Raw genomic sequence first — 56,443 nt, forward strand, 5'->3', positions numbered from 1 at the left:
AACCCCACCACCGCCAGCGACCCCACCGGCCTCGAAAGCTGCTACCCCAACTACTGCGCCGGCAGCAACGGCACCTACGGCACCTACAAGGAAGAGAACGACCCGGAGGTCCAGCGGAAGAAGAACAAGGGGAGCAACACCGGCGGAGACGAGGGGGGCGACCAGGGAGGGGACCCCGGGAACCGGGGAAGCACGACGACGCAGGTGCCCGAGTGCGACCGCGAGTGCAAGGCATGGCTCGAATCCATTCCGTTCGACGCCACGGCTCCGCCCGGTGTCACGTGCGGTTCCACGACTTCCGGCAGCAACTGCTCGGGCGTGCCGAGCAAGGGCTGGGGCGACGTCGGCGGAAGCCAGCTCTTCTGGCTCTGGCTGCTGGGCCTGTCCCCGGAGTCCTTCAGCTTCGGTCCGGGCGACACCTTCACGGAGGAAGTCCGCAAGGACCATTCCATGGATCTGGTCCGCGAATCGATCAAGAAGAAGATCCTCACCGGAGAAATGGGCGGTAAGGGATCGTTCAACGAATTCAAGGAGGACGGTGCCTGGAGGCTTCCCGACGACCTCTGGAACATTCTCGTGCCCGACTTCATCTCCGGACGTGAGGACGTCGTGGAGGCCTCGGGAGGGAAGACCGGCAGCGAGACGGCCGCGTTCCTCGGCTCCTACACGTACGAGTACAAGGTGCGGGGCAAGGTCCACGACGGCGCGGCGAGCATCGACATCGTCCTGCGGAACAATACGAACTGGACGTCCGCCACGCATTGGCCGGGCGGCATGCGCGACTACTACGATGCGACGGTGGGAAAGGCCTTGGACACGGCCGGAGAGATCTCCGGAATCGGTGCCGAGGTCTCGCAGACGATCTCGTGGACGGAAACGATCCGGGTGACACCCTGATGAAGGCGAAGAGGCTCGCGGTCCTCGGAGGGGGCCTGCTCGTCGTCGGGGCCTTCCTCGCCTCGGCGCTGGGCTGGGACCCGAGGGATCCCGGGACCATCACCGCCCAGCAGCTCCGGGGCGAGTGGACGGGGGAGGGCGGGGCGTTCGTCGAGTTCCGGACGGACGGAACGTTCTGCGCGCGTGACTTCCCTGTCGAGCGGTCTCCCGAGCGGCTGATCACTTCGTGCGGGGACTGGTCCTTCAGCGACGACGGCGACCGGGACCAGGGCATCGACCTGGACTTCGACAGGCCCTCCTTCGCCCTGATCTCCATGGTGAGGGTGGCGGGCTCCGGCGGCGAGGGCGGGCTCTACGTCCTGTTCGACGTCGACGACGCCTCGGACAGGGCGGTGCTCCACCGCCGGCGGTGAGGGCCGGACCGGGGCCGGCGGGGGACTCCCCCCGCCGGCCCCGGTCCCGTTTCCCGGGGATCAGGCCGTGCAGTACTGCGCCTGCTTGCCGATCGAGCGGTACATGCAGTCCGCGTTCTCCAGGAGCTGGAGGACCGCGTCGCGGTTGCGGCTGGTCTCGCGCTCGATGACCTCGTCGGGCGGGTAGAAGCCGCCGTTCCAGGACGAGGTCGGGTACATCTCGAAGGTGTAGCCGAAGATCCTGTGGGTGCCCCACAGGTAGTCGTCGATCGAGCCGTCCGTGATGTAGAGGTCGCTCGACTGCTCCGCGGTGTAGCCGTTGCTCGCGGCCATCTTGCCGCCGACCGCGGCGAAGGCGTCGCGGTCGTCCTGGGTCATGCCGGGGGCGGTGTCGGCGTTGGTCCAGCCGAAGGGCCAGAGGACGAGTTCGCTGTAGGTGTGGAAGTCGACGCCGGCCTTGATCTGCTGCTTGCCGCCCACCACGCGGGAGCGGACGAAGTCGGCGACGACCTTCACCTCGGGGGCGGACTCGGGGGCGGCGCCCCGGTAGGTCTCGGAGGACTTGGTGCCGGAGGAGCCGCCGCAGCAGCCCCACTTGTAGTCCCAGTTCCGGTTCATGTCGGTGCCGATGTACGAGGAGCCGGAGTTGGGCTGGCGGTTCTTGCGCCAGCTGCGGTAGGAGCCGGAGGCGATGTCGTACTCGCCGCCGTCCGGGTTGAGGTCCGGCACGATCCAGATCTCGCGGCCGTTCACCGCGTTGGTGACCCGGGGGTCGGAGCCGTATCCGGCGCCCAGCTCGCGCAGCAGGTAGAGCGCCATCTCGACGGTGAGGTGCTCGCGGGCGTGCTGGTGGTGGGTGAAGAGGACCTCCGGCTCGTTCTCGTCCACCGCCACGTTGTCGCTGATCTTGACGGCGACGATGTCGCGGCCCTGGTAGCTCTTGCCGATGACCCGCTTGCTCATGATCGACGGGTGGGCGGCGAGGCGCTGGTCGATCTCCGCCGTCATCTCGGCGTAGTTGTGGTACTTGGCGTCGGCCGAGGGGAAGTCGAGCGGGCCGAGGGCGGAGCGGGCGGGCTCGCCCCGGTCCGGCGGGCCCGGCAGGGCGACCGGCTCGTAGCCGAGGGCGGCGAGGCGCGCGGCCTGGCGGCCGTCGGCGCTGACCACGACCGAGCGGGCGTCGACCTCGTCGATCGAGACGCCGGTGGCGGCGAGCGCGGTGCGGGCGGCGGGGGTGGAGGGTCCGGTGATCTCGTACTGCCGGATCACCTCCTCGCCGCCCCTGGCGGCGGTGGCCGGGTCGGCGCCGGCGGGTGAGGAGAGGGCGGAGAGGGGCGCCGCGAGGGCGAGCGCCACGAGGGCCGCGAGGGTGGCGGACCTTCTGCCGCGTCGGGGACGTCGCATGGTGTCTCCTGGGTGGGGAGTGTGGGGGAGTGCGACAACAGGTGCGGGTGTCCGGGGCACATGGTGGAGCCATGTCATGGACTGGTCAAGAGAGGTGCTTCGGCCATGATCGGTTCACGGTAGGCGACGGACCCCCCGGACGCGGCGAGGCGCCGCCGGAAGACCGGCGGCGCCTCGCGGGAAGGGTCCGTCAGGGTTACGGCAGGCCGTGGACGTGCGGGCCGACCGCGTTCGACCAGGCGTTGCCGGCCGTCGCGTCCCAGTTGGTCGACCAGGTCATCGCGCCCCGGAGGGTCGGCCAGGCCTGGGCGGGCTTGAAGGTGCCGCAGCCGGTCAGCTTCGTCAGGCAGTCGAGCGCGCTGTTCACGACCGACGGGGCGACGTAGCCGCTGCCCGCGCCCCGGGTGGAGGCGGGGACGCCCAGGCCGACCTGCGACGGGTCGAGGCCGCCCTGGATCTGGATGCAGGCGAGCGCGGTGAGGAAGTCCACCGAGCCCTGGCTGTACACCTTGCCGTCGCAGCCCAGCATCGAACCGCTGTTGTAGTACTGGGTGTTGACCACCGTGAGGATGTCCTTCACGGCGAGCGCGGTCTTGAAGTACTCCGTGCCCGTGGACTGCATGTCGATGGTCTGCGGGGCCATCGTCAGGACCATCTTCGGACCCGCCAGGGCGGACAGCTGGCGCAGCGCCTTGGTCAGGTAGGTGGAGTTGATGCCGTGCTCGAGGTCGATGTCGATCCCGTTGAAGCCGTACTCCTGGAAGAGGGCGTACGCGCTGTTCGCGAAGGCGGTGGCGCTGGCGTCACTGTTGATCGTGACGTTGCCCTTCTCGCCGCCGACCGAGATGATCACCGACTTGCCGGCCGCCTTCTTGGCCGCGATGTCGGCCTTGAAGTCGGCGACCGAGGTGTAGCCGACGGCCGGGTCGAGGTTGAAGACGATCTGGCCGGGCGTGGCCGTCGAGTCCGCGAAGGAGACGGCGATGATGTCGTACGCCGCCTGCACGTCGCGGAGCTTCTGCTTCGTGGCGCCGTTGTCGAAGTTCTGCCAGTAGCCGGTCACCGCGTGCTTCGGGACGGCCGGGTTGTCCCCGCCGCCACCGCCGGTCTTGGCCGTGCGGGCGCTCACCGCGGCCGACTTGGCGGACTCGCCCGCCGCGTTGGTCGCCGAGACCTGGAAGGAGTACGCGGTGTCGGCGGCGAGGCCGGTGACCGTGGTGGAGGTGCCGCTCACGGTCGCCGCGAGCGCGCCGTCCCGGTAGACCTTGTAGCCGGTCGCGCCGGAGACCGCGCCCCAGCTGAGCGGGACCGCGCTGGTGGTGGGGGTGCCGGCGGCGAGCCCGGCCGGGGTGGCGGGGACGACCGGGTCGGGGTCCTGGCCGCCGCCGCCGTCGGGACCGAAGACGCTCACGTCGTCCACGAAGTAGGCGGCGGTGCCGTACCACCCGTGGGTGTAGATCTCGACCGAGGTGGTCGAGGCGCCGGTGGTGAAGCTGGTGGTCAGCTGCTTCCAGGACGGGGAGTCGGGCGTCCAGGTGGAGACCGTGCCGGTGCCGGTCCCGGTGCCGCTCGCGCCGAGGTAGGCGTACCCGCCCTGGACCCAGGCGCTGAGCGCGTAGGTGGAGTTGGGCTTCACGGCGACGGTCTGCACGCACTTGGCGTTGTCGAGGCCGGCGGGCAGGGCCTTGAGGGCGCCGGCGCCGGTGCGGGCCGGGGTGGCGACGGCGGTGCCGCTGCCGGCCGAGCAGGACCAGTTGGCGAGGCCGTTCTCGAAGCCCGCGTTCCGGGCGTTGTTGACGTCGGCGGCCAGCGCGGTGCCGGCGCCGCCGACCAGGGCGAGGCCGGATCCGACGGCGAGCGCGAGGGCTCCGCCGAGCCAGCGGCGGGCGGCCGGCCGGCCGGTGACCGGGCGGGGGGTGGTGCGGTCCACGTGCATCCTCCGGTGGGGGAGTCGGGAGCTGGAGGTGCCGTACGTCGTCGTACGGGGAACTGCGGTCAGGGGATCGGGTCGGTGGCCACCGCCGTTGTCGCACCAAGTTGGTCCAGACCAATTGTGTTGTCAAGACCTCTGACGAAGACGCCGCCGCGCGGAACCGGAGGGTCCGGTGACGGGAAAGGGGGCGGGAGTTGACGGATTGTGTGTTCACCACCCCGGTCCGCGTGGATAAAGTGCAGAACAGTCGTGATGTGCGGCCCCCGGGGCACCCGAGGCCGGGCGGCCGCGGAGGCGCCGGGGGGACGGGAAGGCGGGGGACTCACGTGCCGACAGCGATCGCGGTCACCGGCGCCGACCTCGTGCTGCCGCCCACCGACCCCGCGACCCCCAACGCCGCCGTCCTCGCCGACCCCGCGGCCCGCACCCTCGACGACTCCCTCACCGAACTCCGGCGCCTCGTCGACCGCTTCGGCCACGTCCTCGTCGTCTGCCCGGCCGCCGCGCCCGCCGCCGTCGCCCACCGCCTCCACACCGTCCGGAGCCTCCTGGAGAGCGACCGGATCGCCCTGGTCAGGACCGACCTCCCGCCCCTCGGCACCGCCGTCCTGGTCCGCCAGCTCCGCCAGCTCTCCGCCTGCGACTTCAGCCCCGGCGTCCTCGCCTCCGCCGCCCGCCTCCTCGCCCACTACATCTACGCCGGAGCCGTCCTCGGCTCCGTCTCCCGCCTCGACCGCGTCCCCGTCAGCCTCGGCTCCCACCTCAAGAGCTGGCTCCCGGGCGCCAACTTCGCCGTCCTCGCCGGACCCACCCCCCGGATCGTCCGCGTCGGTGCCGACGAATCCGACTTCACCGGACCCGAGTTCACCACCCGCCTGCTGATCGCCCGCGGCCAGCTCGCCACCGAGTGGCCCACCACCGCCCTCGCCCCCCGCTGGTCCGTCGCCGGCCCCGTCGAGGAGACCCCGCTGCCCGCCGGATCACCCGCCTGGTGGGGCACCCCCAAGCTCGTCGAGTTCGCCGCGTACCTCCCCGACCTGCCCGTCCTCCACCAGCTCGTCGCCTCCGTGCGCCGCGAGACCTGCCACTGGTGCGGCATGGAACTCATCGGCGACCGCTGCGGCTTCTGCGCCGCCCCGCTCGCCGACGCCGCCCCGGTCCAGGCCGGACCGACCCGATGAACCCGCCCACGCCCCCGACCGAGGAAGAACGGCCATGAACTCCCGCCAGCGCCGCGGCGTCATCCTGCTGCTGCTCTCCGTCCTCTGCGCCCTCGGCGCCTTCGCCGGCGTCCTCGCGGTCATCAGCGACGTGAACGCCAAGGTCGGGCCGGAGACCACCGCGTACCGGGTGAAGAGCGACATCAAGCCCTATGTGCGGCTCAAGGCGAGCAACTTCGAGAAGATCTCCATGCCGGAACGCTGGCTCTCCGGCACCGCCGTCACCGACCTCGCCCAGATCGACGGGAAGATCGCCGTCACCACCCTCAGGGCCGGCTCCCTCCTCCAGAAGGACATGATCGTCGCCCGCCCCGCGCTCCGCCCGGGCGAGCAGGAGATCGCCATCATGATCGACGCCGCCACCGGCGTCGCCGGAAAGATCACCGCCGGCGCCACCGTCAACATCTACGCCACCTTCGCCGGCGAGAAGAAGGACGAACCGAGCCAGTCCCGGCTCCTCGTCTCCGGCGCCCGGGTCATCGACGTCGGCGTCCTCACCCCCTTCACCCCCCAGAAGTCCGGCTCCCGCGCCACCGTCGAGGCCGTGCCGATCACCTTCGCCCTCTCGCCCGTCGACACCCAGCGCGTCGCCTACGCCGAGTCCTTCGCGGAGCACGTACGCCTCGCCCTCGTCGCCCCCTCCGCCGACGGCGCGCCCGCCCCGCCCGCCGCCGGCGACCGCACCTACACGCTCGACAAGGACAAGTGAGGCCCGGCCATGCCCACCAGGATCCTGCCGGCCGTCGGCGACCCCGACGCGGCCCGGGCCGTCGCGGCCCTCCTCGGTCAGCTCCCCGACGCCGAACCCGTCCCGCCCGTCCCCGACTCCACCCAGCTCGTCGACACCCTCGCCCGGCTCGCCGCCGAATCCCTCGACGCGCTCCCCGAGGTCGTCCTCGTCCACGAGCGGATCGGCCCCGTCCCCGCCCTCGACCTCGTCCGCGAGGTCGCCCTCCGCTTCCCCGCCGTCGGCGTCGTCCTCATCACCGCCGACTCCGGCCCCGGCCTCCTCTCCGCCGCCATGGACGCCGGCGCCCGCGGCCTCGTCTCGCTCCCGCTCGGCTACGAGGAGCTGGCCGGCCGCGTCCAGGCAGCCGCCCAGTGGTCGGCCGGCTTCCGCCGCCACCTCGGCGGCGGCGCCGCCGAACTCCTCGCCGGCCCCGGCGGCACCCTCGTCACCGTCAGCGGCGCCAAGGGCGGCGTCGGCACCACCGTCACCGCCGTCCAGCTCGCCCTCGCCGCCCGCGCCGCCGGCCGCACCGTCGCCCTCGTCGACCTCGACCTCCAGAGCGGGGACATCGCCTCCTACCTCGACGTGCAGTTCCGCCGCTCGGCCGCCGACCTCGCCGCCATCACCGACATCTCGCCCCGCGTCCTCCAGGACGCCGTCTACGTCCACGAGACCGGCCTCTCCCTCCTCCTCGCCCCCGCCGAGGGCGAGCGGGGCGAGGAGGTCACCGACCGAGCCGCCCGCCAGATCGTCGGCGCCCTGCGGGCCCGCCACGAGGTCGTCGTCGTCGACTGCGGATCCCGCCTCGACAGCGCCAACGCCGCCGCCGTCGAGCTGGCCGACACCGCCCTCCTCGTCACCACCCCCGACGTCATCGCCGTCCGCGCCGCCCGGCGGACCGTCCGCATGTGGGAGCGGCTCCAGGTCCGCAAGGCCGAGGCGAGCGTCGCCCTGGTCAACCGCCACTCCCGCGCCACCGAGATCCAGCCCGCCCTCGTCCAGAAGATCACCGGCACCCGGATCGCCGCCGTCACCGTCCCCGCCGCCTACAAGGAGCTCCAGGCCGTCGTCGACGCCGGCCGCCTCCACGAACTCGACGCCCGCTCCACCGTCAAGCAGGCCCTGTGGGCCCTCGCCGGCGAACTCGGCCTCACCGGCCCGCCGGCCGCCCCCGCCCCCGGCAAGCAGCTCGCCCGCGCCGGCGACCGCGGCTCCCTGGGACTGCGGCGGCGCGCGGGAGGACGCTGAGCCATGCGACGGCGGGGGAGCGGTGACGGGGGCCAGGTGGCGGTGGAGTTCACCGGCATGGTCCCGGTCGTCCTGCTGACCATGGCCCTCCTGTGGCAGGTCGTCCTGGTCGGCTACACCTTCACCCTGGCGGGGAACGCGGCGGACGAGGCGGCGCGGGCCGCCGCCGTGGACGGCGACTGCGACGGCGCCGCGCGCCGGCACCTGGACGGGGCGTGGGCGGGGGCCGCGGTGCGGTGCGGCGCCCCCTCCGGCGGCATGGTCACCGTGACGGTCGAGGTCCCCGTCCCGATCCTCTTCCCCGGCCTCGGCGCCTTCGACGGCGTCGTGGCGACGGCGGGAGCGGTCCACGAGGGACCGGGGGAGGGACCGTGAACCGCTCACGAGGGGCCGGGGACGCCGCCCCGAACCGTCCAGGAGGGGCCGGGGACGCCGCCCCGAACCGTCCACGAGGGACCGGGGGAGGGACCGTGAACCGCTCACGGGGGACCGGGGAGGGGGACGCGGGCCGTCCACGACGGGTCCCGGACGCCGCCCCCGGCCGTCCGCGGGTGGGACCGGGCGGTACCCGGCCGGTCCGTACGGGCTCCACGGGCGACGCCCCCCGGAGCCGTACCGCTTCCCCCCGGAGCCGTACCGCTTCCCCGCGCGCCCGCCGCGACCGGGGCCAGGCGGCCATCGAGTACCTCGGCTTCCTGCCGATCCTGCTGCTCGTCGGACTCGCCGGACTCCAGCTCGGGCTCGCCGCCTACGCGGCCCAGCAGGCCGGGACGGCGGCCCGTGCCGCGGCGCGGGCGGCGACCAGGGACCTGGCCCCCGGCGAGGAGCGGATCGGCCCCGCCGCCGCCGCGGAGGCCGCCGTCTCCGGCTGGATCGCGCCCCGGGTCGAAGCCGGCGGCGCGGGCGGCGAGTTCACCGCCGTCGTCACCGTCGACGTCCCCCGGGTGATCCCCTTCTGGTCCTTCGACCCCGTCGTCAGGACCGCCACCATGCCCCTGTCCGGGTCCCCGGAGGAGGACGACCTGCCATGAGCCTGCGCGCCCGCATCCACCACGCCGGCGACGACCCGCGCGCCCTCGGCCCCGGCGGCCGGGAGGACGGCCACCTCGTCGCCTCCTTCCGCGCCAAACTCCTGGAGGAGATCGACCTCACCGAGATGTCCGCCCTGGCGGCCGCCGAGCGCCGGGCCCGGCTCGAACGCGTCCTCGGGCACATCATCAGCCGCGAGGGCCCCGTCCTCTCCACCGCCGAACGCGGCCGGCTGATCCGCCGCGTCGTCGACGAGGCCCTCGGCCTCGGCGTCCTCGAACCGCTCCTGGAGGACGCCTCCATCACCGAGATCATGGTCAACGGCCCCGACCAGATCTACATCGAGCGCGGCGGCCGGGTCGAACTCCTCCCGCTCCGCTTCGCCTCCCACGAGCAGCTGATGCAGACCATCGAGCGGATCGTCTCCACCGTCAACCGGCGCGTGGACGAGTCCAACCCCATGGTCGACGCCCGCCTCCCCTCCGGCGAACGCGTCAACGTCATCATCCCGCCGCTCTCCCTCACCGGCGCCACGCTCACCATCCGCCGCTTCCCCCGCGCCTACACCCTCCACGAGATGATCGGCCTCGGCTCGCTCGACGAGCAGATGCTGCTGCTCCTCTCCGGTCTGGTCCAGGCGAAGTTCAACATCATCGTGTCCGGCGCCACCGGCACCGGGAAGACCACCCTTCTCAACGCCCTCTCCGGCCTCGTCCCCGACGGCGAACGCATCATCACCATCGAGGACTCCGCCGAACTCCAGCTCCAGCAGTCCCACGTCATCCGCCTCGAAGCGCGCCCGCCGAACATCGAGGGCCGCGGCCAGGTCACCATCCGCGACCTCGTCCGCAACTCGCTCCGCATGCGCCCCGACCGGATCATCGTCGGCGAGGTCCGCGGCGGCGAGACCCTCGACATGCTCCAGGCCATGTCCACCGGCCACGACGGCTCCCTCGCCACCGTCCACGCCAACGCGGCCGAGGACGCCCTCATGCGCCTCCAGACGCTGGCGTCGATGTCCGAGGTCAAGGTCCCCTTCGAGGCCCTGCGCGACCAGATCAACAGCGCCGTCGACGTCCTCGTCCAGCTCACCCGGCACCCCGACGGCACCCGCCGCGTCACCGAGATCGCCATCCTCGCCTCGCACGGCCGGGAACGCTTCCTCCTCGCCACCGTCTGCCACTTCCAGGCCGAACCCCTCGCCGCCGACGGACGCGTCCACGGCCGGTACGTCCACCACCCGCTCCCGCGCCGCGTCGCCGAACGCCTCTACATGGCCGGTCAGCCCATCCCCCCCGCCTTCGGCGTGGCCGCCGACGACACCCGCCTCGCCACCCGGGAAGCGAGCTAGGAGCGCCCGATGACCGACCCCTTCTGGCTGACCGCCGGCGCGGCGCTGCTCGCCTGCGTCCTCGGCGTCACCGGCGTCCAGGTGTACGCGAACGGGGCGCGGCGCCACGCCGCGCTCGTCGCCCGCCTCGACGACACCGCCGCGCCCGAGGCCACCGGCCGCCGCAGGCGCCGCTTCCCCGCCCTGGACCGGCGGATCCGGACCACCGCCCTCGGCCGCACCCTGGAACGCCGGATCGCCGCCACCGGACTGGACGTGACCCCGGGCGAGTTCACCGTCGCCCTGGCGGTGACGGCGGCCGTCCTCTGGACCGTCGGCCAGGCCGCCCTCTCCCCCTTCTTCGGCCCGATCTGCGGCCTGCTGGGGGTGTGGGTGGCGCTCGGCTACCTCGGCTGGCAGCGGCAGAAGCGCATCGAGCGCTTCATCAACCAGCTCCCCGAGCTCTCCCGCATCCTGGCCAACGCCACCCAGGCCGGACTCGCCCTCCGGATGGCGATCAGCCTCGCCGCCGACGAGATGGAGTCCCCGGCCGGCGACGAACTGGAGAAGGTCGCCCAGCAGCTCGCGGTCGGCACCTCCCTCGACGACGCCCTGGAGGAACTCGCCGAACGCCTCCCCTCCCGCGAACTCGTGGTCCTCGTCACGACCCTGGTCCTGGCCAACCGGGCCGGCGGCACGGTCGTCTCCTCCCTCCGCAACCTCACCGAGACGCTGGAGCAGCGCAAGGAGACCCGGCGCGAGGTCCGCACCCAGCTCTCCCAGGTGAGCATGACGGCGTACGCGGTCCCCGTGATCGGCTTCGGCTCGCTCCTCCTGATCGACAACATGCAGCCCGGCGCCCTGGACCGGATGACCGGCTCGCCGCTCGGCCAGGGCGCGGTGGTCGTGGCGTGCGCGCTGTACGTCCTCGGCTTCGCCGTCATCCGCCGCTTCTCGAAGATCGACGTGTAGGGGCCGGTGCCACCGATGCTCGAACTCGCCCTCGCCCTCCTCGCCGGCCTCTCCGTCGCCGGCTTCGCCCACGGGCTCCGCCTCTACCGCGCCGACGCGCGCCTCCCCGACGACCTCCGCCTCGCCCTGGAGGTCGGCGCGACCCGCACCGGCGCGGTCGACTCCGCCGTCGACCGCCTCGGCATGCGCTGGTCCCCGGCGGTCCTGCGCTGGATGGGCCCGAAGCGGGTCGGCGCGGTCCGTCGCCGCATCGACCTGGCGGGCAACCCCGGCGGCCTCACCATCGACCGGTACGGTGCCCGGCGCGCCGTCTACGGCTTCCTCGGCGGCCTCGGCGGACTGCTGATGCTGACCAGGGGCTCGTACGTCACCGCCGCGCTCCTCTTCGCCTTCGGGGCCTTCTGGACGGAGGTCGGCATCTGGTCGGCGGTCCGCATCCGCAAGGACCAGATCGAGCGCACCCTCCCCGACTTCCTCGACGTCCTCGCGGTCGTCGTCTCGGCGGGCCTCGGATTCCGCCAGGCCCTGGAACGCGTCGCGGACAAGTACGCGGGCCCCTGGTCCGACGAACTCCGCATCACCCTGCGCCAGATGGACATGGGCGTCACCCGCCGCCAGGCCTTCGACGAGCTGCGCCGCCGCAACGACTCGGAGCAGGTCGCCCAGTTCGTCACCGCCCTCCAGCAGGGCGAGGAGCTGGGCGCGCCCATCGTCGACACCCTGATCCAGATCGCCGAGGACATGCGCCGCACGGACGCGCAGAACGCCCGCCGCAAGGCCGCGAAGGCGGTCCCCAAGGCGACGATGGTCATCACGACCCTGATGGTCCCGGCCACGATGATCCTGCTCGGCGCGGGCCTCTTCCTCGGCACGGGCACCGACCTCGGCTCGATCGCCGGCGAATGAGGCGGCCCCGATGCGACTTCCCCCAACTCCCCACGGACCCACCGCCCCAGGCCATACCCTGCCGGAGTACAAGGTCCCACCCATGACCCGATCTGACGAACGACCCCAGGGACCCTGTGCACCACAGGGACCACGGGCGTACCGTGCGACTGCGCAAGCGTCAGACCGCGGAGGGGACCACGATGAACGACGCGCTGCTGAAAGCCCTGACCAGGACCAGACTCTTCCTGTCCTCCCGGGGCGACCGGGGACAGACGGCGGTGGAGTATCTGGGGATCATCGTGGTGGTGGCTGCGATCATCATCGCCATCACCGGTACCGATATCGGAACGTCGATCTTGAACGCGATCCGAGACAAGATCAGCGACATCACGGGCGGCGGTGGCGAATAGCGACTGCGGCGACGGATGACGGCCAAGCCGTTCCCGCCTATGTGGCTGCCATTGCAGGCTTGCTCTTCCTGGCAGTCGTCTTCTTCGTGGTCGGGAAGGCCGCTGTCATCCGCAACGGAGCGCAGACCGCCGCGGATGCCGCGGTCCTCGCGGCCGCCCAGGACGCCAGGGACCAACTACGAGAGGGTTGGCTCGGGGTGATCGACGATCCTTTGCAATGGCAGAGCTTTGTCGATGGTGATGCCTACATCGACACCCTGTTGGCGTGCCGGAGCGCGACCGACTTCGCCGTCAGTAATGGTGCTGAGGTCGACGAGTGTTCGCCGATCGAGCTCGGCTTCCGGGTCACGGTGCACAGCACGAAGAAGGTGGGCGATTCGATCGTTCCGGGAGTGGAGGACCAGCAGGGCAGGGCCACGGCGGTGGCAGTGATCGAACCTCGTTGCTCGTTCGACCCTCCAGCGCCTACGCAGGAGCCGGAACCCACACGGGATCCCGATCCCACACCCGTACCGAACCCGACTTCGACGCCTTCAGCAGAGCCCGACGAGGAGCCCGAACCGATCACGGGACTTGTCTGTGACGGGGAGGGCGTGAGCATCGACCCCGAGGATCCTGTTCTTCCTGCTGTGAGCGACCTGTTCCGTATTCGACTGACCGGCGACGACGAGTAAAGGAAGCACCCTTCATGAAGATCTCTCGCACGAGAGGGGGGTTCATCGTCCTCGCTGCCTCTGCCTCGTTGCTCGTTGCGGGCTGCGGCACGGACGAGCCCAAGGCATCGCCAAAGCCGGCCGGGACATCTCAGGCTTCTCAACAGCCCGCCCCCACACAGACCGAGCAGAGCACCGAGAAGCCGGCGGAGGAGCCCGCCGAGCCCCTTACGGTAGCCAAGGGAAGGAAGGGGGTGGAGTTGGCGATCGAATCCGCAGAGCGCGACGCAGGCGGTTTCCTCACGATCAAGGGGCGTCTCTCCAACCCCACAGGGTCGTCGGTCGTCCTGCCCGGGGAAATGAGGGGCAACGAGACCGAGGTCGTGAAGCACGGTCTGTCCCTCGGCGGCGCCACCCTCGTCGATGGGGTCGGCAAGAAGCGCTACTACGTCCTCCGCGACACCGACGGACGCCCACTGACCACCACAGGTCTCGACAGCCTCGGGCCCGGTAAGTCCACCGCCGTCTTCATGCAGTTCCCCGCGCCCCCCGCCGCCACCACCGAGGTCTCGTTCCAACTGCCCACCTTCGAACCTGCCACGCTCAAGCTCTCCTGAGGCGGCGCCATGACGACGATGACAGGACGACGCAGGGTGGCCGCGCTGGTGGTGGCCGTGGTGGTGGTCTCGGGGACGGTCGGGACGGGGAGCGCGTTCGCCGACGATCCGCCGGGGAGCCGGAGTTCGTCCGCGCCGCCCGCGATCGACTCCAACGCGCCGGGGCTGATGCTGCCCGACGGCGCCACGCTCGCGCCCGCCAAGGTGCTGGACATCAAGCAGATCGTGGAGGAGGAGGGCGGCGAGCAGCGGCGTGAGGACACCAACGTCGACGTGACCTTCGCGCTCCAGGCCGAGGTGCTGTTCGCCAAGAACAGCGCCAGGCTCAGCCCCGCCGCCGCCGCCCGCATCAGGGCCATCGCCGCGGAGGTCCGGACGCAGGGGTCCGGCCGGGTGCGGGTGTTCGGGTTCACGGACAACCTGGGGACGTACGAGCACGGGCTGAAGCTCTCCAAGGAGCGGGCCGTCGCCGTGCAGGAGGTGCTCGCGCGCGAGCTGGACCCGGGGACCTCGTACGACATCCGCGGCTACAGCGAGGACTACCCCATCGCCGACAACCGCACCGAGGAGGGCCGGAAGAAGAACCGCCGCGTGGAGGTCTCCTTCCCGCGCACCGTCTCCTCCCGGGCCGCCGCGCCCTGAGCGGCGCCGGCGGTCCCGCGGCGCTTCCGCCGGGCGCCGGGGCGGCCCCGGCGGAAGCCCCGTACGGGGGCGTCAGGCGCCGAGGGAGGCCAGGAGGGCCTGGACCGCCGCCACGACGGGGCCGCCCACCGCGCCCACGAGGGCGGCGATGCCGGCGATACGGGTGAGGGGGCCCTCCAGTTCGGCCCGGGTCGCCCCGGGGCTGAGGTCGGCGGCGGCCGCGTCGAGCTCGGCGCGGCGGGTGTCGTCGAGGTGGGAGCGGAGGCCCTCGACGGCCGCCAGGAGGTCGTCCAGGGCCGTCGCCGGGGTGGCCGCGCCGACGGTCTTGCCGCCGGCCACGATGTCGCCCGAACCCGTGTGGCTCGCCTTGCCGACGCTGCCGGCGCCGTACTGGTGGATCTGGTCGCTGCTCATGTCACCCTGCCTGAATGTTGCCGTGTCCGAAGTGGCTGGCCTTGCCGATGCTGCCGGCGCCGTACTGCTGGATGAGGTCGCCGGCGACGGCGTGCTCGACGTGGAAGACCATCTGGGCGCCGCCGGGGATGTTGATGGCCTTGGTGATCTCCAGGACCAGGTGGTCGATCTCGTGCTTGTGGGTGCTCCAGACGGTGTCCCGCTGGGTGCCGGCCGTGTTCACGATCAGGCCGTAGAGGACCGGGAGGTCGGGCTGTCTGACCTTGACGACGAGACGCCAGATCAGCAGGCCGACGACGACGGCCACCACGACGTAGGCGACGGTGTTCTCCGTGGACTGCGCGAGCGCCGCGCCGAAGCCGAGCACCAGCCAGATCCGCACGATGCCGAAGAACAGGTCCTTGCCGATCTTCTTCTTCACGGGCACGAGGCGGCGCTGGCCCACGTGCGAGATGTTCCGCAGGGGGTACGCGTCTCCGCCGACCCATAACGACCCGGTGTGGATCTGCACCTCTACCGGGTTGTGGCGTGACATTCGCTTTCCCCTTTCCCAGGAAACCGGTGCTTCACTCTAGCGGAGCAACGGTCGCCCCCAGGGGGGTCAAGAAGGCTCTCCATCAGGGGAATTGGGCGCTCCGCTCACGGGGCGAGCCCGGCCAGCGCGGCCCGGATCTCCGCCGTCATCCGGGCCGGGTGCGCGAAGACCTCGCGGGCGGTGAAGCGCAGCACCCGGCGGACCTCCGGGCAGGACTGGAGCGCGTTGAAACGGGCCACGTCCCGCTCGTGCGCCCGCCGCGTGCCGTGGTACGCGTACCCCTCCACCTCCACCGCGAGCCCCGCCGCCCGGAACAGGAAGTCCGGACGGAGCGGACGCCCGCCGGGCGTCCGCAGGAGCGGCTGGCACTCCGGCCGGAGCGAGGCGTCGGCCATCCGCAGCCGGGCCACCGTCTCCGCCGGCGACCCCGCGGCCGGGTCCGTCAGGGGGAGCCAGGCGCGGGCGCGCGGTGCCCCGGGCCGCCGGACGGCCAGCTGCGCGACCAGTTCCTCGTACCGGACCGGAGGGTCGCGCCGCACGCCCTCCACGGTCCGGCGGGAGAGCGCCGAGTCCGCCGCCACCACGGCCTCCTCCCGGCTCCCGGCCGCCCGCATCAGGTCCGCGACCGTCCGCGCGGCCGTCGTCGCCCGCAGGCCCCGGCGCAGGCAGACGTCCTCCGGCGGGAGCGACGCCCGGGAGGCCGCCGGCGCCGGCGGCCCTGCCGTCCCTGTCGCCCGCGTCCTTCCTGCCGCTCCCGCCAGGACCTCGATCCGGTGCAGCCGCGCCGCCGTCCCGAGGCCGCAGACCCGCCGCGGGCGCAGCAGCTGGAGGGCGGTCTCTTGGACCCGCCAGTCCGTCTCCTTCCCCGGCACCGCCCAGGCGCCCCGGCAGATCCGCTGCCAGCCCTCCCGGCGCAGGCACGCGGCGAGCCGGCCCGGCGGCCAGCCCGCCGCGAGCGCCCGGGCGGTGAGGAGGACCCCGCCCCGGGCGAGGGTCGCCAACTCGTACATACGCCCAACGATCCACGGATGGGGGACACTTCGCACCCCCTGTGGAAAACCGGGCGAAAGTTGTCCCCAGGAAAGCGCAAAAGTGTCGGGACGCGGGGCCGGGGGAGGAGCATTCTGGACCGAAACACCACAACGCTCCGGGGCAGGGCCGCCGATGCAGCACTTGAGACCTCAGACCGCGACCGACACGTCCGCCGACACGTCCGCCAGGACGTCCACCGACCTGTCCGCCGTGACGTCCACCGACCCGTCCACCGACCCGTCCGCCGACACGCCGACCGGTCCACCGATTCCCCCGCCGTCGTCGGGCGTACAGCTCGTCCACGACCTCCTCCTGCACGTCCCCGCCTTCCGGGGCGCCTACGAGAGCCATGTCTTCCGGCAGGGCGGGGTCCTGCCGCACGTCTTCTTCTGGGACGTCGTCCAGGGGACCGTCCGCTCCTTCCTCGCGCCGGAGGCGGAGCCCGACTGGCGCCGCACCCTCGACTTCCTGGAGGAGCGGTGCGGCCGCGGCGACACCGCCGTCGACGAGGTGATCGTGACCTCCTTCCTCGGCGACCTGCCGTCCCCGCACGAGCCCGGCCACGGCATCGTCCGGCAGCTCGGCCCGGTGATGGCCGCGAAGTTCGGACGGATGCGGCCGCAGGGCTGAACGGGCTTCACGCACACGGTGCTTGGGTAGCTTCCCGGGGATCATCCGAGGTGCCCGGGAGGCGGACGCGTGCTGAGCGACGACGAGGTGCTGGCGGCCGTCCGGCGCAGCCCCGAGGGAGCCGGAGGGGCCTTCCCGGCCGACCGCGCCCGCATCACCCGGCACCTCCTCGTCGAGGGCGAGATAGTCCGCTGCGTGGAGACCCGCACCGAGGCGGCCCGTTTCCACAAGGGCTCCCGCGACCTGTCGGACCTGCCGGAGTACGACGACCTGGCCCGGCACCCGGTGCCCGCGCCCGCCGACCCGGCGGCCGGCTCGACGCTCCGGCTGGTGCGGCGCGGTTCGGTGGCCCCCGGCATCTGCGTCTGCGCCGACGGCAGGAAGCACTGCGAGCGCTGCCGGGGCGCCGGGCACGTCACCTGCCCGAAGGCCGTCCGCTGCACCGCCTGCCAGGAGGGCGCGTCCTGTCTGAGCTGCGACGGCTCCGGCTCCCGCACCCGTGAGCCGGCCCCGCGGCCGGAGGACGAGCGGGCGGCCCGCGTCACCTGCCGGGAGTGCGGCGCCAAGGAGTCGGCGTGCGCGAAGTGCCGGGGGACCGGCACGCGCAAGTGCCCCGAGTGCGGCGGGAGCGAGGCCCGCACCTGCCCGGAGTGCAAGGGGAAGGGCACCGTGGTCCACGACGTCTGCGGGGGCACCGGCAGGTTCGTGCGGTGGACCGAGGGGGTCGTCACCCGTGTGCCGGTCACGGACGCGCTCAGGGAGACCTCCTCGCTCCCGTCCCGCGCCTTCGGGTGGACCACCGGCCGGGACGCCTGGACCCGCGTCGACGCGGAGGGCGAGAAGGCGATGTCCCCGGACGGCCTGCACGCCGCGGACGCCCGGCGCGACCCGGACGCCGAGGCCGCCCCGAAGAGCGCGGACGACCCGGACGCCGAGGCCGCCCCGAAGAGTGCGGACGGCGCGGACGGTGCGCCGGGGATCGACGAGGCCGCCGTCGCCGCCTACCTGAAGCCCCGGCTCGCCCCGCACCCCGGCGAGGTCGGCCGCCGCGTCCGCCTGCGCCACCTCTCGGTCGCCCGGGTCGCCCACGCCGATCGCCCCGACCGGGTCTTCCTCGTGATCCCCGGGCCGAGCTCGCCCCGCGTGGTCTCCCTGCGCTCCCCGCGCCGCACCCGCCAGCTGGTCGGCCTCGCGCTCCTCGTGCTCGCGGTCGCCGTCGTGATCGCCGGCCTCCTGAACTGACCCCCACGACCCCGCCCCCGCTCCCGGACGTCACCCCGTCCCCGCTCCCGGACACCGCCCCGAAGACCGCCCGGACACGCCCTCGGAGATCACTCCGGAGCCCGCTCCGGGCCCACCCCGGAGGCCGCCCCGAGGCGCCCCGCGGCACCCCCGGATAATCGACCGCATGTCCCCGCCGACCCGCCGTTCCCCGCTCCTCCTCGCCCTCGGCGGCTACGCCGCCACCCGGCTCCTGGGACTCCTCGTCCTCGCGATCGCCGCCGCCGCGACCGGCAAGGACGGCTTCCACCGGCTGAGCGGGCGCTGGGACTCGGTCTGGTACACGCGGATCGCCGAGCACGGGTACGGGTACCGGGTCACGCTCCCGAACGGGGACGTCCACTCCGACCTGGCGTTCTTCCCGCTCCTCCCCGCCCTCGAACGGGGCCTGTCCGCCGTCCTCCCGCTCGACGCGGCCGGCGCCGGGCTGCTGGTCTCCTGGACCGCCTCGGCCGCCGCGGCCTGGGGGATCTTCCGCTGCGGCGAGCACGTCGTCTCCGCCCGCGCCGGGATCCTGCTGGCCGTGCTCTGGGGCGTGTACCCGACCGCGTTCGTGCAGTCGATGGCGTACACGGAGACCCTCTTCACCGCCCTCGCCGCCTGGTCGCTGTACGCGGTGCTGCGCGGCCGCTGGCTCCTCGCCGGCCTGCTCTGCGCGCTCGCCGGACTCACCCGGCCCACCGCCGCCGCGCTGATCGCCGCCCTCGGCGTCACCGCGCTCGCGGCCCTGCTCCGGGACCGCCGGCTGCCGTGGCGGACGGTCGCCGGGGTGCTCCTCGCACCGCTCGGCTGGCTCGGGTACGTCGTGTACGTCGGGATCCGCGAGTCGAGCGCCACCGCCTACTTCGACGTGCAGGCCGCGTGGGGCAACTCCATCGACGGCGGCGTCGCCCTCGCCCGCTTCATCGCCTCGCTGCCCCGGCCCGCGTCGCTCGGCCTCTGCGCGGCCCTGGCGCTCCTCGCCTGGCTGCTGGCGCTCTGCGTGCGGCAGGGCCAGCCGCTGCCGCTGCTCGTGTACACGGCCGGGGTCGTCGTGGTGTCGCTGGTCGGCGCCGCGTACTTCGGCTCCCGGCCACGGCTGATGATGCCCGCCTTCGGCCTGCTGCTCCCGCCGGCCGCCGCGCTCGCCCGGCTCCGCACGGGCACCGCCGCCGCGGTCCTCGCCGTGCTCGCCCCGGCCTCCGCGGCCTACGGCGCCTTCACGCTGCTGGGTCCCGGCCCGCCCTGACCTCCGCCGGCGGGGTCCGTCGTGACGGTCACCCGGACCCCGGGCCGCAGCCCCCACCCCGCCATCGCGCCCGCCTCCGCCTCCAGCACGTGCCGGGCGCGGAGCCGGAGCGCCCCGAGCCGGCCCGGGCGCATCGTGACCACGGCGAGCACCCGCAGCTCCCGGTCGAGGTGGGCCACGTCGATCGGGAAGCGCATGCCGAAGGTGTGGACGCTGTTCGCCGGGGTGAGGAGCAGCGCCCCCGCGACCCCGTCCCGGCCGAGCAGCCCGCGCCGCCGCGCCCGGTAGGACGCCGCGACCTCCACCGGGACCGCCGCGCCCCCCTGCACCGACAGCGTTCCCGTCCCGTCCCGCAGACTCCGCCCCATGCGCCCGACCCTAGACCCGATCGGCGCGACACCCCCTAGGGTTCGGCCCGTGGAGGCCTCGCTGATCGTTCTCGCCGCCCTCTGGGGCGCCGCCGCCGGGCTGCTCGTGCCGCGGGCCGCGTACCGGCTCTCCGTGGAGCCCGACGAGCCCTGGCGCGCGCTCTGCCCCGCGGGGCACCGGCTGGCGGGCCCGGCGGGCGGCTGGCTCGGCGGGCCGGGCCGGGCGGCGTGCGCGACGACACCCGCGCCGTTCGCCGTGCCGCTGCTGACCGCGGCGGTCTGCGCGATGCTGGCCGCGGCCACCGGAGGGCCCCGGCCCGAGCTCGCGGTCTGGCTGCTGGCCGCGCCGTTCGGGGTGCTGCTGGCCTGCGTGGACGTCCGGGTGCACCGGCTGCCGGACGGGCTGACCCTGCCGCTCGCGCTCGCCGTGCCGCTGCTGCTCGGGGCCGCCGAACTCCTCCCGTACGACGCCGGTTCCTGGACCCACGCGCTGCTCGGGACCCTCGTGCTCGGCGGCGGCTATCTGGCGCTGCACCTGATCAGCCCGCAGGGGCTGGGCTTCGGCGACGTGAAGCTGGCCCTGCCGCTGGGCGCGGCCCTCGGCTGGTACGGCTGGGGCGTGCTCTTCACCGGCGCCTTCCTCGGCTTCCTGCTGGGCGCGGGGTACGGCTTCGGGCGGGTGCTGCTCGGCCGGGCGGGCCGCTCCTCCGCGATCCCGTTCGGCCCCTTCATGCTGGCCGGCGCGGTCCTGGGCCTCGCCCTCGGCGCCTTCACCGCCGTGCCCTGAGCGCGGCCCCGGTCCGGTGCCGCGCCGGCCGCGCAGCGCCATGGAGCGGTCGCGGAGCGCCACGCCACCCGCGTCCACCAGGGGTGGCGTCAACGCGGAGCGGGTGGGGGGCGTTCCCCCGTCGGAGGGACGGAAGTCCGCCGCCACGCCGGGGCGCAAACCCGCCACGGACCCCCGGAACCCTTGGGGCGCCTGGGATCCGGGGAAATCCGCCGCCTTCGGTCGGCGCACGTGGCGCGCAGCCCGACTGGCGAAGGGTTATGGTGGAACCCCCCCCTCGGGCCGGTCCGTATCCCCCCCACGGACCGGCCCGTTTTCTTTTCCCGTCTCCCGGCGAGGGAGGGTCAGCCCCGACCGGCCCAGATGTTGGTGCCCTCGGTGTCGACGGCGAAGGAGTCGATCTCCTTCAGCTCCTCGTCCGTCAGCGGCGCGAAGGCCAGTGCCGCCACGTTCTCCTCCAGCTGCCCGACGCTCGACGCGCCGATCAGCGCCGAGGTCATCCGCGGGTCGCGCAGCACCCACGTCAGCGCCAGCTGGGCCAGCGACTGCCCGCGCCGCTCGGCGATGTCCGCGAGGCCGCGCAGGCGGCGGAGCACCTCGTCGGAGAGCAGGTTCGGGTCGAGGGACTTGCCCTGGGTGGCGCGCGAGCCCTCCGGGACGCCCTTCAGGTACTTGTTGGTGAGCAGGCCCTGGGCCAGCGGCACGAAGGAGATGCAGCCCATCCCGGCCGTCTCCAGGGTGTCCAGGAGGCCGTCGTCCTCGGTCCAGCGGTTGATCATCGAGTACGAGGGCTGGTGGATGAGGGCAGGGACGCCCATCTCCTTCAGGAGCCGCGCGGCCTCGGCGGTCTGCTCCGCGTTGTACGAGGAGACGCCGACGTACAGCGCCTTGCCCTGCCGGACCGCGGAGGCGAGCGCCCCCATGGTCTCCTCCAGCGGGGTCTCCGGGTCGAAGCGGTGCGAGTAGAAGATGTCGACGTAGTCGAGGCCCATCCGGTCCAGGGAGGCGTCGAGCGAGGACAGCAGGTACTTGCGGGAGCCCCACTCGCCGTACGGGCCGGGGTGCATCTCGTAGCCGGCCTTGGTGGAGACGATCAGCTCGTCCCGGTACGGGGCGAAGTCCTGGGCGAAGATCTTGCCGAAGTTCAGCTCGGCCGAGCCGGGCGGCGGGCCGTAGTTGTTCGCCAGGTCGAAGTGGGTGACGCCGAGGTCGAAGGCGCGGCGCAGGATCGCCCGCTGCGAGTCGAGCGTGCGGTCGTCGCCGAAGTTGTGCCAGAGGCCGAGGGAGACGGCGGGGAGCTTGAGCCCGCTGCGGCCCGAGCGGCGGTACTCCATGGAGTCGTAGCGCTCCGCGGCGGCGCGGTAGAGGGGGGATTCAGTCACGTATCTCTGCTTATCACGGACTTGTGACACACCCGTAAGGAGTTGTGACACTCCCGGGCTGGGACCCTTCATCCGACCGCAGTAGTGTGGCGGCTTGCGATCCGCCCGCCCATGGATGGGGTAAAGAACAGTGAACCTGCGCGACCTGGTGTACGGGCTCTACGCACGCCGGGTGGAAGGCCGCCTCGACCACGCCCAGGTGCCCAAGCACATCGGGGTCATCCTGGACGGCAACCGTCGCTGGGCCAAGGCGTCCGGGGGGACCCCCGAGCAGGGACACAAGGCCGGCGCGGACAAGATCCGGGAGCTCCTCGGCTGGTGCGCCGAGACCGACGTCGAGGTCGTCACGCTCTGGATGCTCTCCACGGACAACCTGAACCGCCCCGAGGAGCAGCTGGTGCCGCTGCTCGGGATCATCGAGGACGCCGTGAAGGCGCTCGCCTCCGACGGGCGCTGGCGGGTGCACCACGTCGGCACCATGGACCTGCTGCCGGCCCGGACCCAGACGGTCCTCAAGGAGGCCGAGGAGTCCACCCGCGGCAACGCCGGGATACTGGTCAACGTCGCCGTCGGCTACGGCGGCCGGCAGGAGATCGCGGACGCGGTCCGCTCCCTGCTCCTGGACCACGCGGAGCGCGGCACCGGCTTCGAGGAGCTGGCCGAGACCGTCTCCATCGACCTCATCTCGGAGCACCTGTACACGCGCGGCCAGCCCGACCCGGACCTGGTGATCCGCACCAGCGGCGAGCAGCGCCTGTCCGGTTTCATGCTGTGGCAGAGCGCTCACTCCGAGTACTACTTCTGCGAGGTCCACTGGCCGGCCTTCCGCAAGGTCGACTTCCTGCGGGCGCTGCGCGACTACGCCGCCCGGCACCGGCGCTACGGCTCCTGAGGCACGCGCCCCCCTGCCCCCGGGGGAGTCACCCGGCGTTCACGAACACGCCGTCACATGCCGTGGCATGGCCGGGAGTGTTCGAGGGAATAAGCCTGGTGAAGTGAGCGGCACGGAGACCGCCACCCGGGAGGCCCCTTGCACCAGGACGACCGTGCGGGACACGTACGGGAGAAGCGGAGGGCCGGTGTTCGGCCCGCGCTGGGCGGTCCGATCCCGGTCCCATTCCGCAGCGACAACGGTGATTCCGTCGCACCCCGGCCTCATACGGGTCTTCTGAGGGGGTCTGTCCTTCCGTGGTGACCAGCACGAAGCGCCGCCTTTCCGACCGGCGCACCTATGTTCTCGACACCAGCGTCCTGCTCGCCGACCCCAAGGCGATGTCCCGCTTCGAGGAGCACGAGGTCGTGCTCCCCATCGTCGTGGTGACCGAGCTGGAGGCGAAGAGGCACCACCCCGAGCTCGGCTACTTCGCCCGCCAGGCCCTGCGCCTGCTGGACGACTTCCGGGTCCGGTACGGGCGCCTGGACGCCCCCCTCCCCGTCGGGGAGCTGGGCGGCACGCTGCGGGTCGAGCTCAACCACTCCGACCCCGGCATCCTCCCGGCCGGCTACCGGCTGGGGGACAACGACTCCCGGATCCTCGCGGTCGCCCGCAACCTCCAGGCGGAGGGGTACGACGTCACCGTCGTCTCCAAGGACCTGCCGCTGCGCATCAAGGCGTCCTCGGTGGGCCTGCTCGCCGAGGAGTACCGCGCCGAGCTCGCCATCACGGACGCCAACGGGTGGACCGGGATGTCCGAGCTCACCCTCTCCGCCGAACAGATCGACCTGCTCTACGACCAGGAGCGGCTGTACGTGCCGGAGGCCTCCGAGCTGCCCGTGCACACCGGCCTGGTGCTCCAGTCGGAGCGCGGCAAGGCCCTCGCCCGGGTCGGCGCCGACGGGAACGTGCGGCTGGTCCGCGGCGACCGGGAGGCGTTCGGGATCCGGGGCCGCAGCGCCGAGCAGCGGATCGCCCTCGACCTGCTCCTCGACCCGGAGGTCGGGATCATCTCGATGGGCGGCCGGGCGGGCACCGGCAAGTCGGCGCTCGCGCTCTGCGCGGGCCTGGAGGCGGTCCTGGAGCGCCGTCAGCACCAGAAGGTGATGGTCTTCCGTCCGCTGTACGCGGTCGGCGGCCAGGAGCTCGGCTATCTGCCCGGCAGCGAGTCGGAGAAGATGAGCCCCTGGGCGCAGGCGGTCTTCGACACGCTCTCCGCGGTCGCCGGCCGCGAGGTGATCGAGGAGGTGCTGTCCCGGGGGATGCTGGAGGTCCTGCCCCTCACCCACATCCGGGGCCGCTCGCTCCACGACGCCTTCGTCATCGTCGACGAGGCCCAGTCCCTGGAGCGGAACGTCCTGTTGACCGTTCTGTCCCGTATCGGCGCGAATTCGCGGGTGGTCCTCACCCATGACGTGGCCCAGCGGGACAACCTGCGGGTGGGGCGGTACGACGGAGTCGTCGCCGTGGTCGAGAAGCTGAAGGGGCATCCGCTCTTCGCCCACGTCACCCTGACCCGCTCCGAGCGGTCCCAGATCGCGGCCCTCGTGACCGAGATGCTGGAGGACAGCCGCCTGTAAGGGGCAGGTGCCCGATTCATACCCTTTGGCTCCCGTAAGGGAGTTGGCGCCGCCCGGCGAAGCGCAGGAGCTTAGCCGGGCGGCGCCCCCGTGTCCGCAACATCCGTCAAAACACCGGTGCCCGAAGAGGTGTGAGCTTTCACACGCAACACGGAATTGCCTTGCGGCGTCCCGGTCCGGCAAAGTCTTGCTTCCGTCAGGCCCCGCATACGGCACCCGTGCACCCTCGATGCTCTCGAAGGCGCACAGCAGCACCGCACAACTCCACAATCGACGCCGCATGCCGCCCACAGCACCACGGGCCCGTGTCTTCTGTGACCCGGTACGACGAAGACCAGCGCGAGGGGCACGATTTCGCCCGCGTGGTCACCGCTGCGGGTGATGCTGGAAGGAAACCGTGTGAGCCGGATCTCGGTCCGGGGATTCGCGGTGGCGTCAGCCACTGCGGTCACCACCGTCGGTGCCGTCGTCGGAGTTGCCACGGGCAACGCCGCGCAGGCCACCTCGGACGACAACTTCGAGGCCGCCGCGGCCGACAGCACGCTGCTCGCGGACATCCCCGCGGGCGCGCAGGCACAGGTACAGGTCGCCTCCCTCGCGGAGCAGGCCGACGTCCAGGCCGCCGCCGCCGACGCCACCGCGCGCAAGGGCGCCGAAGAGGCCGCGCGCCTCAAGGCCGCCGAGGACGCGGAGGCGAAGAAGAAGGCCGCCGACGAGAAGGCCGAGAAGGAGAAGAAGGAGCGCGAGGAGCGGGAGGCCCGCGAGAAGGCCGAGCGCGCCAGCCGCGACGCCGTCCGCGACGCGTCGAGCTTCGCCGCCCAGGGCTCCTACTCCGTCTCCGAGGTCAAGGCGATCGCCCGCCAGATGGTCCCGGCCTCGCAGTTCCAGTGCTTCAGCAACATCGTGGACCACGAGTCCACCTGGAACTACCGGGCGCAGAACCCGTCGTCCGGCGCCTACGGCCTCGTCCAGGCGCTGCCGGGCAGCAAGATGTCCTCGGCCGGCGCCGACTGGCAGACCAACCCCGCCACCCAGATCAAGTGGGGCCTCAGCTACATGAACGGCCGCTACGGCAGCCCTTGCGGCGCCTGGTCGTTCTGGCAGGCCAACCGCTGGTATTAGGGCCTGTCTGACCATTCCCGTCGGGTCCGGCCCGCCCGGCAGGCACTCCCCCGTAGCCCTTCGGGCACGGGAGGTGCCCCCATGCCGCACGGCCGAAACGCCCGAGTAGCTCGGCTACGAGGGCGCCCCGGCCGCACGCCGATCGCACGCACCGGACGACCCGGCCTGATCCGACGCCCATGGTCAGACAGGCCCTAGGGCCGCGCGCGCTCAACCCCAGGAAGCCCCGCACCGTCCTACGGTGCGGGGCTTCCTGCGTGTAGGTTGCCAGGGACCGAACGGGGGGAAGAAGGACGAGATGTCAAGACTGCCAGGATGGCTGAGCCGACTGGGCGAGGGCATCAGCCGCATGGGGAGCGAGCTGGAGGCCCGGCACGCCGAGGCCGCGGGGGACACGCCCGACGGACCGCCGTACGAGCGCCCGCCGGCGACGGCGGCCCCGGAGCGTCCGGACGGCCCGGCGAAGACCGCCACGGCCGCCGCGGGCGACGCCGGCTCCGCCGCGGCGGTCGCCGTCGCCGAGGGCCGTACCGTCCCCGCCCCGCCGGCCTACGCCCCGGCCGTCCCCGCCCGTCCCGACCCGGTGTCCGCCATCCCGTGGGGACTGCGGGTCGCCGGCGAGGCCGGCTGGCGGCTGCTCGTCCTCGCCGGGACCGTCTGGGTGCTGATGCGGGTCATCAGCTCCGTCCAGCTCGTCGTCCTCGCCTTCGTCGCCGCCCTCCTGGTCACCGCGCTGCTCCAGCCGACCGTGGCGCGGCTGCGGACCATGGGCGTGCCGCGCGGGCTGGCCACGGCCATCACCGCCATCTCCGGCTTCGTCGTGATGGGGCTGGTCGGCTGGTTCGTGGTGTGGCAGGTGATGGACAACATCGACAACCTCACCGACCGGGTCAGGGACGGCATCGAGGAGCTGAAGCGCTGGCTCCTCGACAGCCCCTTCCACGTGACCGAGCGCCAGATCAACGACATCGCCAAGAACCTCAGCGACACCATCGGCGCCAACGCCGAGCAGATCACCTCCGCCGGCCTCCAGGGCGTCACCGTCATCGTCGAGACCATGACCGGCATCCTGCTGGCCATGTTCTCCACCCTCTTCCTGCTCTACGACGGGAAGAAGGTCTGGGAGTGGACGCTGAAGCTCGTCCCGGCGCAGGCCAGGCCCGGGGTCGCCGGCGCCGGTCCGCGCGCCTGGCGCACCCTCACCGCCTATGTGCGCGGCACCGTCCTGGTCGCCCTCATCGACGCCGTCTTCATCGGCCTGGGCCTCTACTTCCTCGACGTGCCGATGGCGGTCCCGCTCGCCGTCTTCATCTTCCTCTTCGCCTTCATCCCGCTGGTCGGAGCCGTCATCTCCGGCGCCCTCGCCGTGCTGGTCGCCCTCGTCACCAACGGCGTCTTCACCGCGCTGATGGTGCTGGTGGTGGTCCTCGCCGTGCAGCAGATCGAGGGCCACGTCCTCCAGCCGTTCATCCTCGGCCGGGCCGTCCGCGTCCACCCGCTGGCCGTGGTCCTCGCGGTCGCCGCGGGCGGACTGACGGCCGGCATCGGCGGTGCCGTCGTCGCCGTCCCGCTCGTCGCGGTCTCCAACACCGTCGTCGGCTACCTGAAGGCGTGGAGCCACGAGCCGGCACTGCTCACCAGCCCCGAGCCGCGCGGCGCGACCGCCTTCGAGGTGGCGCCGACGCCGGCGCCCGGATCGCCGGAGCGCGGGCGGAAGGGGAAGGCGTGATCTCGGAGCCCGAACTGGAGGGCGGTGCCCCCTTCGTGACCGCCGAGGTCCTGACGGAGGAGCGGCCGCCGCGCCCGCCCCGGGGCCGCCGGCCCTGGCTGTGGGCGTTCGGCGGCGCCGTGCTCGCCTCGGCGGTGTGGGGCGCGGGGCTGTACGCGTACGGAGCGGGGCAGCGCGACGAGGGCGTGGAGCTGGGCGGGTACCGGCCGGTCGAGGAGCTGTGCGAGCGGGCCGGGCTGGAGGGCCTGTCCGTCGTCCTCGGCAAGCGCGGCACGGCGGGCATCGGGCCGTTCCTGGACGAGCCGGTGCTGAGCGAGAGCTCCTGCTTCGTCAGCTTCGGCGAGGGCGACCGCGAGCAGGGTGCCTCCGTCACGTACACCCTGCACAAGAAGGCCGACCCCGAGGTCGAGTTCGCCGCGCGGGCGAAGTACTCCGACCTCTTCGAGCCGATCGCCGGCGTCGGCGAGCAGGCGTTCTTCGGCGACCGGGGCGAGGACGGCGGCACGCTGCGGGTGCTCGACGGGCAGGCGGTGGTCCAGATCGAGGTCCACCGCAACTACTACGAGGACGAGGACGGCGAGATGGCCGAGGCGGTCGGCCCCGACCTCTCCGGGATCGACGTCCCGATGACCCAGGACCTCCTCGCGCTGCTCGCGGCGCTCAAGAAGTAGCCGGACACGGCGGAGGGGCCCCGGAGCGATCCGCTCCGGGGCCCCTCCGCCGTGAGGCTCCGCCGACTACTCGGCGAGGACGGCCTCCGCGTCCAGGGTGACGGCGACCGCCTGGATCACCGAGGCGATCTTGAACGCCTCCTGGATCGTCTCGCGGTCGACGCCGGCCTTGCGCAGGACCTGCTCGTGCGAGTCCAGGCACTGGCCGCAGCCGTTGATCGCGGAGACGGCGAGCGACCAGAGCTCGAAGTCGACCTTCTCGACGCCCGGGTTGCCGATGACGTTCATCCGCAGGCCGGCCCGCATCGTCCCGTACTCGGGGTCCGACAGCAGGTGCCGGGTCCGGTAGAAGACGTTGTTCATCGCCATGATGGCGGCGGCGGACTTGGCGGCCTGGTACGCCTCGGGCTTCAGGTTCGCCTGGGCCTCGGGCTCCAGCTCCCTCAGCACCTTCGGCGAGCGCGAGGCGATCGCGCAGGCCAGCACGGTGCCCCACAGCTGCTGCTGCGGGAGCTCGCTGTTGCCGATGACCGAGCCGAGGTTCAGCTTCAGGTCCTTGGCGAAGTCCGGTATGGCGGACTTGAGCTCATCGAGGGCCATGCTCACTCACCGGCCAGGAGCTTGCCGGCGTCCAGGGTGTCCTCGCCCTTGGTCCAGTTGCAGGGGCAGAGCTCGTCGGTCTGCAGGGCGTCGAGGACCCGCAGGACCTCCTTGGGGTTACGGCCCACGGAGCCGGCGGTCACCATGGTGAACTGGATCTCGTTGTTCGGGTCCACGATGAAGACGGCGCGCTGGGCGAAGCCGTCCTCGCCCCGGACGCCGCAGTCGCTCATGAGCTCGTGCTTCGAGTCGGCGAGCATCGGGAAGGGCAGGTCGCGCAGATCGGCGTGGTCCTTGCGCCAGGCGTGGTGCACGAACTCGGAGTCGCCGGAGACGCCGAGGATCTGGGCGTCGCGGTCCGCGAACTCGTCGTTCAGCTTGCCGAAGGCGGCGATCTCGGTCGGGCAGACGAAGGTGAAGTCCTTCGGCCAGAAGAACACCACGCGCCACTTGCCCTCGTAGGACTTGTGGTCGATCTGCGCGAACTCCTTGCCGCTCTCCAGCGACACGCAGGCGGTCAGGTCGTAGGTGGGGAACTGGTCACCGACAGTGAGCACGCGCTCTCCTTGCAGCATGGAAGGATCCCTTTTGGGGGCTTCCGTGAGGGGTTGGACGGTTCACAGCATGGCACGCAGTGCATTGATCAGTGAAATAGCTAGAGTGGGTCGTGTTGATCGAAGGTGGTTATCAGTGGCTTCCCCGTACGCCCCTCAGCACGCCCCCCAGCGGGCCAAGCAGCCCAGCCTCTCCCAGCTCAGGGCCTTCACCGCGGTCGCCGAGCACCTGCACTTCCGTGACGCGGCGGCCGCCATCGGGATGAGTCAGCCCGCGCTCTCGGGCGCGGTTTCGGCTCTCGAAGAGGCACTCGGTGTCCAGCTCCTGGAGCGGACCACCCGCAAGGTGCTGCTCTCGCCCGCCGGCGAGCGGCTCGCGGTCCGCGCCCGGGCCGTCCTCGACGCGGTCGCCGAGCTGATGGACGAGGCGGAGGGCGCGCGCGCCCCCTTCACCGGCGTCCTCCGGCTGGGCGTCATCCCGACCGTCGCGCCCTACCTGCTGCCGGCCGTGCTGCGCCTGATCCACCGCCGCTACCCGGAGCTCGACCTCCAGGTGCACGAGGAGCAGACCTCCTCCCTCCTGGAGGGCCTGGCCGCGGGCCGCCTCGACCTGCTGCTCCTCGCCGTGCCGCTCGGCGTGCCCGGCGTCACCGAGCTCCCGCTCTTCGACGAGGACTTCGTGCTGGTCACCGCGGAGGGGCACCCGTTGGCCGGGCGGGACGACATCCCGCGCGAGGCCCTCAGGGAGCTGCGGCTGCTCCTCCTCGACGAGGGGCACTGCCTGCGCGACCAGGCCCTCGACGTGTGCCGGGAGGCCGGGCGCGAGGACGGCGCCGAGGTCACCACCACCGCGGCCGGCCTCTCCACCCTGGTCCAGCTGGTCGCCGGCGGCCTCGGCGTGACCCTGCTGCCGAGGACGGCCGTCACCGTCGAGACCGCCCGCAACACCGCCCTGTGCACGGGCCTCTTCACCGCCCCGGCACCCACCCGCCGGGTCGCCCTCGCCATGCGGTCCGGAGCGGCCCGGCAGGCCGAGTTCGAGGAGCTGGCCGAGGCGCTGCGCGAGGAGCTGGAGTCGCTTCCCGTACGGGTGCTGGGCGCGGGTTCCTGACCCCCGGGGCGGTCCGTGCGCGACGGGGCGCGGGTTCCCGGCACCCCCCGGTGCCGGGAACCCGCGCCCTTCCCCCGTACATCCGTCCGGCGGGTTACTCCGTGCGCAGCCCGTCCGCGCGCATCAGCCGCCACAGCAGGGGCAGGCTCAGCAGCGTCACCGCCGCGATGAGGCCGGCCCCGACGCCGACGACCGGCAGGAAGACCCACCAGTCCTGCACCCGCTGGCCTGTCATCGCCAGCAGGACCGATCCGAGACCGATGCCGCCGGCCACCGCGAGGGCGAGGCCGACGCCGATCGGCACCGCCGTCTGCCACAGCACCGACCAGCTCAGGGTCGTGCGCCGGGTGCCGAAGGCGACCAGCGAGGAGAGCAGCCGCTTGCGGTCGCGCAGCTGCTCCAGGGTCGCGACCAGCAGCGAGGCCGCGACGAGCAGCATCGTCAGGGTCGAGCCGACGAGGATGCCGGTGCGCACGCTGAGGAAGCGGGAGCTCTGCTCGGTGTCGCTCAGCCCGCGGACGGTGGCGGTCGGGTCGATCGCCAGGGCCGCGTTCCGCACCAGCTCGGGGGCGTCCGGGGAGGCCGGGTCGAAGCGCACCATCACCTCGGCGGAGGGGTCGTCGAGCTGCCGCACGTCGAGGGAGCCGGTGGTGGCGAGGAGGCCGTAGCGGTGCAGGCCGGCCGGGTCGCGGCGGGCCTCCACCTTCCGGGCGTCCGCGGGGATCCGCCACGTCGGCACGGTCCCCCGCCGGTCCGGGTCGCGGAGCGCGACCTCGGCGCCGGGGCGGGCGGTCTGCTCGATCCAGGTCGCGTCCGGGGCGTCGGTGGCGCCCTTCGGCGGGAGGGCCACGAAGACGTCGCCGTCCGCGCAGGACGGCAGCACGGCGTACTCGCGGAGCGAGGCGCAGTCGCCGACGGAGAGCTGGGTGATCGGGGCGAAGTCCTCGCCCTCGCGCAGCGGTCCCGGCCGGAAGACGTGCGCGTCGGTGGTGCCGATCACGCGCGTGACGCCGTCGACGGAGGCGAGCCGGTCGATGGTCCGCCGGGCCTCGTCGCCGTCCCGGGCGTCCAGCGAGGTCTGGAGCTGGGCCCGGGTGGTGTCGTGGCCGGTGAGGGAGGTGAAGTCCCGCTCCATTGCCTGGAAGAGCATCTGGAGCGCGATCGCCCCGGCCGCCGCGACCACGATGCCGCTGACCGCGCGGGCGGCGGTGCCGCTGGACAGCTGGAGCCGGCGGACCGCGAGCTGCCAGGAGACCGGACCGCCGCGCAGCCGCTTCACCACCGCCTCGACGAGCCACGGCAGCAGACCGGTCAGGCCGACGAGGACGAGGACGGTGCCGCCGCCGATGGCGACGGTGTCGATGGCGGTGTCCTCCATCCGGATGCCGCCGACCGTCGGGGCGAGCAGCGCGGCCCCGGCGGCCAGGATCAGCACCCGCCACCACAGCCGGCGGCGGCGCGGGGTCGCGGCGCGGACCACGCCCAGCGGTTCGATGGCCACCCCGCGCAGGGCGAAGAGGGTGACGACGACGGAGGCCACCGGCACCACGGCGAGGACGAGCAGGGCGAGCGCGGCGTGCGGGACGACGTCGGACGGGAAGGCGTTGACGTCCCAGATCTCGACGGCCCCGGCGAACTGCCGGGAGACCAGGAAGAGTCCCGCGCCGACGACGAGGCCGAGCAGCGCCCCGGCGAGGGACTCGCCGGCCGCGATCCGCCGGGTGGTGCCGTTGTCCGCGCCGACGAGCCGGAGCGCGGCGAGCCTGCGGTCGCGCTGCTCGCCGCCGAAGCGGGCGGCGGTGGCGATGAAGACGAGGACGGGCAGCAGCAGCACCACGTACGCGATGACGACGAGGAGCAGCAGGAAGGCGTTCATCGGCTCCTCCGGCACCGACCAGCCGTAGCGCTCGGCGCGCCCGTCGTAGTTGTCGGTGGTGAGGAAGCCTGCGTGGGCCACGTACCGCAGTTCGTTCGGGCCGATGAGTCCGGCCTCGCCGATCGTCCCGGCCACCTCGTAGGGGAGCCGTTCCTTCAGGAGGGCGCCGTCGGGGGAGTCGAGCAGCCGGCCGAGGGCGGGGGAGACGAGCATCTCGCCCTCGGCGGGCATCCCGGCCGTGCCGGGCGGCGTCGGGGCCTTCGGGCCCTCCGGTTTGAGCAGCAGACCGCTGAGGGCGGTGCCCCGGTAGGAGCTGTGCTGCGTGTAGTGGAGGAAGGTGTCGGGGCGGGGGGCCTCGATCTCGTGGGCGGCGTCGGCGGCGCGGGCCGCCTCCCGGACCTCGCGCTGGAAGAGCATGCTCGGCAGCGAGGAGGCGAGCAGGAGCAGGGCCACCCCGAAGCCGACCCCGGCCGCGGTGAGCAGGGTGCGCAGCAGTCCGGAGCGGCCGCCGGTGAGGGCGAAGCGGGCGCCGAGGGTCAGGTCGCGGCCCCAGGTGCTCGGTGTCATGCCGCCCACTCCGTGTCCCGGACCGAGCCGTCGCGGACGACGACCTCGCGGTCGGACCAGGCGGCGACGCGGGCCTCGTGGGTGACGAGGACGACGGCGGCGCCGGTGTCCCGGGAGGCCTCGGTGAGCAGGCGCATGACCCGCTCGCCGTTGAGGGAGTCGAGGGCGCCGGTCGGCTCGTCGGCGAAGATCACGCGGGGGGCGGTGACCAGGGCGCGGGCCACGGCGACCCGCTGGCCCTGGCCGCCGGATATCTCGCCCGGGCGCTTGTCCGCGGTGTCGTCGACCTCCAGGCGGGCGAGCCATTCGACGGCCCGCGCCTCGGCGGCCTTCCGCTTCTCGCCGTTCAGCCGGAGCGGCAGGGCCACGTTCTCCGCGCAGCTCAGCTCGGGGACGAGCTGGCCGAACTGGAAGACGAAGCCGAAGTCGGTGCGGCGCAGGGCGCTGCGGGCGGTGTCGGAGAGGGCGGTGAGGTCGCGCCCGTCGTAGGCGAGGGTGCCCGCGTCGGGGCGGACGATGCCGGCGAGGCAGTGCAGCAGGGTGGACTTGCCGGAGCCGGAGGGTCCCATGACCGCGACGACCTCGCCGGCGCGCAGCGCGAAGTCCGCGCCGGAGAGCGCCGGGGTGGCGCCGTAGGCCTTGGTCAGGCCGGTGGCCCTGAGGAGGGGTTCGGTGGTCATCGGCGGACCTCCGCGGCGAGCCGGTCGAGACGGGCGGCGGTCAGTTCCAGCCAGCGCAGGTCCGCCTCCAGGTGGAAGAGGGCGTGGTCGCAGATGAGCTGGTCGGCGAGGTCGCCGTCCTTCTTGCGGCGGGTGAGCTCGCGCATCAGGCGCAGGTGCTCGGCGCGCTGGGTGTCGAGCAGTTCGGCGGCCCCGCGGCCGGTCAGCAGCGCGAGGACGACCTTGGTGTAGAGGGTGGACTGGAGGTACGGCTCCGGCTTCTCGGGGGTCGCGAGCCACCGGGCGACGTCGGTGATGCCGGCGTCGGTGATCGCGTACCGCTTGCGTTCGGGGCCGCCGCCGGGTTCGACGCCGTCGACGACGACGAGGCCGTTCTTCAGGAGGCGGGACATCGTCGAGTAGACCTGGCCGTAGTGGAGCGGCCGGTCGTGGCCGAACCGCTCGTCGAAGGCGCGCTTGAGGTCGTAGCCGTGGCGCGGGCCCGTTTCGAGGAGTCCGAGAAGGGTGTGACCGATGGACATGACGCCACTGTACACGCGGTGTATACGCACGCTGTATAGCGGCGCGGAGGGCGGTGGGGCCGGAGGGGGCGAGGGGCGGGCGACCCCGCTCACCGAAGCGGAACCGATCCTTCACGCAACCATCACGTCCGCCCGGGCGTCGGTTCCCCTGGGAGTGGGTGCTGATTCTCACGTCCCGAAAAGGCGTGATCGGTTGCCCTATGTCCGCACTGTCGGTGTTAGCTGTCTGAGCTGATCCGGCGGTGACGCCGGGTCAAGGGCGACGGGACACACGACGAGCGGAGCGAAGCGGGACATGGGCCGACCGGACAAGAAGGCGAAGAAACGGGGCATACGCCGCCTCTTCACCTGGAGGAAGCTGCTGGGCACCTTCCTCCTGCTCTGCCTGGTCGGCGCGGGCGGCCTCTACACCGTCTACCTGCTCGTCCCCGTCCCCACGGCCAACGCCGAGGCGACCATGCAGAGCAACATCTACACGTACTCCAACGGCAAGATCCTCGCCCGCACCGGCGAGATCAACCGCGAGATCGTGGGCCTGGACAAGATCCCGCTCCCCGTCCAGCGGGCCTTCGTCGCCGCCGAGAACAAGACCTTCTACAAGGACAACGGCGTCGACCTCAAGGGCACCACCCGGGCGGCCTGGAACACCCTCACCGGCAAGGGCAAGCAGGGCGGCTCCACGATCACCCAGCAGTACGTCAAGAACTTCTACCTGAGCCAGGACCAGACGGCGACCCGCAAGCTCAAGGAAATGATCATCGCGGTCAAGGTCGACCAGGAGCGGGAGAAGAGCGAGATCCTCGCCGGCTACATCAACACCAGCTACTACGGCCGCTCCTCCTACGGCATCCAGGCCGCCGCCCGCGCCTACTACGGCGTCGACGCCTCCCGGCTGACCACCGCCCAGGGCGCCTACCTCGCCTCCCTGCTCCAGGCCCCCAACCAGTACGACTGGACCTCGGCCAGCGCCACCGGCCGCAAGCTCGTCGAGGAGCGCTGGAACTACGTCCTCGACAACATGGTCGAGATGGACTGGCTCCCCGCCGCCGAGCGCGCCGGCCTGAAGTTCCCCGTCCCGCGCGCGCCCAAGCCGCTCCCCGGCATGGAGGGCCAGACCGGCTACATCGTCGAGGCCGCCAACCAGGAGCTGATGCGCCAGGGCGTCAGCGAGGAGGACATCAAGGCCGGCGGCTGGACCATCACCCTCAACGTCGACGAGCAGAAGCAGAAGGACCTCGTCGCCGCCGTCGACAAGCAGCTGGAAGACAAGATCGACCGCAAGGGCGACAAGAAGGCCGCCACCGTCCAGGCCGGCGCCACCTCCGTCGACCCCAGGACCGGCGGGGTCGTCGCGATGTACGGCGGCGTCGGCGCCACCGAGCACTGGATGTCCAACGCCACCCGGCGCGACTACCAGCCCGCCTCCACCTTCAAGCCGATCGTCCTCGCCTCCGCCGTCGACAACGGCTCCACCACCCAGGACGGGCGGAAGATCGGCCTGGGCACGGTCTACGACGGCACCAGCAAGCGGAAGGTCGTCGGCAGCCCCATCCCCTTCTCCCCCGAGAACGAGGACGACCGGTCCTACGGCCCTGTCACCGTCCAGAAGGCCACCAACAGCTCGATCAACTCGGTCTACGCCCAGATGATCGTCGACGTCGGCTTCGACCGGACCAAGAAGACCGCCCTCGCCCTCGGCATGAAGGACGGCCAGGACTTCGGCGAGTCCCCCGCCATGTCGCTCGGCACCATGGGCGCCTCCACCCTCGACATGGCCGGCGTCTACGCGACCCTCGACAACCACGGCAAGAAGGTCGTCCCCGCCCTCGTCAAGTCCGCCCGGCACCACGACCGCCAGGTCGACGTCGTCAAGCAGACCGGCGAGCAGGTCATCAGCCGCAAGGCCGCCGACACCGTCACCAAGGCCATGACCGGCGTCGTCCGCAACGGCTCCGGCGCCCGCGCCGCCGGCGACTACGAGGCCGCCGGCAAGACCGGCACCTCCGAGAACAACCGGTCCGCCTGGTTCGTCGGCTACACCCCCGAACTGGTCACCGCCGTCGCCCTGTTCGGCGAGGACACCTCCGGCAGGATCGCCGAACAGGTCACCCTCACCGACTCCATCGAGCCCGGCCGCGCCAACGGCGGCCGCTTCCCCGCCCTGATCTGGGGCGAGTACACCGAGCGCGCCCTGAACGGCGGCTCGGACGCCGAGTTCGACCTGGAGACCGGCTACTCCGGCGGCTACGACGAGCCGACCCGGACCGCGAGCCCGACCCCGAGCGACGAGCCGACCGAAGAGCCGACCCGGGCCACGACGACCCCGCCCGCCCCCACCACCACGGCTCCGACCGCCCCGCCGACCGCCACGACGCCCCCGCCGACCCCCACCCGGGAGACCACCACCGCCCCGGAGCCCACCGAGGAACCCACCAGGGAACCCACCAACACCGCGACGATCCAGCCGCCCGACATCGAACTCCCCGGCGGGGACGGCTCCACGCCCGACCGCACCCGGCAGCCCCGCTGACCGCGTCCGTACGGCGAAGGCCGGCCCCCTCCCGAGGGGGCCGGCCTTCGCCGTACGGACGCGCCGGGATCAGGCCCGGGTCGCCAGCTCGAACCAGACGACCTTGCCGCCCGACAGCCGGGTCGCCCCCCACCGCCGCGCCAGCCGGTTCACCAGGAACAGGCCGCGCCCGCCCTCGTCCGTCTCCCGCGCCCGCCGCTGCCGGGGCAGCTGCGGGGAGTCGTCGCCGACCTCGCAGCGCAGCACGTCGGTCCGCAGCAGCCGCAGGGTCACCGGCCGCTCCGCGTACCGCACCGCGTTGGTCACGACCTCGCTGATCAGCAGCTCCACCGAGTCCGTCAGCTCCTCCAGGTCCCAGCGGGCCAGCGCCCGCCGGGCCAGCCGGCGGGCCCGGCCCGGGGCCGCGTCCTCCGGTTCCAGGAACCAGTACGCCACGTCGCTCGGCGCGATCCCGTCGAAGCGGGCCGCGAGCAGCGCGATGTCGTCGTCCCGGTCGCCGGGCCCGAGCATGTCGAGCACGTCGTCGCAGAGCGCCTCCAGCGGCGGAGCGTGGTCGGGTCCGGTCAGCTGGGCCGCCGCCGCGAGCCGCTCCCGCAGCTGCTCGATCCCGGTCCACACGTCCCGCAGCCGGGACTCCACCAGGCCGTCGGTGTACAGCAGCAGCGTCGCGCCCGCCGGGGCGTCCAGCTCGACCGCCTCGAAGTCGACGCCGCCGACCCCGATCGGCGCGCCCGCGGGCACCCGCAGCACCTCGGCGCGCCCGTCGAGGTGGAGCAGTATCGGCGGCGGATGGCCCGCGTTGGCCACCGTGATCCGGTGCGAGACCGGGTCGTAGACCGCGTACATGCAGGTCGCCATCCGGTTCTCGCCGAGCCGCTGGGCCTGCTCGTCGAGGTGGTGCAGCACCTCCTGCGGGGGCAGGTCGAGCCCTGCCAGGGTCTGCGCGGTGGTGCGCAGCTGGCCCATGATCGCGGCCGAGGTCATGGAGTGCCCCATGACGTCGCCGACGACCAGCGCGACCCGGCTGCCGGGCAGCGGGATCGCGTCGTACCAGTCGCCGCCGACCCGGGCGGTCTCGGCCGCCGGCAGGTAGCGGGAGGCGAGCTTGACGCCGGTCGGCTGCGGCAGCGAGTCCGGCAGCATGGTGCGCTGGAGCTCGTCCGCGATGTACGCCTCCCGGCCGTAGAGCACCGCCTTGTCGATGCCGAGCGCCGTGTGGGTGGCCAGCTGGGCGCCGACGAGCAGGTCGTCCGGATCGAAGGCGGGCTGTTCGGGGCGGCGCAGGAAGACGGCGGCGCCGATCACCCGGCGACGGCCGCGCAGCGGCGCCAGTATGGCCCGCAGCCCGCGCGGCAGCGGGTGGTCCCGGCCGAGGAGCTCGCCGAGGGCGGTCCGGGCGGCCGCGGAGTCGCCGAAGACCGGCCGGACCCCGCGCAGCACCTCGGAGAGGGCGCTGCCGGAGCGCACCTCGCACAGTTCGGCGGCCGGGGTCGGGTCGGGATCGGGTACGAGGAGGAGCTCGTCGCCCTCCAGGTCGGGAGTTAACCGCAGCCGGTCGGTGCGGCGCAGCCGCAGCACGAAGGGGGCCACCGGGCGCTCGTCGCCCACCGGGAGCGGGTCGCGCAGGTAGACGAGGATCTCGTCGGAGAAGGTCGGTACGGTGGCGCGGCAGAGGCCGAGCACGATCTCGTCGAGATCGAGGCCGCGGGCGATCCGCCGGGTCGCGGCGCCGACGAACCGCAGCCGGTCGCCCTCGCGGCGCCCGGCCGGGACCGTGCCGGGGGAGACGGCGACGGCGACCGCGGGCGCGGACGGCCCGGGCTGCGGCGCCGGGGTCCCGGTCTGCGCGGGCGGCTCCGGGGCGGGCGCCGGGGGCTGCGCGGGGATGTCCGACGGCAGGCCCGCGGGCGCGGCCTCCTGGCGGGGTCGCGCCTGTTCCTGGGGCCGGTCGGCCAGGGGCTGCCGGCCTTCGTGGGAGGTGGGATGCTCCGTCACGCGTGGGATTCCGTCCGTCCGGGCCGGTGGTGCGATGCACTCGCTCTTCTCGCCGATGCCGCGCCTTCGCCGGGGATAAACCCCTCGGAGGCGGTGTTCGCGGTGGGTACGGACGATCCGCGGACGACGGCAGGGGCGGGGGGAGCGCCACCCGGGCACAGCTCAGGCACTGCTCTCCCCCTCATCGAAGACGTGCGGTGACGTGTGGTCAGTTGCCGTGCTGAGTTCGGTCGGTGGCGTCGTGCTCGCCCGGTGTCGGCCGTGCGGAGGACGATCCTACGTTTGGACCCCGGGGGCGCATCAAGGGTCTCATGGCGCCGTGTGCGCCGGAGTGCGATCCCAGTCCGCGGGAAGGGCGGGGACGGTCCAGGCGGGATCGGGCCGCCACTCCTCCCAGCCGTCCCGGAAGGGCGCGCCCCAGCCCTCCACGAGCTCCACGGCGGCCGCGCCCGCGGCCCGCACCCGGTCGGCCCGGTCCGGGTCCATCAGGCCGGACCGCTGGGCCTGGGCGAACTCGTCCTCGTCCCGCCACAGCCAGCTGCGGTCGGGATAGACGGAGATGTCGAGGAAGTGGTCCTCGGAGTCGACGCCGCCGGCCCAGCGGCGGCGCGGCTCCTCCAGGTTCACGTACCAGCTGCGGAAGCGCCAGCCGCGCTCCCAGAAGAGCCAGACGGACCACGGGTCGCCGGGCCGGGCGAGCTTGAGCACCCCGCTGCCGGCCCAGTGGGCGCGCTCGGTGGTGCGGGGCGCGGTGTAGCGGGTGGCGAGGGGCTCGTCGTGGACGGAGGTGCCGTCGGAGAGCACCGGCCGGACGCACTCGGTGCCGGGCGCCATCCACACGGCGAGCAGGTCGGGCGTGTCGCGGACGACCGTCACCGGCCGGCAGATGTGCACCTCGTCGGTGCCGATGCCGCGGTAGCGCCAGAGGATGTGCTCCCCCGGCGCCCAGTGCTGGATGTCGCCCGAGCCGTCCGATCCTGTCATGCGCAGATCTTAGGGGCGCGCTCCCACCCGCGCTGCGGCGCGCGTCACGCTTGAGTCACACGGGGGACGGGCGTGCTTCACGGTGCGGTCACGGCCGCGTCATGCGCAGCACGTCGAGGGCCTCGTCGAGCTGTTCGAGGGTGAGGTCGCCGCGGTCGACGTAGCCGGACTCCAGGACGACCTCGCGGATGGTCCTCCGCTCGGCGAGGGCCTTCTTGGCGACCTTGGCCGCCTCTTCGTAGCCGATGTACTTGTTCAGCGGGGTCACGACGGAGGGCGAGGACTCGGCGTACTCGCGGGCGCGCTCCGCGTTGGCGGTGATCCCGTCGACCGTGCGGTCGGCGAGCAGCCGGGAGGCGTTGGCGAGGAGCCGTACGGACTCCAGCAGGTTCTTGGCCATCACCGGGAGCATCACGTTGAGCTCGAAGTTCCCGGCCGCGCCGGCGACCGCGACGGTGGTGTCGTTTCCGGTGACCTGGGCGGCGACCATGAGGACCGCCTCGGGGACCACCGGGTTGACCTTGCCGGGCATGATCGAGGAGCCGGGCTGGAGGTCGGGGAGGTTGATCTCGGCGAGGCCGGTGCGGGGGCCGCTGGCCATCCAGCGCAGATCGTTGGCGATCTTGGTGAGGGAGACGGCGACCGTCCTGAGCTGGCCGGAGGTCTCCACCAGGCCGTCCCGGGCGCCCTGGGCCTCGAAGTGGTCGCGGGCCTCGGTGAAGGGCAGGCCGGTGGTGCGGGCCACCTCGGCGATGACGGCGGCCGAGAAGCCGGGCGGGGTGTTGATGCCGGTGCCGACCGCGGTGCCGCCGAGGGGGAGCTCGGCGAGCCGGGGGAGCGAGGCGCGGAGGCGTTCGATCCCGTACCTGACCTGGGCCGCGTAGCCGCCGAACTCCTGGCCGAGGGTGACCGGGGTGGCGTCCATCAGATGGGTGCGGCCGGACTTCACCACCGTCGCGAATTCGGCTGATTTTCGCTCCAGGGAGGAGGCCAGGTGGCCGAGCGCGGGGATCAGGTCGTGGGTGACGGCTGCGGTGGCGGCGATGTGGATGGAGGAGGGGAAGACGTCGTTGGACGACTGCGAGGCGTTGACGTGGTCGTTGGGGTGGACGGCCCGGTGGGCCGGGAGCCGCTCGCCGGCGAGGGTGGCCAGGACCTCGTTGGTGTTCATGTTGGAGGAGGTGCCGGAGCCGGTCTGGAAGACGTCGACCGGGAACTGGTCGTCCCAGCGGCCCTCCGCGACCTCCTCGGCGGCGGCCCCGATTGCCTCCGCGCGGTCCCGGTCGATCACGCCGAGCTCGGCGTTGACCTTCGCGGCGGCGGCCTTGATCCGGGCCAGCGCCTCGATGTGGGCGCGCTCCAGGCGCTGCCCCGAGACGGGGAAGTTCTCCACGGCGCGCTGGGTCTGGGCCCGCCACTTGGCGTGGGCCGGGACCCTGACCTCGCCCATCGAGTCGTGCTCGACGCGGTAGCCCTCGGTGTCGTTCATGGTCCTTCGTCCTCCCGGGCGTGCTCGGCTTCCCCAACGTCCTCGAAAAGATGAGCACTTGTCTTGTTCGATGTATTCCCAAGGCGTGTACCGACCACTAAAAACCGTGGGTAACCCCACTTCCAGGAGGCGCAATGACGCGCACCAGGTACAGACTCCGGTGGCCCATCGCCGCCGTCGCCGCGGCGGCCGCGGCACTCGGCTCCCTGACCGCCGCCCCCGCCGGAGCGGCCGACACCGGTACGAAGGCCGCCGTCGCCTCCGTACCCCTCTCGCCCGCGCTGGAGGCGATCCGGGCCGCCGAGGCCACCAGGATCTACGGCAGCCCCGAGGAACGCCCCCTCGGCGAGCGGAAGACCGGCCTGATCTCGCTCGGCGACAGCGAGATCTCCGGCGAGGGCGTCGGCACCTACGAAGCGCCCACCAACGGCCCCACCAACTGGTGCCACCGGTCGCCCGACGCCGCCATCCACCGCACCGGCATCGCCGCCGACCTCACCTTCAACGTCTCCTGCTCCGGCGCCTACACCGGAAACATCCGGATCGGCGGCTCGAAGCAGTACGCGGACGAACTGGTCCAGAGCGACAACCTCGCCGTCAAGGCCCGCAACACCCGGATCAAGATGGTGCTGCTGGTCGCCGGAGCCAACGACGACCTCCAGTTCGGCCCCGTCATGACCGACTGCGTCACCCGCTACGTGCTCAGCCAGGGCACCTGCGAGCCCAAGTACGCCCCCGGCTGGCAGGCCCGCGTCGACGCCCTCGTCCCCAAGGTCGAGCAGACCGTCCGCGACCTGCGGACCGTCATGCGGGACGCCGGGTACGCCGACGGCGACTACAAGCTCGTCGTCATGGGCTACCCCAGCCCCATCGGCCCCGACTTCCGCGACAACCCGAACTTCCCCGGCAAGCTGAGCTGCGGCGGCATGGGGTACGACTCCGACACCGTCTGGGGCCGGAACACCGCCGTCCCCGCCTTCGAGCGCGGCATGCGCAGGGCCGCCGCCTCCACCGGCGCCGTCTACCTCGACAACTCGCGGCTCTTCCACGGCCACGAGGTCTGCATGGAGGACACCTGGGCCCGGGGCCTCTACATCGACCTCTCCAAGCCCGGCGGCATCGACGAGAACTCCACCCGCCAGTCCTTCCACCCCAACAAGAGCGGCCACGCCGCCTTCGCCTCCTGCCTGACCCAGCTCTACGCCTCGGGCCTGCGCGAGGCGAGCTGCGCCGACGTGAACTCCTCCGGCACCCCGACGCTCTTCCCGCTCGCCTGGGACGACGTCTTCGCGCCGCTGCGGAACGAGGCGACCGGCAACTGCCTCGACGTGAACGCCTCCGCGTCCGCCAACGGCACCGCCGTCCTCGGCTGGGACTGCCACGGCGGCCGCAACCAGGGCTGGTGGTACGACTCCGCCCGCGCCACCCTCCACACCGAACTCACCCAGGACCGCTGCCTGGACGTGCCCGGCGCCGCCTACCAGGCCGGCAAGGCGCTCATCGTCTGGAACTGCAGTGGCGCCGCCAACCAGAAGTTCGTCCGCGACGGCGCCACCGTCCGCCCCGCGGCCGCGACCGGCCTCTGCCTGACGCAGGGCGCCGCGAAGGAGCCGATCCGGCTCCAGACCTGCAACGGCTCCGCGAACCAGAAGTTCGCCTAGCCCGCGGGCCCGAGGACGCCGTGGCCCTCCGTCCGGTGCGGGACGGGGGGCCACGGCCCTTCCCCGAGTGATCCGTGGCCCTCCGCGGGGCCTTCCGCGAGGTTCTGCGCGCGACCTTCCGGGCGGCGCCCCGGGACCGGCCAGGCCAGGCCAGGTCAGGCCAGCTCAGGCCAGCTCAGGCCAGGCCAGGCCAGGCCAGGCCAGGCCAGGCCAGGCCAGGCCAGGTCAGGTCAGCTCAGGTCAGTTCAGGCCAGGCCAGGTCAGGTCAGGTCGGCTTCAGGGTCGACCGGGCCAGCTCGTACGCGGCGACCACCGCGTCCTCCTCGGCGTCGAGACCGCCGAGCTCCACGATGACGACCGTGCCCTTCCCGGTCTGCACAGCGAAGGAGCGCCCCTCCCGCCACTCCTCCTCGAGCGCGCTGTACACGGAGTAGCGGGCCTCCACGGCGGGCACCGCGCCCGCCTTCACGTCCGTCAGGACGAGCTCCTTGCTCTTGTCGTCCTCGACGAACGCCTTCAGCGCGGCCCGGGCCGGGCCCTTCGGCGCGGTCCACACCCGCAGGAAGCCGATGTGCGGGGTCCCCTCCGACTTCGCCTCGCACACGATCGTGGCCGGTCCCTGCTCCACCAGCGCGGCGAAGTCGGGGTCGGCGGGCCTCTCGATCGTCTCCGGTTCCCACCCCTTGGCCAGGGAAAGCGAGACGGGGAGCGCGCAGGCGGTGCCGGGACCGCCCACGGACACCGCGGCCTCGGGGGACGGGGTGGCGGACGGCGCCGCGGAGGTCCCGGCCGCCGGCGGGGCCGCCGCGTCCGGCTCCGGGGTCGTACCGCACGCGGTCAGCAGGACCGCCGCGAGCAGGGCGGTACGGAGGAAGGGGGCTCTTACTGGCATGACCCCATCATCCCCGGCGGCGTGCGTCACCCGGACGGCGGCAGCACAATGTGAGGACGGCCCGAAGGGGGAGGAATCCCACCCCGCCAGGGAGGCAGTCCATGACCCGGAGCTTCAGGAGGATCGGCGCCCTCGGCGCCGCGACGGTGGCCGCCGTCGCCTTCGCGTCCGCCGCACCGGTGGCCGCCGCGCCCGCGGCCGACGGGTTCGAGTTCACCCTGTACGCCAAGGAGGTCCCCGCCGGCCAGGGCGGTGAGGAGACCGGCCGGGCACCCGAGCTCGGCGATTCCTTCGCCTTCGCCGACGACCTCTCCCGCACCAAGGGCGGCGAGTCGGTCGGCCGGGACGGCATCGGCTGCACCGTGGTGCGCACCGGCAACCCGGCCGACCTGCTCTGCGTCGGCAACTTCGTCCTGAACGGCGGCCCGGGCGGCCAGATCGCCGGCCAGACGCTGCTCTCCGTCGACCCCACGGACGACGCCCCGGCCGCCTTCGACATCGCGGTCACCGGCGGCACCGGCGACTTCAAGGACGTCCGCGGCTACATCCGCTCCACGCCGGACGGGGACTACTCACGGCTGGAGTTCCACCTCACCCGCTGACGGGCGACCGGCGGGGTCAGGAGAGCTTGCCGTAGTCCGGCAGCTTGAAGGCGCGCTCGGCGTGACCGCCGACGACGTCGGTCGTGTTGTTCCCGATGTTCGCGATGATCGTGTAGCCCTTGGCCTCGATCTCGGCGCGCTTCTCCGTCTTGTAGGCGCTCACCTCGGCGAAGAGGTCGGGCAGCGAGCGGACGTACAGCCCGTCCACCGGGTAGCCGACCTTCTTCAGGTTCCACTCCGTGAGGGAGTGGACGATCCCCGGGCGGGCCGTCACGAAGAAGACCTTCACCCCGCGCGCGTGCGCGTCCCGCACCAGCGCGTGGATCTCCGGGATGGCCGGCGTCGGCAGCTCCCAGAACGGGTGGAAGTCCGTCTCCAGGGAGCTGTTGTCGATGTCGAGGACGATCGCCTGCTTCTGCGTGCCGGCGTCCTCGGCGCGCTCCTCGACGTAGGGGCGGGCCTCCGCGACGACGGCGGCCACGTCCCGGCGCCAGGTCGCGTAGTCCACCCCCTCGACCGCGGCGGCCGAGGCGAGGTGGGTGTCCGGGTCGGCGGCGGAGGCGGCGGGCGCCGGTCCGACGACGAGGAGGGCGGTGAGGCCGAGGAGGCCGGTGGCGGTGGCTGCGGACTTGGCGGAGGGCATGGGGGGCTCCCGAGTGGTCGACCGTCTCAGTGGTTGACATGCTCGCGACCCATACTGACCAGTAAGTGTCCGGCTGACTACCGGTCGGTAGCGACTTTCCGTGCGGGAGGTGCCGCCCGGGAACGACACCGCCCCCGGTCCACGGGGGACCGGGGGCGGTGTCGCGTGCGGGGGCCTGGGTCTCACTGAAATCGTTTGGCGACCTCGAGCATCCGCGAGGGCTCGGTGACCTCGATCGTGTCGTCTCCGGAGCGCACGAAGATCCGCTCGCCCACCAGGGAGACGTCCTGCTGGCCGGGTACGCGAATGACGATGATTCCGTACCCGAAGTAGTTGGAGTGCGACAGGTTGGCCAGCACGGCGTCCCTCACGGGCCGAGACAGGCCCGAGGAACGGATGAAGTCCTTCCAGCGGGCGTAGTACTGCTCGGGGGTCTCCTTCAGGAGCTGGGCCTCGCGATGGACTCCTACGACGGAGCGACGTCCCACGGGATGGGCGTCGACATGGTCCAGGGACTTGATTCGACGGACATCTGCGGGCTTGTCGGCCACGCCGATGAGGATGGTTCCGGAATGGCCCTTCCCGTTGTTGGCGATCGCGCAAATCGTATGGACCACCCTCTGCATGACCGCCGTGTCGATCCCACGGTTCTCGTCCAGGCGGAGGATCCCCTGCTTCAGCTCGTAGTGCGAGGTCTCTATCTCGGAGCGGCGAATGATTGCGTCGATGTCCACCGTGGTGTGATCGCCGTAGATGTCCCGAGGTTCGCTGTCCACGAAGTGCTGTCGAATCAGCGCCTTGATGGTCTCCACGTTGGCGCGCCGCTCTTCCGGGGCGGTGGATGCCCTGCTGGTCTCGATCCTCTTGTCCAGATTGGTGATGGAATTCCTCAGGCCGGCGTAATCGGAGATCTTCTTGTTCTCGCCGATGAGTAGTTCGTGGAAGGCCACGAAGAGAACTGCGAAAGCCGACGGGAAAGGATTGGTGCTCGTCTTCGTGAAGATGATGGACCGGAGCTTCTTGGGTACTCCCTGGGTGCATATCGTGCTGATTTCATCGACGCAGAACTTGAATTCCGCGGAGAATTTTTCGCTCCCGTAGCTGTCCAGCGCGCGCATGATCCGTGCGTTCTCGCCCGACGAGGGCTGATAGATCTGGTCGAGAGCGTCCTTTGAGCGATCGATGAGGCGACCGCCGATGATCGAAGCGGCGATGTCGGCGATGCACTGCTCATCCATCGAGTCCCTGAGATCCGTCGAGCGCAGGATCCCCTGCTTCACCCAGAAGACGTTGCTCGCTTCGACCTCGTACCCGTGCTTCGTCATGGGGAGATCGATGCTGATGGACGGCATTTTCTCGAGGCTCAAGATGTCGCTCGAGGCGTCGCCCCTGACTTCGCAGGAGAGGCTTCGCACCAACGTCGAGAACTCGTCCTGCACGCCGGACTGGCGTCGTTCTTGATCGCTCAGGCGATGCCCGTAGCTGTTGATGCGAGTGAAGACGTCGTCGATCTCCTCGTCAGTGGCTCCACGCATGACGGAAACAGCGATCGGGTAGTCGAGGAAAGTCCCCACTTCGCGTGCGGTCAGCTTGGCGCCCGAAGCCACGGAGAACGCGCCTTCTTCTGTGGCGCGTGTTTTCGCGGTGACGAATTGGTCGACATCGAAATATCGACTGTCGAGAGTGGGGAAGGCGGTCTCGGCGAAAGAGAGGAGAGTGTGCAGTCGCTGCAGGCCGTCGATGACTTCGTAGTCCCCGTTTTCGCGCTCCGCCAGCAGCACTGCGGGGATCGGGTACCGCTTCAGCACGGACTCGATGAGTTTCTGCTTCTCTTCGAGCGTCCAGACCAGCTTCCTCTGGTAGCGGCGATTGACCCAGAGTTTGTTCTCGCTGTACCAGACGTAGATGGACTGGATGTTTTTCGACTGTGATTCGAACTCGGTCACGTGTGGACTGTTCCATACTTCATCGCCCAGCGTGACGGGTTCGCGGAAATTCGGGAGCCGGCCCGGTGACTCGTGTCGAAGGTGGGTCACCGGGCCGGCTGCAGGCAAGCCTCCGAGGAGACGGTGCCCTCGCCGAAGCGGCCGCGGGTTACGACAGCTGGGAGCCCTGGCGGACCGGGATGTGGGTGAAGGTCGGCTCCGGCGCCGGGTTCTGGAAGAAGTCGTTGCCCTTGTCGTCGACGACGACGAAGGCCGGGAAGTCCTCGACCTCGATCTTCCAGACCGCCTCCATGCCGTCCTCCTCGTTGTCCAGGACCTCGATCTTCTTGATGCAGTCCTGGGCGAGGCGGGCGGCCGGGCCGCCGATGGAGCCGAGGTAGAAGCCGCCGTGCGTGCCGCACGCGTCGGTCACCTGCTGCGAGCGGTTGCCCTTGGCGAGCATCACCATCGAGCCGCCCGCCGCCTGGAACTGCTCGACGTAGCTGTCCATCCGGCCGGCCGTCGTCGGGCCGAAGGAGCCGGAGGCGTACCCCTCGGGCGTCTTCGCCGGGCCCGCGTAGTAGACCGGGTGGTCCTTCATGTACTGCGGCATGGGCTCGCCGGCGTCGAGCCGCGCCTTGATCTTGGCGTGCGCGATGTCGCGGGCCACGACCAGCGGACCGGTCAGCGAGAGGCGGGTCTTGACCGGGTACTTGGTCAGCTCGGCCAGGACCTGGTCCATCGGCTGGTTGAGGTCGATCTCCACGACGTCGCCCGCGTCCAGGTGGGTGTCCTCGGTCTCCGGCAGGAAGCGCGCCGGGTCGGTCTCCAGCTGCTCCAGGAAGACGCCCTCGGCGGTGATCTTCGCGACGGCCTGGCGGTCGGCCGAGCAGGAGACGGCGAGGGCGACGGGCAGCGAGGCGCCGTGGCGGGGCAGGCGCACCACGCGCACGTCGTGGCAGAAGTACTTGCCGCCGAACTGCGCGCCGATGCCGATCCGCTGCGTCAGCTCGAAGACCTTCTCCTCCAGCTCCTTGTCGCGGAAGCCGTGGCCGGTGGCGGCGTCGCCCTCGGTGGGCAGCTCGTCCAGGTAGTGCGCGGAGGCGTACTTCGCGGTCTTCAGCGCGAACTCGGCGCTCGTGCCGCCGACGACGATCGCCAGGTGGTACGGCGGGCAGGCGGCCGTGCCGAGCGAGCGGATCTTCTCCTCCAGGAACTTCATCATGGAGGCCTCGTTCAGGACCGCCTTGGTCTCCTGGTAGAGGAAGGACTTGTTGGCGGAGCCGCCGCCCTTGGCCATGAAGAGGAACTTGTACGCGCCGCCGTCGGTCGCGTACAGCTCGATCTGCGCGGGCAGGTTCGAGCCGGTGTTCTTCTCCTCCCACATGGTGACCGGGGCCATCTGCGAGTAGCGGAGGTTGAGCTTGGTGTACGCGTCGTAGATGCCCTTCGACAGGGCCTCCTCGTCGCGGCCGGAGGTCAGCACGTTCTGCCCGCGCTTGCCCATGACGATCGCGGTGCCGGTGTCCTGGCACATGGGCAGGACGCCCGCGGCGGCGATGTTCGCGTTCTTCAGCAGGTCGAGCGCGACGAACTTGTCGTTGCCCGACGCCTCGGGGTCGTCGATGATCTTCCGCAGCTGGGCCAGGTGGGCCGGGCGCAGGTAGTGCTGGATGTCGTGGATCGCCTCGGCGGCCAGCTTGCGCAGCGCCTCCGGCTCGACCTTGAGGAACGTACGGCCGTCGGCCTCGAAGGTGGAGACGCCCTCGGCGGTGACCAGGCGGTAGGGCGTGGTGTCCTCTCCGACGGGGAGCAGATCGGAGTACGCAAACTCTGGCATGACGGCAGCCATTCCTCACTCGGCAGACAGCAGCGCACGCCTCCGTTGGCGGGCGCACCCTCCAGCGTAGAGCGAGGGCGCGGCCCCGATCCTGTGAGGTAAGGCTCACCGGGGACCGGGACCGCGCCGATGTGGAGTGTTCCGCTACGAGACGCTCGCCGTCAGCGTGTACGGGTTCGCCAGGAGCGGGGAGGTGCGGCGGGACTCGACGACCAGCTCCCACACGCCGGCGGCGGGCGCGGCGTAGGTCCGGCTCCGCGGGTCGCAGCCGTAGCCGTCGAGGTAGCCGTTGTAGCAGTAGACCGTTCCGGCGGCGGAGGCCTCACCGGAGACGCCGGTCGGCCGGAAGGCCCACCAGCGGGTCTGGGAGCCCTCGTCCAGGCCGTCCAGGGAGACGGTCAGCGCCTTCGCCCCGGCGGGCACGGCCACGGTGTAGTGGACCGTGTCGTTCCGGTACGAGACGCCGGTGACGGTCAGCGGGGCGCCGCCGGCCTCCAGCGGGACCGCGGCCTCGACCGCGAGCATCGTGTGCTGCTCGACCGCCCGCGTCAGCGGGTCGTCGAGGACGAGGACGGCGGAGTGGACGCCCTGGGTGCCCGGCCTCGCCGTGACCCGCAGGGTGGTCGGCACGCCCTTGGCGAGGACCACGGAGGACGGCACGGAGAAGGTGCCGCCGCCGCCCTTCAGACCGACCTCGTACGCCACGGGCCGGTCGGATCCGGTGGTGCGGGTGACGGTCAGCTCGTAGGCGCGCTGCTCGCCGACGCCCTGGCCGCCCGCGCCCGGGGCGCAGCTGTTGAAGAGGCCGCTGCCGCGGTGCGGGGTGACGAGCTGCCCGGAGAGCGGGGTGCAGACGGGGGCCGAGACGGTCACGGCGTCGGCCGTGGCCGCCTTGCCCCTGCCGAGCACGGACCACGCCTTCGGCACGTCGAGCCCGCCGCGTCCCTGGGCGACCGCGTCGGCCTTGCCGTTCCAGCGGGCGGTGGAGTGGATCGCGGAGCGCAGCTCGGCGGGGGAGGCGGAGACCCCGGTCTGCCGCGCGGCGGAGAGCAGCAGGGCGCCCGCGCCCGCGGCCTGGGGGGACGCCATCGAGGTGCCGTTCAGCATCGAGTAGCCGGGCGGCAGCCGGTAGCCGGTCTCGGCCACGGAGGCGGGGGCGATCCAGTCGGGGGTCGTGGAGACGGCCGAGCCCGGCGCGGTGACGTCCGGCTTGAAGCCGCCGTCCTCGCGCGGGCCGCGCGAGGAGAAGGGGAACATGGCGCGGGCGTCCCGGGTGCGCGAGCCGTAGTTCGCCCACCAGGTATCGGACGAGACGGCCGCCCCGACGCTGACGACCTTGTCGCCGCCGGTCGGGTCGCCGACCGTGTTGGTCCCGGCGCCGGAGTTGCCGGCCGAGATGAAGAGCTGGACGCCGCTGGTGTCGATCAGGCGGTTGTAGACGAGCGCGCGGGCGCTCTGCCCGTCGTTGAACTCGGGGCTCGAACCGATCGACATGTTGATCACGTCGACGCCGTACTTCGTGGCGAGGTCGATCATGCCGTCGGTGAGCGCGGCCGAGGAGCAGCCGAGGGAGTGGCACGCCTTCATCGAGACGAGCTTCGCGCCGGGCGCCTGCCCGTCCATGGCGCCGCCGAACATGCCGTGCGCGGCGGTGATGCCGGCGACGTGGGTGCCGTGGGCCTCGGTGACGACGTTGACGTTCACGCCCGTCGTGGTGGCGGTGACCTTCTTCGCCTGGACGGTGAAGGGGATCCGCTCGTTGAGCGGCGTCGCCGGGTCGTCCGTGCCGAGGTGACCGATCTGGCGGGCCACGCCGAACTGCCGCATCGCCTCCTCGTCGGTGAAGTCGAAGTCGCCGTCCGTGTCGACCCAGATCGCGCCGTCCGAGTCCCGGAAGAGCACGCCCAGCTTCTGCTGACCGCCGCCGGGCATCGTCATCGCGCGGTGCTGCACCCGCAGGTCGGAGCCGGCCGGGGCGGTCCACGCCTGGCCGTCGGGGGAGACGACCGTCGGTCCCGTCTGCTGCTTGCCCATCAGGAACCAGCTGGAGTCGAAGAGCAGGTCGATGAAGTTGTTCGGGTCGGTGCCCGTCACCGTCTCGACCAGCTTGTGCTCGCCGGTCGTGGTCCGCGCCAGCGCCGGGTGCGTCGGGTCGACGCCGGTGTCCATGATCCCGATGGTGACCCCGCGCCCGTCGAAGGCCGGGTGGGCGTCCTTGAACTCGGTCGAACCCGTCTCGCGGGTCGGCATGTACGGGTTCGCGTCCGGGGTGGCGGCGGACGGGGCGGCCGGCGGCGTGCCGTCCGGCCGGCCGGCGGCCACGGCGGCCGCGCCGCCGTCCGCCCGGGTGTCCTCGATCTCCAGCAGCTCGTCGAGGTCGACGGCGACGACCGGGTCGAGGGCGGCGACCCGCTCGACGAGGCCGAAGGGGACGTTGGCCTTGAGGTACCCGACGGACTCGTCGGTGCGGACCGTCTCCACGCCCGCGCCCAGTCCGGCGAGCGCGGCCTCGGCCTCGGCGGTGCGGCCGTCGGCGACGGCGACGATCAGGGTCGCGAAGCCGGGCGCGGCGGCCGAGCTCCGCGCGGTGGCGTGCTGCCGCTCGTACTGCGCGAGCAGGGCGCGGTCGTGGGCGCCCAGCTTGTCGGCCCCGGGGGCGGGCGAGGGGTCGGTGCCGGCCGCGGCGGGGCCCACGGTGAGGGCGAGGGAGGCGGCGGCGAGCGCGAGGGCGGTGGATATCGCGGTGGATCTGCGACGGGACATGGATGTCCTTCCGGCGGCGTCCTGGTGTGCGAACGCCGGACACGTTGCCACGCGCCCGCCGCCCCGAGAGGCCCCCGCCCGTGTCGGCTTGCCGCCTTGTCGTAAAGCCGACAGGTGCCTTCCCGCGCCTCGTGCGACCGGGCGGCGGAGCCGTGCCGAGGGGGGGCGGGGCGGGGCGCGGCGCGGGGTGTCAGAGCCAGTGGTGGCGGGCCGCGTGCCAGCCGAGCTGGAGCCGGCTGCGGACGCCCGCCAGGGCGAGCAGCCTGCGGACCCGCCGCTGCACCGTCCGCTCCGACACGCCCAGTTGGGCCCCGATCGCCTGGTCCGTGTAGCCGTTCAGGAGCAGCGTCACCAGCCGCCGGTCGTCCGCCGTCAGCGGTCCGTCGACCGCCGCCGCGAGCGCCACCGGAACCGGCAGCGCGCTGTCCCAGACCCGGTCGAAGATCCAGCCGAGCGCGTCGAGCAGCGGCCGTGACCGCAGCACCGTGGCGGTGGGCCCGTCGCCCTCCGCCGGGCCGGCCGCCCGGGTGCCGTCCACTCGCGCGCCGCCCTCCGCCGGGCAGTACCGCGGCTCGCCGTCCTCCCGGGGGGTCTCCGGCAGCGGGACGACGAGGGCCCGCGCCCGGTCCACCAGCACGAGTTTCAGCGGCAGTCCGAAGGCGACCCGCATCTCCTCGCCCAGCGACGACCAGTGTTCGAGCAGTGGCGGGGTGTCGGAGTCCGTGAGCGCGAGCGCGTCCCGCTCGTACACCACCCGGTACCGCACCCCGGCCCGCATCGCCTCCCGCTGACCGGAGTTGGCGGCGGCCGGCACCGCGACCACGGGACCCGCGGAGAGCGCGAGGATCTCGCGCCGGGCCGAGCGCTGGAGCTCCGCGTACCGCTCGGCGATGGCCCGGGCGCCGGTGACGGTCTCCACGTCCGCCGCGGAGGGCGCCCCCGGGGGCGGCGCGCCGGGCTCGCCGGGCCGCAGGGCCCGCCGGATCTCGTCGAGGCGGCTGAGGACGAGCCCCTCGAAGGTGCCCGCGTCCCGCAGGGACCCGTTCTGAGCATCCGTCACCCGTGTCACGTCCGTCATCCCTCCCGCCGGCCCGCCCGCGCGCTCATCCTGGCGGAGCGGCCGCTCCCGCGGCGGGCCCCGGAACGGCGGATTCCCGCCGCGACGCAACCCGCCACCGGCTGCGGTACGACCCGCCTCCTCCGCCGCGACGCGCCCTGCCCCCACCACGGCGAGACCCCCGCCACGGCGCGACCCGTCCCCCAGGCGCAACCTGCCACCCGCCACGGCGCGATCCGTCACGGCGCGATCCGCCACGGCGCGGCCCGGGGTGCCGCCGCCGCGGCGGTCCGCGCCCTCGCGTTCCCGCCGCTTCGCGTCCCCTAGGGGAGAGATGGGGGTTCGGATCCCTGGTCGCGATCTATCGCGTGTGCCAGGCTGGACGGGTGGACCTCGAAAAGCAGCCCGACCCCGCGCAGCAGCCCGCCCCGACCCCGCCCGAGGCCCCGGCGGCCCCGGCCGCGCCCGCGCCTCCGGCCGCCCCCGAGCCCCCGGCGGCCCCCGAGCCCCCCGCCGCCCCCGCGCCCCCCGCCGCGCCCGCCTACGCGGACCCGCAGGGTTCGCTGCGGGCCTCGGACGCCGACCGGGACCGGATCGCGGACATCCTGGCCGAGGCCCTGGCGGAGGGGAGACTGGACGCGGAGGAGCACGCCGAGCGGGTCGAGGCGGTCTACCGGGCCAAGACCGTGGGCGAGCTGGAGCCGATCGTGCGGGACCTGCCGGCGGCCCCCGGCCGGACCGCGGCCGCCCCCCGGCCGGAGCCGGTGCCGGCGGCCTACGGGCCGGAGGACGTCGAGGGGAACGCCGACCAGCTGCTCGCGGTCTTCTCCAGCACCACCCGCAAGGGCCGCTGGCGGGTCGCCCGCCGCACCAACGCCTTCGCGGTCTTCGGGAACATCGAGATCGACCTGACCGAGGCGATCTTCGCCCAGCCGCTCACCACCATCAACGCCACCTCGATCTTCGGGAACATCGAGGTGCGCGTCCCGGAGAACATCAGCCTGCGCGGCACCGGCACCGGCATCCTCGGGAACTTCGAGGTCACCTCGCTGGAGGGGGTCGATCCGCAGGCGCCGCTGGTGGTGGTCAACGGCTACGCCCTCTGCGGGAACGTGGAGGCCCGCCCCAAGCGCGGCAAGTGGGTCGTCGACCTCCAGAGCAAGATCCGCAAGCACCTGGGCCACTGATCCACCGACGGGTATCGGTCAGGTGGTGACCGGAATGCGTCGCCGGGGCCCCGGACTCCGGATGGGGGGCGCACGCAGTGCATAGGCGCGCGCACAGCGGGTAGGGCTGCTGCATCGCTGCTCGCTCGCGAAGCCGTCGTCAGGAGTAGACCGTGCTGCAACTGCCGCATCAGCCCCTCCCGGTAGCCGCCGTGCCGCCCCAGCGCGCTCCCGCGCGGGAGGACGAGGACGGCCCCTGGCACGCGGAGGCGGTGTGCCGCCGGGACGAGGCGGGGCTCTTCTTCGCCCCCTCCAAGGAGCCGACCGCCGCGCGGCTCGCCCGCGAGGAGGCGGCCAAGCGCGTCTGCGGGCGCTGCCCCGTGATGGTCGAGTGCCGCGAGCACGCGCTGATCCAGCCGGAGCCGTACGGCGTCTGGGGCGGGCTCACCGCCGCCGAGCGCCGCGTGGTGCTGGCCCGGCGCAGGCGCCGCGAGGTGGAGCTGCGCAAGGCGGCCGGGGCCGAGCGGATCGCCCAGGCCGGCTGACGGGCCGCACCCGGTCCCCCGTACGGGAAGGGGCGCCCCCACCGCACAGGGGGGCGCCCCTCTTCGCTGCCGTCGTCGTTCCGGTGTCAGTTCGCCCGGTCGAAGTCGATGTCGCTGTACGCGCGCAGCTTCGAGAGCCGGTGCGTGGAGTCGATCTGGCGGATCGTGCCGGACTTCGAGCGCATGACCAGCGACTGGGTGGTCGCCGTCTCGGAGCGGTAGCGCACCCCGCGCAGCAGCTCGCCGTCGGTGATGCCGGTGGCGACGAAGAAGACGTTGTCGCCGCGGACGAGGTCGGTCGTGGTGAGGACCCGGTCCAGGTCGTGGCCCGCGTCGAGGGCCTTCTGGCGCTCGGCGTCGTCCTTGGGCCACAGCTTGCCCTGGATGACACCGCCCAGGCACTTGATGGCGCAGGCCGAGATGATGCCCTCGGGCGTGCCGCCGATGCCCATGAGCAGGTCGACGCCGGTGCCCTCGCGGGCGGCCATGATGGAGCCGGCCACGTCGCCGTCGGAGATGAACTTGATGCGGGCGCCGGTCTCGCGGATCTCCTTGACGATGCCCTCGTGGCGGGGGCGGTCCAGGATGACCACGGTGACGTCCTCGGCCTGCATGCCCTTGGCCTTGGCGACCCGGCGGATGTTGACCGAGACGGGCGCGTTGATGTCGACGAAGTCGGCGGCCTCGGGGCCGGTGACCAGCTTGTCCATGTAGAAGACCGCGGACGGGTCGAACATGGAGCCGCGGTCGGCGGCGGCGAGCACCGCGATGGCGTTCGGCATGCCCTTGGCGTTCAGCGTGGTGCCGTCGATCGGGTCCACGGCGATGTCGACCTCGGCGCCGGTGCCGTCGCCGACCCGCTCGCCGTTGAAGAGCATCGGCGCCTCGTCCTTCTCGCCCTCGCCGATGACGACGACGCCGTTCATCGAGACGGTCGAGATGAGGGTCCGCATCGCGTTGACCGCGGCGCCGTCCGCGCCGATCTTGTCGCCGCGGCCGACCCAGCGGCCGGCGGCCATGGCGGCGGCCTCGGTCACGCGGACCAGTTCGAGGGCGAGGTTGCGGTCGGGGGCCTCGGGAGAGACCTCCAGCTCGGGGGGGAGGTGGTGCTCGGTCATCGGAGCGCACCTTTCTGTACGACGACGGCCGGAAAAAGAGAGGGTGCTGTGACTCTATCGCCAGGTCGACAAATTGAGCAGAGGGGTCCACGTATGAGCGCGGGACCGTGATGCGACCATATGGGGCGTGGCAGCTAAGCGAGGCAGGCAGACGGTACGCGGGATGATCCAGTCCCTCGGGGTGATCATGATCGCCGCGGGGGTCATGTATCTCTTCATCCCGCACGACGAGGACGCGGAGCCGGTGAAGGCCAAGGACTACCGGGTCGAGCTGATCACGGCGCAGCGGGCGGCGCCGTATCCGGTGCTCGCCCCCGAGGGCCTCGGCGACGACTGGAGGGCGACGGTGGTCTCGTACAAGCGCGAGCAGGGCAACGCCTGGCAGCTCGGCTTCCTCTCGCCGGACACCCAGTACGTCTCGGTGAACCAGTCGACGGCGGAGCCGCGGAAGTTCGTGCCCAAGGTCACCCACCAGGCCAAGGACACCGGGAGGACGCAGACCGTGGACGGGCGGGTCTGGCAGCGCTGGGAGGGCCCCAAGTACGACGCGCTGGTGCGGACCGACGGCGGCGCGACCACGGTCGTCACCGGCACGGCGTCCTTCGAGACGCTCGCGGAGATGGCGGGCGCCCTCCGCTCGAAGCAGGCCTGACGGCCCTTCCCGCACGACGAAGCCCCCGGCGCAGAGGCGCCGGGGGCTTCGTCGTGCGGGGAGCGGGCTCAGACGGTCGTGATGACGTCGTCGTAGGCCAGGCGCGGGGAGCGCGGGAACCAGGCGTCCTCGCCCGGCTTGCCGATGTTGATCACCATCAGCGGGGTGTGGTCGGCGTCCAGGAACTCCTTCTGGAGGCCGGCGAAGTCCAGGCCGGTCATCGGGCCGGCGGCCAGGCCGGCGGCGCGGACGCCCACGATGAAGTACGCGGCCTGGAGGGCGGCGTTCAGCAGCGCGGAGCCCTCGCGGACCGGGCGCTCGGCGAAGAACATGTCCTTGGCCTGCGGGAAGTGCGGGAGCAGGGCCGGGAGCTCCTCGTGGAACTCGTTGTCGGCCGAGAGGATCGCGACCAGCGGGGCGGCGGCGGTCTTGGCCTGGTTGCCCTCGGCCATGTGCTTGACCAGGCGCTCGCGGGCCTCGGGGGAGCGGACCAGCGTGATGCGCAGCGGGGTCTGGTTGAAGGCGGTGGGGCCGTACTTCACCAGGTCGTAGATCGCCTGGACCTGCTCGTCGGTCACCGGCTCGTCGGTGAA

At 72.5% G+C, this 56,443-nt stretch carries 53 protein-coding genes (1 of these 53 cut by a window edge); 30 read left to right on the top strand and 23 right to left on the bottom strand.

Going from position 1 to position 56,443, the window contains the following annotated elements; all coding sequences use genetic code 11:
• The coding region (locus tag IE287_RS25080; RefSeq protein ID WP_189851446.1) for a hypothetical protein at nucleotides 1-897 on the top strand (897 nt) is incomplete at its 5' end.
• A complete protein-coding gene (locus IE287_RS25085; protein ID WP_189851447.1) occupies nucleotides 897-1,310 on the top strand; it encodes a hypothetical protein in 414 nt (137 codons plus the stop codon). The genes IE287_RS25080 and IE287_RS25085, both read left to right, overlap by 1 nt.
• A gap of 60 nt (nucleotides 1,311-1,370) precedes the next feature.
• Here IE287_RS25085 and IE287_RS25090 read toward each other — a convergent pair whose 3' ends face one another.
• Nucleotides 1,371-2,714 carry a M14 family metallopeptidase gene (locus IE287_RS25090; protein ID WP_189851448.1) on the bottom strand — a complete coding sequence of 448 codons (1,344 nt, stop codon included), beginning with the start codon at nucleotides 2,712-2,714 and terminating at the stop codon, nucleotides 1,371-1,373.
• A 196-nt stretch (nucleotides 2,715-2,910) separates the two neighbouring features.
• Entirely contained in the window at nucleotides 2,911-4,650 is a 1,740-nt protein-coding gene (locus IE287_RS25095; protein ID WP_189851449.1) for a chitinase, read from the bottom strand.
• 323 nt (nucleotides 4,651-4,973) lie between these two features.
• On the opposite strand from IE287_RS25095, the gene IE287_RS25100 reads away from it, so the two are divergent.
• The 12 genes from IE287_RS25100 (at nucleotide 4,974) to IE287_RS25155 (ending at nucleotide 14,386) form a co-directional block, all read left to right on the top strand.
• Nucleotides 4,974-5,828: a hypothetical protein gene (locus IE287_RS25100; RefSeq protein WP_189851450.1), complete on the top strand. Its 855-nt coding sequence runs from the start codon at nucleotides 4,974-4,976 to the stop codon at nucleotides 5,826-5,828.
• A 34-nt stretch (nucleotides 5,829-5,862) separates the two neighbouring features.
• Nucleotides 5,863-6,576, top strand: a complete 714-nt coding sequence (cpaB, locus tag IE287_RS25105; RefSeq protein WP_189851451.1) for a Flp pilus assembly protein CpaB — start codon at nucleotides 5,863-5,865, stop codon at nucleotides 6,574-6,576.
• Nucleotides 6,577-6,585: 9 nt separating this feature from the next.
• A complete protein-coding gene (locus tag IE287_RS25110) occupies nucleotides 6,586-7,845 on the top strand; it encodes a CpaE/TadZ family protein (protein ID WP_189851452.1) in 1,260 nt (419 codons plus the stop codon).
• A 3-nt stretch (nucleotides 7,846-7,848) separates the two neighbouring features.
• Entirely contained in the window at nucleotides 7,849-8,220 is a 372-nt protein-coding gene (locus IE287_RS25115) for a TadE/TadG family type IV pilus assembly protein (protein WP_189851453.1), read from the top strand.
• Between the two features lie 95 nt (nucleotides 8,221-8,315).
• A complete protein-coding gene (locus IE287_RS39325) occupies nucleotides 8,316-8,876 on the top strand; it encodes a TadE/TadG family type IV pilus assembly protein (RefSeq protein ID WP_308436882.1) in 561 nt (186 codons plus the stop codon).
• Complete coding sequence (locus tag IE287_RS25125) at nucleotides 8,873-10,225, top strand: TadA family conjugal transfer-associated ATPase (RefSeq protein ID WP_189851454.1); 1,353 nt, start codon at nucleotides 8,873-8,875, stop codon at nucleotides 10,223-10,225. Before IE287_RS39325 ends, IE287_RS25125 begins: the two co-directional genes overlap by 4 nt.
• Before the next feature lie 9 nt (nucleotides 10,226-10,234).
• Nucleotides 10,235-11,176, top strand: a complete 942-nt coding sequence (locus IE287_RS25130) for a type II secretion system F family protein (protein ID WP_189851455.1) — start codon at nucleotides 10,235-10,237, stop codon at nucleotides 11,174-11,176.
• Nucleotides 11,177-11,191: 15 nt separating this feature from the next.
• Complete coding sequence (locus tag IE287_RS25135; protein WP_189851456.1) at nucleotides 11,192-12,082, top strand: DUF5936 domain-containing protein; 891 nt, start codon at nucleotides 11,192-11,194, stop codon at nucleotides 12,080-12,082.
• 182 nt (nucleotides 12,083-12,264) lie between these two features.
• Nucleotides 12,265-12,474: a Flp family type IVb pilin gene (locus IE287_RS25140; RefSeq protein WP_189851457.1), complete on the top strand. Its 210-nt coding sequence runs from the start codon at nucleotides 12,265-12,267 to the stop codon at nucleotides 12,472-12,474.
• Between the two features lie 59 nt (nucleotides 12,475-12,533).
• Complete coding sequence (locus IE287_RS25145; protein WP_229883722.1) at nucleotides 12,534-13,148, top strand: hypothetical protein; 615 nt, start codon at nucleotides 12,534-12,536, stop codon at nucleotides 13,146-13,148.
• A gap of 239 nt (nucleotides 13,149-13,387) precedes the next feature.
• Nucleotides 13,388-13,744: a hypothetical protein gene (locus IE287_RS39330; RefSeq protein ID WP_308436883.1), complete on the top strand. Its 357-nt coding sequence runs from the start codon at nucleotides 13,388-13,390 to the stop codon at nucleotides 13,742-13,744.
• A gap of 9 nt (nucleotides 13,745-13,753) precedes the next feature.
• A complete protein-coding gene (locus IE287_RS25155) occupies nucleotides 13,754-14,386 on the top strand; it encodes an OmpA family protein (RefSeq protein WP_189851459.1) in 633 nt (210 codons plus the stop codon).
• 72 nt (nucleotides 14,387-14,458) lie between these two features.
• On the opposite strand, the gene IE287_RS25160 is transcribed toward IE287_RS25155, so the two are convergent.
• The 3 genes from IE287_RS25160 to IE287_RS39160 form a co-directional block, all read right to left on the bottom strand.
• Nucleotides 14,459-14,800 carry a hypothetical protein gene (locus IE287_RS25160; RefSeq protein ID WP_189851460.1) on the bottom strand — a complete coding sequence of 114 codons (342 nt, stop codon included), beginning with the start codon at nucleotides 14,798-14,800 and terminating at the stop codon, nucleotides 14,459-14,461.
• 1 nt (nucleotide 14,801) lies between these two features.
• Nucleotides 14,802-15,335, bottom strand: coding sequence for a DUF6232 family protein (locus IE287_RS25165; protein ID WP_189851461.1), 534 nt, complete (start codon nucleotides 15,333-15,335; stop codon nucleotides 14,802-14,804).
• Between the two features lie 104 nt (nucleotides 15,336-15,439).
• On the bottom strand, nucleotides 15,440-16,345 hold the full coding sequence (locus IE287_RS39160) for a putative endonuclease domain-containing protein (RefSeq protein ID WP_189851462.1): 906 nt from the start codon (nucleotides 16,343-16,345) through the stop codon (nucleotides 15,440-15,442).
• Between the two features lie 163 nt (nucleotides 16,346-16,508).
• Between IE287_RS39160 and IE287_RS25175 the strand changes: the two genes are divergently transcribed.
• From IE287_RS25175 to IE287_RS25185, 3 genes are all read left to right on the top strand, one after another.
• Complete coding sequence (locus tag IE287_RS25175; protein ID WP_229883723.1) at nucleotides 16,509-16,997, top strand: hypothetical protein; 489 nt, start codon at nucleotides 16,509-16,511, stop codon at nucleotides 16,995-16,997.
• A gap of 69 nt (nucleotides 16,998-17,066) precedes the next feature.
• The gene (locus IE287_RS25180) at nucleotides 17,067-18,239 is read left to right on the top strand and encodes a hypothetical protein (RefSeq protein WP_189851463.1); all 1,173 of its coding nucleotides are present in this window, start codon (nucleotides 17,067-17,069) and stop codon (nucleotides 18,237-18,239) included.
• Nucleotides 18,240-18,405: 166 nt separating this feature from the next.
• Nucleotides 18,406-19,506 (top strand): putative hexosyltransferase, encoded by a 1,101-nt coding sequence (locus IE287_RS25185; RefSeq protein WP_189851464.1) that lies wholly within the window; start codon nucleotides 18,406-18,408, stop codon nucleotides 19,504-19,506.
• Here IE287_RS25185 and IE287_RS25190 read toward each other — a convergent pair.
• Complete coding sequence (locus IE287_RS25190) at nucleotides 19,467-19,874, bottom strand: DUF192 domain-containing protein (protein WP_189851465.1); 408 nt, start codon at nucleotides 19,872-19,874, stop codon at nucleotides 19,467-19,469. The genes IE287_RS25185 and IE287_RS25190 overlap by 40 nt on opposite strands.
• A gap of 49 nt (nucleotides 19,875-19,923) precedes the next feature.
• Between IE287_RS25190 and IE287_RS25195 the strand changes: the two genes are divergently transcribed.
• Complete coding sequence (locus IE287_RS25195) at nucleotides 19,924-20,661, top strand: prepilin peptidase (protein ID WP_189851466.1); 738 nt, start codon at nucleotides 19,924-19,926, stop codon at nucleotides 20,659-20,661.
• 344 nt (nucleotides 20,662-21,005) lie between these two features.
• Here the strand turns inward: IE287_RS25195 and mgrA are convergent, their stop codons facing one another.
• Nucleotides 21,006-22,043 (bottom strand): L-glyceraldehyde 3-phosphate reductase, encoded by a 1,038-nt coding sequence (mgrA, locus tag IE287_RS25200; RefSeq protein ID WP_189851467.1) that lies wholly within the window; start codon nucleotides 22,041-22,043, stop codon nucleotides 21,006-21,008.
• 130 nt (nucleotides 22,044-22,173) lie between these two features.
• On the opposite strand from mgrA, the gene IE287_RS25205 reads away from it, so the two are divergent.
• The 5 genes from IE287_RS25205 (at nucleotide 22,174) to IE287_RS25225 (ending at nucleotide 28,079) form a co-directional block, all read left to right on the top strand.
• Nucleotides 22,174-22,935 carry an isoprenyl transferase gene (locus tag IE287_RS25205; RefSeq protein ID WP_189851468.1) on the top strand — a complete coding sequence of 254 codons (762 nt, stop codon included), beginning with the start codon at nucleotides 22,174-22,176 and terminating at the stop codon, nucleotides 22,933-22,935.
• Between the two features lie 296 nt (nucleotides 22,936-23,231).
• Nucleotides 23,232-24,557, top strand: coding sequence for an RNA 5'-3' helicase PhoH2 (gene phoH2 / locus IE287_RS25210; protein WP_189851469.1), 1,326 nt, complete (start codon nucleotides 23,232-23,234; stop codon nucleotides 24,555-24,557).
• Between the two features lie 399 nt (nucleotides 24,558-24,956).
• Nucleotides 24,957-25,679 (top strand): aggregation-promoting factor C-terminal-like domain-containing protein, encoded by a 723-nt coding sequence (locus IE287_RS25215; protein WP_444545983.1) that lies wholly within the window; start codon nucleotides 24,957-24,959, stop codon nucleotides 25,677-25,679.
• 298 nt (nucleotides 25,680-25,977) lie between these two features.
• Nucleotides 25,978-27,408, top strand: a complete 1,431-nt coding sequence (locus IE287_RS25220) for an AI-2E family transporter (protein WP_189851471.1) — start codon at nucleotides 25,978-25,980, stop codon at nucleotides 27,406-27,408.
• Nucleotides 27,405-28,079: a hypothetical protein gene (locus IE287_RS25225; protein WP_189851472.1), complete on the top strand. Its 675-nt coding sequence runs from the start codon at nucleotides 27,405-27,407 to the stop codon at nucleotides 28,077-28,079. The genes IE287_RS25220 and IE287_RS25225 overlap by 4 nt, the downstream gene beginning before the upstream one ends.
• A 66-nt stretch (nucleotides 28,080-28,145) precedes the next feature.
• On the opposite strand, the gene IE287_RS25230 is transcribed toward IE287_RS25225, so the two are convergent.
• The gene (locus IE287_RS25230) at nucleotides 28,146-28,679 is read right to left on the bottom strand and encodes an alkyl hydroperoxide reductase (RefSeq protein ID WP_189851473.1); all 534 of its coding nucleotides are present in this window, start codon (nucleotides 28,677-28,679) and stop codon (nucleotides 28,146-28,148) included.
• A gap of 2 nt (nucleotides 28,680-28,681) precedes the next feature.
• Complete coding sequence (locus IE287_RS25235; protein ID WP_189851474.1) at nucleotides 28,682-29,236, bottom strand: peroxiredoxin; 555 nt, start codon at nucleotides 29,234-29,236, stop codon at nucleotides 28,682-28,684.
• Between the two features lie 133 nt (nucleotides 29,237-29,369).
• On the opposite strand from IE287_RS25235, the gene IE287_RS25240 reads away from it, so the two are divergent.
• Nucleotides 29,370-30,344 (top strand): LysR substrate-binding domain-containing protein, encoded by a 975-nt coding sequence (locus tag IE287_RS25240; RefSeq protein WP_189851475.1) that lies wholly within the window; start codon nucleotides 29,370-29,372, stop codon nucleotides 30,342-30,344.
• Between the two features lie 94 nt (nucleotides 30,345-30,438).
• On the opposite strand, the gene IE287_RS25245 is transcribed toward IE287_RS25240, so the two are convergent.
• Genes IE287_RS25245 through IE287_RS25255 form a run of 3 tightly spaced genes read right to left on the bottom strand, consistent with a single transcriptional unit; the run spans nucleotide 30,439 to nucleotide 33,988 of the window.
• Complete coding sequence (locus IE287_RS25245) at nucleotides 30,439-32,787, bottom strand: FtsX-like permease family protein (protein WP_189851476.1); 2,349 nt, start codon at nucleotides 32,785-32,787, stop codon at nucleotides 30,439-30,441.
• Complete coding sequence (locus IE287_RS25250; RefSeq protein ID WP_189851477.1) at nucleotides 32,784-33,467, bottom strand: ABC transporter ATP-binding protein; 684 nt, start codon at nucleotides 33,465-33,467, stop codon at nucleotides 32,784-32,786. The genes IE287_RS25245 and IE287_RS25250 overlap by 4 nt, the downstream gene beginning before the upstream one ends.
• The gene (locus IE287_RS25255; RefSeq protein WP_189851478.1) at nucleotides 33,464-33,988 is read right to left on the bottom strand and encodes a PadR family transcriptional regulator; all 525 of its coding nucleotides are present in this window, start codon (nucleotides 33,986-33,988) and stop codon (nucleotides 33,464-33,466) included. Before IE287_RS25255 ends, IE287_RS25250 begins: the two co-directional genes overlap by 4 nt.
• Before the next feature lie 295 nt (nucleotides 33,989-34,283).
• Between IE287_RS25255 and IE287_RS25260 the strand changes: the two genes are divergently transcribed.
• A complete protein-coding gene (locus tag IE287_RS25260) occupies nucleotides 34,284-36,518 on the top strand; it encodes a transglycosylase domain-containing protein (RefSeq protein WP_189851479.1) in 2,235 nt (744 codons plus the stop codon).
• 69 nt (nucleotides 36,519-36,587) lie between these two features.
• Here IE287_RS25260 and IE287_RS25265 read toward each other — a convergent pair whose 3' ends face one another.
• From IE287_RS25265 to IE287_RS25275, 3 genes are all read right to left on the bottom strand, one after another.
• Entirely contained in the window at nucleotides 36,588-38,513 is a 1,926-nt protein-coding gene (locus IE287_RS25265) for a SpoIIE family protein phosphatase (protein WP_189851480.1), read from the bottom strand.
• A gap of 309 nt (nucleotides 38,514-38,822) precedes the next feature.
• Nucleotides 38,823-39,497: a cytidylyl-2-hydroxypropylphosphonate hydrolase gene (fomD, locus tag IE287_RS25270; RefSeq protein ID WP_189851481.1), complete on the bottom strand. Its 675-nt coding sequence runs from the start codon at nucleotides 39,495-39,497 to the stop codon at nucleotides 38,823-38,825.
• 88 nt (nucleotides 39,498-39,585) lie between these two features.
• The gene (locus IE287_RS25275; RefSeq protein WP_189851482.1) at nucleotides 39,586-40,986 is read right to left on the bottom strand and encodes a class II fumarate hydratase; all 1,401 of its coding nucleotides are present in this window, start codon (nucleotides 40,984-40,986) and stop codon (nucleotides 39,586-39,588) included.
• Nucleotides 40,987-41,120: 134 nt separating this feature from the next.
• On the opposite strand from IE287_RS25275, the gene IE287_RS25280 reads away from it, so the two are divergent.
• On the top strand, nucleotides 41,121-42,647 hold the full coding sequence (locus IE287_RS25280; protein ID WP_189851483.1) for a ricin-type beta-trefoil lectin domain protein: 1,527 nt from the start codon (nucleotides 41,121-41,123) through the stop codon (nucleotides 42,645-42,647).
• A 265-nt stretch (nucleotides 42,648-42,912) separates the two neighbouring features.
• On the opposite strand, the gene IE287_RS25285 is transcribed toward IE287_RS25280, so the two are convergent.
• Nucleotides 42,913-43,539 carry a lipoprotein gene (locus IE287_RS25285; RefSeq protein WP_189851484.1) on the bottom strand — a complete coding sequence of 209 codons (627 nt, stop codon included), beginning with the start codon at nucleotides 43,537-43,539 and terminating at the stop codon, nucleotides 42,913-42,915.
• 101 nt (nucleotides 43,540-43,640) lie between these two features.
• On the opposite strand from IE287_RS25285, the gene IE287_RS25290 reads away from it, so the two are divergent.
• The gene (locus tag IE287_RS25290) at nucleotides 43,641-44,141 is read left to right on the top strand and encodes a dirigent protein (protein WP_189851485.1); all 501 of its coding nucleotides are present in this window, start codon (nucleotides 43,641-43,643) and stop codon (nucleotides 44,139-44,141) included.
• Nucleotides 44,142-44,157: 16 nt separating this feature from the next.
• Here the strand turns inward: IE287_RS25290 and IE287_RS25295 are convergent, their stop codons facing one another.
• The 5 genes from IE287_RS25295 to IE287_RS25315 all read right to left on the bottom strand — a co-directional run bounded on the left by IE287_RS25295 (nucleotide 44,158) and on the right by IE287_RS25315 (nucleotide 52,372).
• The gene (locus IE287_RS25295) at nucleotides 44,158-44,784 is read right to left on the bottom strand and encodes an HAD family acid phosphatase (RefSeq protein ID WP_189851486.1); all 627 of its coding nucleotides are present in this window, start codon (nucleotides 44,782-44,784) and stop codon (nucleotides 44,158-44,160) included.
• 182 nt (nucleotides 44,785-44,966) lie between these two features.
• On the bottom strand, nucleotides 44,967-46,730 hold the full coding sequence (locus IE287_RS25300) for a GmrSD restriction endonuclease domain-containing protein (protein WP_150231280.1): 1,764 nt from the start codon (nucleotides 46,728-46,730) through the stop codon (nucleotides 44,967-44,969).
• A 148-nt stretch (nucleotides 46,731-46,878) separates the two neighbouring features.
• Nucleotides 46,879-48,549: a fumarate hydratase gene (locus IE287_RS25305; protein WP_189851487.1), complete on the bottom strand. Its 1,671-nt coding sequence runs from the start codon at nucleotides 48,547-48,549 to the stop codon at nucleotides 46,879-46,881.
• 144 nt (nucleotides 48,550-48,693) lie between these two features.
• Nucleotides 48,694-51,312 (bottom strand): S8 family serine peptidase, encoded by a 2,619-nt coding sequence (locus IE287_RS25310; protein WP_189851488.1) that lies wholly within the window; start codon nucleotides 51,310-51,312, stop codon nucleotides 48,694-48,696.
• A 190-nt stretch (nucleotides 51,313-51,502) separates the two neighbouring features.
• Nucleotides 51,503-52,372: a helix-turn-helix transcriptional regulator gene (locus IE287_RS25315; protein ID WP_229883724.1), complete on the bottom strand. Its 870-nt coding sequence runs from the start codon at nucleotides 52,370-52,372 to the stop codon at nucleotides 51,503-51,505.
• A gap of 383 nt (nucleotides 52,373-52,755) precedes the next feature.
• Here IE287_RS25315 and IE287_RS25320 point away from each other — a divergent pair, with 383 nt between their 5' ends.
• Both IE287_RS25320 and IE287_RS25325 read left to right on the top strand, forming a co-directional pair.
• A complete protein-coding gene (locus IE287_RS25320; RefSeq protein ID WP_189851490.1) occupies nucleotides 52,756-53,556 on the top strand; it encodes a DUF1707 SHOCT-like domain-containing protein in 801 nt (266 codons plus the stop codon).
• 152 nt (nucleotides 53,557-53,708) lie between these two features.
• Entirely contained in the window at nucleotides 53,709-54,080 is a 372-nt protein-coding gene (locus IE287_RS25325; RefSeq protein WP_189851491.1) for a WhiB family transcriptional regulator, read from the top strand.
• An 86-nt stretch (nucleotides 54,081-54,166) separates the two neighbouring features.
• Here the strand turns inward: IE287_RS25325 and glpX are convergent, their stop codons facing one another.
• Nucleotides 54,167-55,198 (bottom strand): class II fructose-bisphosphatase, encoded by a 1,032-nt coding sequence (glpX, locus tag IE287_RS25330; protein WP_189851492.1) that lies wholly within the window; start codon nucleotides 55,196-55,198, stop codon nucleotides 54,167-54,169.
• Between the two features lie 127 nt (nucleotides 55,199-55,325).
• Here glpX and IE287_RS25335 point away from each other — a divergent pair, with 127 nt between their 5' ends.
• Entirely contained in the window at nucleotides 55,326-55,850 is a 525-nt protein-coding gene (locus IE287_RS25335; RefSeq protein ID WP_189851493.1) for a DUF4245 domain-containing protein, read from the top strand.
• Between the two features lie 68 nt (nucleotides 55,851-55,918).
• Here IE287_RS25335 and IE287_RS25340 read toward each other — a convergent pair whose 3' ends face one another.
• Nucleotides 55,919-56,443, bottom strand: the 3' portion of a protein-coding gene (locus tag IE287_RS25340) for a malonic semialdehyde reductase (RefSeq protein WP_189851494.1). 66 nt of this gene lie beyond the right edge of the window; the window shows 525 of its 591 coding nt (coding positions 67-591); the start codon falls outside the window, past its right edge; its stop codon occupies nucleotides 55,919-55,921.

Origin of the sequence: Streptomyces omiyaensis (genome assembly GCF_014650895.1) — a bacterium.
Classification (GTDB): Bacteria; Actinomycetota; Actinomycetes; order Streptomycetales; family Streptomycetaceae; genus Streptomyces; species Streptomyces omiyaensis.

Coding starts and splice junctions, on each gene's coding strand:
- fomD (WP_189851481.1), bottom strand. CDS start 39,497: ATGACAGGATCGGACGGCTCGGGCGACATCCAGCACTGGGCGCCGGGG.
- IE287_RS25095 (WP_189851449.1), bottom strand. CDS start 4,650: ATGCACGTGGACCGCACCACCCCCCGCCCGGTCACCGGCCGGCCGGCC.
- IE287_RS25085 (WP_189851447.1), top strand. CDS start 897: ATGAAGGCGAAGAGGCTCGCGGTCCTCGGAGGGGGCCTGCTCGTCGTC.
- IE287_RS25135 (WP_189851456.1), top strand. CDS start 11,192: ATGCTCGAACTCGCCCTCGCCCTCCTCGCCGGCCTCTCCGTCGCCGGC.
- IE287_RS25160 (WP_189851460.1), bottom strand. CDS start 14,800: ATGAGCAGCGACCAGATCCACCAGTACGGCGCCGGCAGCGTCGGCAAG.
- IE287_RS25115 (WP_189851453.1), top strand. CDS start 7,849: ATGCGACGGCGGGGGAGCGGTGACGGGGGCCAGGTGGCGGTGGAGTTC.
- IE287_RS25310 (WP_189851488.1), bottom strand. CDS start 51,312: ATGTCCCGTCGCAGATCCACCGCGATATCCACCGCCCTCGCGCTCGCC.
- IE287_RS25275 (WP_189851482.1), bottom strand. CDS start 40,986: ATGAACGACACCGAGGGCTACCGCGTCGAGCACGACTCGATGGGCGAG.
- IE287_RS25305 (WP_189851487.1), bottom strand. CDS start 48,549: ATGCCAGAGTTTGCGTACTCCGATCTGCTCCCCGTCGGAGAGGACACC.
- cpaB (WP_189851451.1), top strand. CDS start 5,863: ATGAACTCCCGCCAGCGCCGCGGCGTCATCCTGCTGCTGCTCTCCGTC.
- IE287_RS39160 (WP_189851462.1), bottom strand. CDS start 16,345: ATGTACGAGTTGGCGACCCTCGCCCGGGGCGGGGTCCTCCTCACCGCC.
- IE287_RS25280 (WP_189851483.1), top strand. CDS start 41,121: ATGACGCGCACCAGGTACAGACTCCGGTGGCCCATCGCCGCCGTCGCC.
- IE287_RS25290 (WP_189851485.1), top strand. CDS start 43,641: ATGACCCGGAGCTTCAGGAGGATCGGCGCCCTCGGCGCCGCGACGGTG.
- IE287_RS25125 (WP_189851454.1), top strand. CDS start 8,873: ATGAGCCTGCGCGCCCGCATCCACCACGCCGGCGACGACCCGCGCGCC.
- IE287_RS25230 (WP_189851473.1), bottom strand. CDS start 28,679: ATGGCCCTCGATGAGCTCAAGTCCGCCATACCGGACTTCGCCAAGGAC.
- IE287_RS25295 (WP_189851486.1), bottom strand. CDS start 44,784: ATGCCCTCCGCCAAGTCCGCAGCCACCGCCACCGGCCTCCTCGGCCTC.
- IE287_RS25185 (WP_189851464.1), top strand. CDS start 18,406: ATGTCCCCGCCGACCCGCCGTTCCCCGCTCCTCCTCGCCCTCGGCGGC.
- IE287_RS25155 (WP_189851459.1), top strand. CDS start 13,754: ATGACGACGATGACAGGACGACGCAGGGTGGCCGCGCTGGTGGTGGCC.
- IE287_RS25220 (WP_189851471.1), top strand. CDS start 25,978: ATGTCAAGACTGCCAGGATGGCTGAGCCGACTGGGCGAGGGCATCAGC.
- glpX (WP_189851492.1), bottom strand. CDS start 55,198: ATGACCGAGCACCACCTCCCCCCCGAGCTGGAGGTCTCTCCCGAGGCC.
- IE287_RS25110 (WP_189851452.1), top strand. CDS start 6,586: ATGCCCACCAGGATCCTGCCGGCCGTCGGCGACCCCGACGCGGCCCGG.
- IE287_RS25245 (WP_189851476.1), bottom strand. CDS start 32,787: ATGACACCGAGCACCTGGGGCCGCGACCTGACCCTCGGCGCCCGCTTC.
- IE287_RS25190 (WP_189851465.1), bottom strand. CDS start 19,874: ATGGGGCGGAGTCTGCGGGACGGGACGGGAACGCTGTCGGTGCAGGGG.
- IE287_RS25165 (WP_189851461.1), bottom strand. CDS start 15,335: ATGTCACGCCACAACCCGGTAGAGGTGCAGATCCACACCGGGTCGTTA.
- IE287_RS25255 (WP_189851478.1), bottom strand. CDS start 33,988: ATGTCCATCGGTCACACCCTTCTCGGACTCCTCGAAACGGGCCCGCGC.
- IE287_RS25130 (WP_189851455.1), top strand. CDS start 10,235: ATGACCGACCCCTTCTGGCTGACCGCCGGCGCGGCGCTGCTCGCCTGC.
- IE287_RS25090 (WP_189851448.1), bottom strand. CDS start 2,714: ATGCGACGTCCCCGACGCGGCAGAAGGTCCGCCACCCTCGCGGCCCTC.
- IE287_RS25260 (WP_189851479.1), top strand. CDS start 34,284: ATGGGCCGACCGGACAAGAAGGCGAAGAAACGGGGCATACGCCGCCTC.
- IE287_RS25140 (WP_189851457.1), top strand. CDS start 12,265: ATGAACGACGCGCTGCTGAAAGCCCTGACCAGGACCAGACTCTTCCTG.
- IE287_RS25250 (WP_189851477.1), bottom strand. CDS start 33,467: ATGACCACCGAACCCCTCCTCAGGGCCACCGGCCTGACCAAGGCCTAC.
- IE287_RS25285 (WP_189851484.1), bottom strand. CDS start 43,539: ATGCCAGTAAGAGCCCCCTTCCTCCGTACCGCCCTGCTCGCGGCGGTC.